Below are 41,327 nucleotides of genomic sequence, written 5' to 3'. Positions count from 1 at the left end.
CGCCATCGCCGCTGGTGCCGTCTGCGGATAAGCTGGAAAGGCGCGACAAGGCAGAACCCGATCATGACGCGCATATGAATGACGCGCAAATAAAGGCGGCCATTGACGCCGCGATTACCAAAAGGCTGGCCGATCTGGGGCTGGATGATGCCGATGCCCGTGCTGATCTGGCCGATCTGCGCGCTGGCCTTGCCAGTGTACGCAAAGTGCGCGTTGACCTGATCCAGAAATGTCTTGGCTGGTTTGTGCAGGCTGCCTTGATGCTGATGGGGCTGGGCCTGTTGGTGATCCTGTCGCATCAATAATAGGCCTGGCTCAAATAACAGGCTTGGCTCACCGCCACCCCATCTTGTCATCAAATATAATCAAAATCATTGCCATAATGTGAAAGGAAGATGATGTCGCTTATTGATATGATAAGCCGTTTATTCACGCCGCTTGCCAGTGTGATCGACGAGTTGCATACCTCGGATGAAGAACGCGATGCCGTGCGTATCGCGCTGGTCAATGCGCAGAATCAGGCTTTGGCGCTGACCCTCGATCTGGAACGTGAAAAGCTGGCGGCGCGCGCCAGCCTGATTGCCGCCGAAATTGGCGGGCAGTCATGGTTGCAACGTAACTGGCGCCCCATCACAATGCTGAGCTTTCTTATTCTGGTGATCCTTGATGCTTTTGGCTTGCTGGTGTTTCGCCTGTCGGATGAAGCGTGGTTGCTGTTACAAATCGGTCTTGGTGGTTATGTGGTCGGACGAAGCGCCGAAAAGATGCTACCGGCTATCAGGCCAGCCGTTTATAAGGAACATAGTGCGCGTGGTGTGCATGGTGTGCATCATGGCTAAATTAAAGTCTTTGCCAGCGATACGCCAAGCTGACCGCGATCTGGCCACCATGCTGGAACGCCATGAAGGGCGGCGCAGACATCCCTATCGCGACCAGGTGGGTAAGCTGACAATAGGGGTGGGGCGCAATCTGGATGATCGCGGTTTGAGCGCCGATGAAATCGACCTTCTTTTGGCGAATGATATCGCTATCGCCCGCGCTGGTTGCCGCGCCTTATTTCCCGCCTTTGATGGCTTTGACAGCAAGCGACAGGCAGGGCTGATATCGATGGCTTTCAATCTAGGGCAAACGCGGCTTGCCGGTTTTCGGCGTATGCGTGCCGCGATCAATGATGGCAACTGGATCGGTGCCAGCAATGAAGCGCTGGATAGCTATTGGGCATTGCAGGTCGGCCACCGCGCAGAGGAAATAGCGGCACTGTTGCGATCATCCAGCAAGCCCAGATGAAGCCATATTCATAATCATGACGTGGGTCTTAGGTGCGGCGGAAGGCGGCAAAGGCGGCGGCCTCGCGCAGCGCATGTGCCAGTTCGGCTTGTTCGGGCGTGTCAAAAATACTTAGGGCTACTTTGGCCTTATGCGCATATGATGTGGCTGTATCCAGTGATTCTTCAATCGCGTGATGATGCGCCAGAATGCCCTGTGCCTTGGCAAAATCATCGGCGGCAAAATTACCATCGCCCATTGTGCGATGCCAGAATCCACGTTCTTCGTCATTGGCTTTCTGATAGGCCAGAATAACTGGCAGGGTTATTTTCTGGTCAAGGAAATCATCACCAGCATTTTTGCCCATTTGCGCGCTATCGGCTGAATAATCCAGCGCATCATCCATGATCTGGAATGCCAGCCCAAGATTTAATCCATAATTGTGCATGGCCGTGGTGACATGTTCATCAGCGCCCGAAATTTTGGCTCCTGATGCGGCGGCGGCGGCAAACAGAATGGCGGTCTTGCCTTCGATAACGTCAAGATAATCTTCAAGTCTGGTATCTGGATTGCCAGCGATTGTCATTTGCTTGATTTCGGCTTCGGTAATCCGTGCCGAGGCAGATGACAAAGTGCCAAGCACATCAATATTGCCGCTTTCGACCATCAGTTCAAAAGCCCGCGCAAACAGAAAATCCCCTACCAGAACCGATGCGTCATTGCCCCATAGCGCATTCGCTGTGTCCTGGCCGCGGCGCATATTCGACTCATCAATCACATCATCATGCAATAAGGTCGCCGAATGAATGAATTCGACTGCGGTTGCCAGTTTGATCGCCGCAGCAGAACAGCTTGTTGCGTTGGGGCTGGCTATACGGGCACCTGCCAGTGTCATCAACGGGCGCATGCGCTTACCGCCTGATGCAATCAAATGTCCGGCCAGTTGCGGGATCAGCGGCACGTCGCTGGTCATGCGCGCCATAATCGTCTCATTGACCTGCGTCATGTCATCAGCAAGCAGATTGATCAAGGTTGTCAAGGATGGTGGCTGTTTCAGGGCATCATCGTCCAGCGTTGATGCGACCTGCGCCATACCCTCAGCTGTAATGGATTGTGCGACCATAATTTCTACCCGACATTAATCACTAACATATGTGCATGATGACATGTTTCGCTATGTTGTCTAGATATGCCTCTGCCATGGCAGGGACAAGTAAAATTTAAACTTAATTAACAAATTTAAGCAAAAGTAAGCAATGAACCCTGACATATCTATAGGCGCCGTGATCCCATTTCACGATTTGATCACTAACGGCTTGGATATGGCAGGATAATACGCGATATTGGGTTATGGTCACAATTATCCGCACAACAAATATGGTCAGACTGTCTTTTCTGCGCGCGTTACTCAATGACGCAGGAATTAAGAATGAGGTTTTTGATAGTCACATCTCGGCATTGGAAGGCGGCATTGGCGCTTTCCCCTGTCGTCTGGTTGTTGCTGATGCCTATAAATTGAGTGCCGAGCGCGTGCTTGATGATGCGGGAGAATTATATGATGACTGATCCCGATAGTGACGTGACACATGACCATCTGCTGAATAAAACGGTTGCAATAACCCAGCCAAAAAATGGTTATCGGGTTGGCACGGATGCCATTTTACTGGCCGCATCGGTGCCGCAACGAACCAAACGCATTCTTGATATGGGATGTGGTGTAGGCGGCGTCGCGCTGTGCATTGCCAAGCGACTGCCTGATGTCCATATCACGGCGGTCGAACTTGATCCGGATATGGTTGCGCTGGCTGAACGCAATATAGAGGATAACAATCTGGCTGGACAGATACGATTGTTGACTGGGGATATAACAGCACTATCGCCTGTGCTGGCGAACAGCTTTGACCATGTGGTCAGCAACCCGCCCTATCACGATACACGGGGAACACGCCCACAAAACCGGAGCCGCGCTCTGGCGCATATGGGCGAAGATACCAAACTTGCCGATTGGGTAAAGGCGGCGATCTGGGCGACAAAACCACGCGGCAGAATCAGCTTTATTTGCCGGGCAGACCGGGCGTCGGAACTCATCACGGCATTCGAGTCAAACGGCGCTGGCGAGACATTGTTATGCCCATTATGGCCTCGTCATGACACCCCTGCCAGCCGGGTCATTATTCAGGTGCGCAAAACCATAACTGGCCCTGGTGCCATTTTGCCTGGTCTGGTTCTGCATAATGATAGCGGGGGCTATACGCAAAGTGCCAGTCGCATCATGCAAGGTGGTGCATTGTATCTGACGCATCCGGCACGATCTTAACATGCGCCCTATCTGCACCCTGTCTGTTTTGATCCTGAATTAAAAAACCAATCTTTGCGCCAAAAATAAAAGCTATCAAAAATAATAGCATCCAAGCTAGATATGTTGCATTGTCTTAGTAGCTATCAAACAACCGAAGAGTCATAGGCATTATGGGCATATTTAACCGGATTTTCTTTTGGCGTAAAAAAAAGCCGGTTGTGCCGGTTGTTCGGCTTGGCGGCGTGATCGCCGCGTCGGGCAGTGGTATGCGGCGGGGGATTTCGCTGGAAACGGTCGAACCGCAATTGAAAAAAGCGTTTTCGATCCGCCATGCTAAGGCGGTGGCGCTGATCATTAATTCACCAGGCGGGTCGCCTGTGCAATCGTCGCTGATTGGGCGTCGTATCCGCGATCTGGCCAAACGGGCTGATGTGCCGGTTCTGGCTTTTTGTGAAGATGTTGCGGCCAGTGGTGGCTATTGGCTAGCTGCCAGTGCGGATGAAATTTATGCCGATCCGGCCTCGATCATTGGGTCGATTGGCGTTGTGTCTGCTGGCTTTGGTTTTGACAAAGCGATCAAGAAAATCGGTGTGGAACGGCGTGTTCATACAGCGGGTGAATCCAAAATGATCCTTGATCCGTTTCAACCTGAACAAAGCGAAGAAGTCGAACGGCTAAAGGCGCTTCAGGCTGAAATTCATTCCCAGTTTATTGCCCATATTGAAAACCGGCGTGGTGCCAAGTTGAAAGGCGATCGTGCCGAGCTGTTCAGCGGCGCGTTCTGGACTGGTGAAACCGCGGTCAAGCTGGGTCTGGTTGATGCGGTTGGTGAAATCCGACAGATAATCAATAGCCGGTTTGGTGATGATACCGAACTGATGATGATCGAACCAAAACGAAAATTGCTGCCTTTTGGGCTGACCAATCTGTCAGGACAGATGGCCAGTGGTATTGTTAATGAAGCATCCGATATTGCCATTGAGCGCGCCTATCTATCGCGCTTTGGTCTGTAATTGGGGCGTATTATGTCAAAATCTAACGTGGCGAAAGGCTGAATATGATGCTGTCTTTACCTAAGCTTATTGGCCTATGTCTTATTTTGTGGATTGTATGGCGGGTGTTTCGGGCGATTGATGCGCGTAAAGCCAATATTGCCTCTAAAAATGACCAGACGGACAATGGCAACCAGTCACAACAAAAGGCAAATCGGAACTCGATCGACCTTGAAGAATGCGCGATTTGCAAAGCCTGGGTGGCGCAGGAAAATTGTGGTCGTGATGATTGCCCCTATCAGAGTTAGCTATCGGTTGCATTTATCAGGTGTTTGCGGGTAGTTTGCGGGCAACCTTTCCGGCTCAAGACATCATAAACGGTCTTACATTATGACAAAGACGCATATTTCAGAATCAGGCACTGATTTTCAGTCAATTATTTTAAACTTGCAGCTTTACTGGGCCAAACAGGGCGCCGTTATTTTGCAACCTTATGATATGGAAGTTGGCGCAGGTACATTTCATCCAGCGACCACCTTGCGTGCTTTGGGGCCTGACAAGATCTGGCGCGCAGCCTATGTCCAGCCATCACGTCGGCCGACCGATGGACGCTATGGCGAAAACCCGAACCGGCTTCAGCATTACTATCAGTTTCAGGCGATTTTCAAACCTTCGCCAGTCGACTCACAGGCTTTGTATCTTGGGTCTTTACGTGCGATTGGGCTTGATCCTGATGCACATGATATCCGTTTTGTTGAGGATGATTGGGAATCGCCGACATTAGGCGCATGGGGACTTGGCTGGGAAGTATGGTGCGACGGTATGGAAGTGTCGCAATTCACCTATTTTCAGCAGGTTGGTGGTATCGAATGTAACCCGGTGCCGCTGGAATTGACCTATGGTCTTGAACGACTGGCAATGTTCATTCAGGGCGTTGATAATGTCTATGATCTTGATTGGGATGGTGTTGTAGCTGACGATGGTGGCAAATGCTATGGCGATATTTTTCATCGCGCCGAAGTTGAATTTTCCAGCTGGAATTTTGAATATGCTGAAACCGATATTTTATTTCAGCATTTCAAAGATGCCGAAGCCGCGTGTGGTGCCTTGCTTGACCGGGAGGCGCCACTGGCCTTGCCAGCCTACGATCAATGTATGAAAGCTAGCCATCTATTCAATCTGCTTGATGCGCGAGGCGTTATTTCGGTGACCGAGCGCGCATCCTATATCGGCCGCGTGCGCGCCCTTGCCAAAGGCTGTTGCGAAGCGTGGATCGGGCAAGTATCTGACAGCCAGAAGCAAGAGGCGTAAATGGCGGATCTTTTTATCGAACTTGTCAGTGAAGATATTCCGGCGCGCATGCAGGTCAAGGCATGTGCCGATCTGCAACGACTTGTTTATGCCGCGCTTGATGGCCTTGGCCTTGGTTATGCCAAAGTTGATGATACGGACGCCTGTCTGGTATCATCACGACATCTGGCACTTTATGTGGTGGGTGTCGATGACCAGCAAGCTGACCGCATCGTCGAAAAACGCGGCCCCCGGGTTGATGCGCCGGAACAGGCGATTAACGGGTTTTTGGCCTCGACTGGCATGACCCGCGACGAGCTGGTTGAAGAAGATACGCCTAAAGGCCGTTTCCTGTTTGCACGTTCGGAGTCGAAAGGCGCGCAGACCACTGATCTGCTTGCCCCTATGATTACCGACATTCTGAATAATTTTCCGTGGCCGAAAAGCCAGCGCTGGGGAACGTCACGGTTTCGCTGGGTGCGCCCGTTGCATCGAATCAATGTGTTGTTTGGCGGTAAGCTGCTTGACGGTGCCTTGGCGCTTGGCGGTGATGACGAAGCCCAAATCATCTTTGGCGATAAAAGCTGTGGTCATTTTTTTGAAAGCCCAGGCGATGTTGATCTTGATGGCTTGAAAGATGCGCAGGACTATATTGCTCGTCTGCAAAAGGCACATGTGCTGGTTGATCATAATCAACGTGCCAAGCATGTATCGGATCAGGCACATAAATTGGCTGCAGATATGGGTTGCAGGGTTAAAACCGGCGATGCGTTGGTAACCGAAACAGCCAATCTTGTCGAATGGCCACATTTGCTGGTGGGCAAGATTGAAGACCGGTTTATGCAATTACCCGCCGAAGTTCTGCAATCATCAATCCAGACGCACCAGAAATATATCACGCTGGAAGATATTGGCGATGGTTCGATGTCTCCTCATTTCATCATTGTTGCCAATCGTGCTGCCAATCACGTGCGAGATGATGTTATCAAGGCAGGAAATCAACGTGTGTTGCGCGCCCGTCTTGCCGATGCCGAATTTTTCTGGACGCAGGATAAAGCCAGAACATTACAAGATTATCTGCCGCAGCTTGCCGATATTACCTTTTATGCGGAGCTTGGTTCAGTTCATGATAAAGCGCGCCGTATAGAAAAACTGGCTGGTGATATTGCCTCTTTCATCGATGGTTGTGATCTGGCCAAGGCGCAACGTGCCGGATTGTTGGCAAAAGCTGATCTGGTCACGGGCATGGTTGGCGAATTTCCCGAATTACAGGGCGTAATGGGTGGCTATTATGCGATAGCCGCAGGCGAAGATAAGGATGTAGCGGCGGCAGTCGCGTCACATTATCGTCCGCAAGGCCCGCAGGATGCGGTGCCATCATTGCCCGAAGCCATGACGGTGTCGTTGGCTGACAAGATCGATACGCTGGTCGGTTTCTTTGGTGTTGGTGCTAAGCCTACCGGATCAAAAGATCCCTATGCCTTGCGCCGTGCCGCCCTTGGTGTGATTGCCATTATCCTCGAAAGTCAGACCCGGATCCCGCTTGGCAAGATTTTTGCCAAAGCAGCTTCATATCACGGCTTTGATAATGTCGATGACGCCTTGCTGCCATTTGTACGTGAGCGGTTGCGTGTCAGTCTGCTGGATCAGAATGTTGCGCATGATGTAGCGGCTTCGGTCTTGCAAACAGCAACGACTGATGATGTATTGCTATTGGCGGATACCGCTCGTGCTTTGGCCATTTTTCTGGCAACAGATGATGGCGTTGGCCTGTTGGCTGGATGGCGTCGTGCGGCAAGTATTCTGGCCGCAGAAGAAAGTAAAGAAGACAGGATCTTTGCCCCCACTATTGAGCCGAGTCTGTTTGTGCATGATGCCGAACGTGGATTGATGTCAGCCATTGATATTCTTGGGAGTCATGATGCGGTTGGGCAAACAGAAATTCCTGACAAAGCTCAGCTTCTGCACCAAATGCAGGCGCTTGGTAAGTTGCGGGCGCCTATTGACCATTTCTTTACCGAAGTTGTGGTAAATGATGACGATCCCGCAATTCGTGAAAACAGGTTGGGGATTCTGGCACTTATCAGGTCACATATGCAAAATATTGCCGATTTTTCAAAAATCGAAGGGTGATAGATGTAGTGATTGTAACGTCACATATGTATTTTGAGGGTTTTGAGGTTATTTATTGATGTCAGGTTTGCAACAGTTACGTGACATAATCTAATGGTTGAAAAGGGACTAAATCATGGCTCAGTGGGTATATAGCTTTGGTGCGAATGGTACGGATGGCGACAGTTCCATGCGTAATCTTTTGGGAGGCAAAGGATCAAACCTTGCCGAGATGAGTGGGATCGGCTTGCCAGTACCGCCGGGATTCACAATCACCACCGAGGTCTGTACCCATTTCTATGATAATGACCATACTTATCCGGAATCGTTGCAAAAAGATGTAACCGCGGCGATTGCGCTGGTTGAGTCCGAGACTGGCACAATATTCGCCGATCCGGACAACCCACTTTTGGTATCTGTTCGGTCTGGCGCGCGCGCCTCGATGCCGGGCATGATGGATACGGTGCTTAATCTGGGCCTGAATGATGATACCGCCGCGGGTCTTGCGGCGCGGGCTGACGATATCCGTTTTGCCTATGATAGTTATCGCCGCTTTATCCAGATGTATGCCGATGTGGTCATGGATGTTGACCATGGACTATTTGAAGATGCGCTGGAAGATATGAAGCGTGCCCGGGGTATTTTTGACGATACCAAGCTGACTGGGGCGGATCTGCAGGAATTGGTTGAGCTCTATAAAACTATTGTCGAGGAAGAAGCAGGAGCTGTATTTCCACAAGACCCTTGGGAACAACTATGGGGGGCTGTGGGTGCGGTTTTTACCAGCTGGATGAATACGCGTGCAAAAACCTATCGGCGGCTGAATAATATTCCAGCAGCCTGGGGCACGGCAGTTAATGTCCAGGCTATGGTGTTTGGCAATATGGGTGATGATTGTGCAACAGGCGTTGCCTTTACCCGCGATCCATCGACAGGTGAAAATAGTTTCTATGGCGAATTTTTGATTAATGCACAGGGCGAGGATGTTGTTGCGGGTATCCGTACCCCATTGCCACTGACCGCTGAAGCGCGGCGCAAAGGCGGTGGTGATGGCCTGTCGATGCAGGAAGCCATGCCTGAGGTGTTTAACCAGCTTGATGCTGTGCGTGCCCGGCTTGAGGCGCATTATTGCGATATGCAGGATCTGGAATTCACCGTTCAGCAAGGCCGCCTTTATATGTTGCAGACACGTAGCGGCAAACGTACTGCCGAGGCGGCGATCCGTATGGCTGTGGAAATGGCCGATGAAGGGCTGATTTCAAAAGATGAAGCGATTTGCCGTGTTGATCCATTGGCACTAGACCAGCTATTGCATCCCACGCTTGATCCTGATGCCCAGAAGACGTTGTTGACGCGTGGCTTGCCAGCATCACCAGGTGCGGCCTGTGGGCAGATTGTTCTGACCGCCGACAAAGCCGAGGAAATGGCATCACACGGCCATCAGGTTATTCTGGTTCGACTGGAAACCAGCCCTGAAGATATTCATGGGATGCATGCGGCGGCTGGTATTCTGACCGCACGTGGCGGGATGACAAGTCATGCGGCTGTTGTTGCCCGTGGCATGGGGCGCCCTTGCGTATCGGGCAGTGGCGATCTGAGCTTTGACGAGGTAAGTGGTAAAATTTTTATCCTTGGCACTGAATTGTCTGAAGGCGACATTCTGACCATCGATGGCAGTAACGGTAATGTCTATCTGGGCGAGGTGGCAACGATCCAGCCGCGTATGTCGGATGCGTTTGCTACGCTCATGTCATGGGCAGATCAGGCAAGACGTATGCGCGTGCGTACTAACGCCGAAACCCCGGCAGATGCGCGTGTTGCGGTTGATTTTGGTGCTGAAGGTATTGGCCTTTGCCGCACCGAACATATGTTTTTCGATAGTGACCGTATTATCGCCATGCGTGAAATGATTATGGCGGCAGATACTGTTGGCCGTGAAACAGCACTAGCCAAATTATTGCCCATGCAAAGACAGGATTTTGAGTCGCTATTCGAAATTATGGCAGGCTTGCCCGTGACAATACGGTTGCTTGATCCGCCTTTGCATGAATTCTTACCGCATTCTCAAGATGAACTGGCGGAAGTTGCCAAAGTGTCAGGCATTACATTGGAAACCGCGCGCCAACGTGCCATAAAGCTGGCCGAATCGAATCCGATGCTTGGCCATCGCGGATGTCGTCTGGCGGTGACCTATCCGGAAATCTGCCGGATGCAGGCGCGTGCTATTTTTGAAGCGGTTTGTGCTATAGCGAAAAAGCTGGGGACAGCTCCGATTCCCGAAATCATGGTGCCATTGGCGGCAACAGCGCGCGAGATTGCCCTATGCAAGGTGGAAATCATTGCCACAGCTGATGCGGTGATGGCCGAAACTGGTCAGAAGATAGACTATCTGATAGGGACGATGGTTGAATTGCCCAGAGCCGCGATATGTGCAGGTGAGCTTGCCGATGAGGCGGAATTCTTTTCCTTTGGCACGAATGATTTGACGCAAACAGCCCTTGGAATAAGCCGTGATGATGCGGGGGCATTCCTGCATCATTATGCCGATGCCGATATTTATCCGATTGATCCCTTCGTTTCGATTGATCGTGATGGTGTTGGGGCGTTGGTCAGACTTGGGGTTGAAAACGGCAAGGCCGCACGGCCTGATATCAAGCTAGGCATCTGTGGCGAACATGGCGGCGATCCAGATTCGATCAGTTTCTTTGAAGAGGTCGGGCTTGATTATGTGTCCTGTTCGCCGTTCCGTGTGCCAGCCGCCCGTTTAGCCGCCGCGCAGGCGCATATCAGACAGAAAGGCTAGTATTGGATAGAACAAAACATCTTGAATTTCATAAGTTAATTCCCTTATCGTATATGTAGGAATAATGGAGTCCAATATGGAAACGCAAATAAGTACCAAAACCAGACCACTTGATGCTGAGCAATTTAGCGTCGAGAGAGAATACGGTAATTTTATTGTAAACATTGCGTCCAGTGCGAATAGTCTAAAAATCAAAGAACGTAGTTTTTTTCAGTATTTTTTAGATAGCTATTCAGGGCCAGAAAATATTGATCTTTTCAAGCCAAAAACGGGCATTGAAGGCCGATTGCAGGATGCTGACAATATTAGAGTATATTTTAGAAAGGCGATTGGTCATCTTAACTTAAGGTAAAAGATGACAGAAAAACCAAAATCTAAGAGACACCCTAAACTTACTGATTCCAAGACAGTTGATGAAGAAAATATTGAAGTGCTTGAGTCAAATAGTATTTCAGAAGTAGTTGTTTCTAAAACCTTTCAAGGGCCATTGCCTCCTCCAGAAATGCTGGAACAGTATGAAAAAATACTCGCAGGATCGGCTGAAAGAGTTTTTGGTCTAGCCGAAAACACTCTAGCCATTGCTACCAAAGAGCAGACAATACGTGAGGCACATGGGAACAAATATTTACGTAACGATATGTGTCGTATTATTTGTTCAACGCTTGTATCGATATGTTTAGTAGCGGTTGGCGCATTATGTATAGTCACCGGGTATGAAATACCGGGCGTATTCATAGCTGTCTTCGGTTCTTTAGCAGGGCTTGTAAAGTTCTTTTTTGCTCAAAAAAATAGGGAACTTGCTAAGGATGAATTGGAATAGTGTGATTGCCCATTCATTTGGTTTGCTGGGAGATTGGTAGAAAAATTTCCAGATAAAAAGCCGGCAATCCATGAAGGATGCCGGCTTTTATTTTGGATTAAATCCGAATTATTTGGTGCCAAGACCTGCAAAGCGTTTGTTAAAGCGGGCAACCTGACCACCTGAATCAACAATCCGGTGCTGGCCAGTCCATGCTGGATGTGTCAACGGGTCAATATCAAGTTTGATAACGTCGCCTTCTTTGCCCATGGTCGAACGTGTCATGCGCTCGCTACCATCGGTCATCACAATTTTGATTTCATGGTAATCAGGATGAATATCTTTTTTCATTAGGCTCTCCTTAAAGCCTGACGCCGCCGCCTGGCTCTGGGTCTCGTCCGGCAAGCCGGATGTTATATCTATGTGCCGCATGACAAGTCCCAAGGCGTGTCTTTTGACACTGTGCGGGGCTGGTCTTTCAGCAGTGCGGGTGGTATATCGCCTATGGCGTTGCAAAGCAAGCCCTTAACGAACGTAACAGGTATTGTAATGACAAACCGTAATGCCGATGGCTCCTATGCCACTTCAAAGGCCGATAGTGCCCAGGCAATGATGACAAGCGGTGCGTTATTGCGGTTTTTCTGGCCGTATCTGGCTCCACACAAAAAGCGAATCATGCTGGCGTTATTATCGCTATTCATGGTGGCGGGGGCGTTGCTGTTCATGGGACGGGGTCTCGCCTATCTGGTTGATGAAGGCCTTGGCAAACAGGATCCAGCTTTGCTTGATCGTGCAGTTATGGCAACCAGCCTGATTGCGCTAGTGCTAGCCTTTGGCAGTTATTTGCGCACCACCATGGTTAATCAGATTGGTGAAATGGTGTTGGCTGATATTCGCCGCGCCGTGTTTGCGCATGTGACCCGATTATCGATTGGATGGTTTGAAACCGCACGCACAGGTGACGTTCTGGCACGGATAACCAGCGATACGGCAACCGTACAGATGGTCATGACATCAACGCTATCAATGGCTGCACGTAATGTGATTCTGCTATTTGGCGGATTGGTTATGGTGGTGCTTTCAAGCCCAAAAATGTCTTTAGTTGTGCTGGTCGTCGTGCCGCTTGTGGTGGTGCCCTTAATTTTACTGGGGCGGCGTTTGCGGGTGGCGTCGCGGCGTGCGCAGGATCGCCTTGGGGATGTTTCGGTCGAAGCCGAGGAGGTGGTTAGCGCCATCCGCACGGTTCAGGCATTTGGGCGTGAAAGCTTTGTACGGGCACATTTTGACAAGGCTGTTGATGACAGCCTGGATGCGGCTTTGTCGCGGGTGCGTTTGCGAGGTTTATTATCTGGCATTCTTATCTTTCTGGTGTTTAGTGGTATTTCTGCGATTCTGTGGATTGGCGGTCAGGATCTTCTTGCCGGACGCATAAGCGCTGGTGATTTGTCATCATTTATTTTCTATGCCTTTCTGGTTGCCAGCTCGACTGGCTTTTTGTCTGAACTGGCTGGCGATCTGCAACGTGCGGCTGGCGCGGCAGACCGGATTGCCCAGCTTTTGACAACGGATGCGATTGTGCCTGAATTGCCTAACCCACAAAAGCTGGATGCCTCACATCCGGTGGCCTGTCGTTTTGACAAGGTATCATTTTCCTATCCTGCCGTAGCTAACCGACCAGCGATTGATAATGTTAGTTTTCAGATAAATGCGGGTGAACGGGTTGCGTTGGTGGGGCCTAGCGGGGCTGGCAAATCAACCTTGTTTCATTTGTTGTTGCGTTTTTATGATCCGATAACCGGGGTGATTTCAATCGGTGATACCGATATTCGCGCGGTCAAGCTTGCTGATGTTCGCGCCCAGATTGGCCTGGTGCCACAGGATCCGGCATTGTTTTCTGCAACTATCCGGGAAAATCTGGCCTTTGGCCGACCTGATGCCGATATGGATGCGATAATCGAGGCGGCAAAAAAAGCGCAGGCGCATGATTTTATCATGGCCATTACGGATGGTTATGACGCAATGGTTGGCGAAAAGGGCGTGCGCCTATCTGGTGGCCAACGTCAGCGTGTGGCCATTGCGCGCGCTATATTGCGTAATCCCAGATTGTTACTGCTCGATGAGGCCACCAGCGCCCTTGACGCGCAATCTGAAGCCGCTGTGCAGGGGGCGCTAGAAAACCTAATGCATGAGCGCACCTCATTTGTGATCGCGCATCGTCTGGCTACGGTCGTAAGGGCTGATCGGATTCTGCTACTGGATCAGGGGCGAATCATTGCCGAAGGAACGCATGAAATGCTGATGGTTGAATCCAGCCTTTATCGCACCCTTGCAGATTTACAATTTTCAGTGCCACGGCGAGCCTGAAAAGCTAGTCATCAACAGATTTGAAATGGCCAATCAGGCCAGACTCCAGATCAAAATGACTTGCCGCAAAATGGCCAACTGAGTTGGTTGCACGCGGGCCGTCGATAGCCCCTTTAATCGCGGCGTTCCAGCTATGCGTATCCCCACCATCAATCTGGAACTGAATATTTGCATCTTTACTGCTAAACAAATTATCGCTGGCTGGCGGCAAGGCAAAATCAAGGGCGCCGTCAAAGCGGCTTCCGGTGTCATTGGTCAGGAATATCGATCGTAACGCGCCTTTTTGATCTGGAAAATCAAGCATCAGATTTCCTGTGCCATGCCATTTAACTGGTGCCGTATCGCCAGGGCAAAGACATGCCACTTTGACAGTGACTGGCAAACCAACAGCATGGTCGGGCATGATGTCGATGGATTGAACAGGATATATGTCTTTGAAAAACTCCAATACATATAGGTCTTCCTCAATCCAGGCGAAAAGATCGTTATCGTCGTCGCTAAAAGATGGCGTCAGAATGCCTTGTTGTTCAATCTCACCAAATTCGTAAAGCGCGCTCACCAACAATATATGCGCATCGGGGATAAGAGGCGGCGGCGCATGCTTTTCGGGCAAGGGCGCTGTTTCTTCGATTAGCTCGAGAGTAAAGCGCTGATAATCAAGATGTGGATGTTCGTCATCAAATCGTATATCTGGATATGGATGGGCACAGTGCATCAGCAACTCTGTTCGCAGGGTCATATTGTCGGTAGAACCATCGCACAGGACGGATGCCGCAGCCGCGGTAAATACAAAAGAGCCAGTCAGACATAAAATAATATAGCCTGAAAATAGCAGGATGGCGGTTGCCATCGATTGTGCCGCTTTTCGGGCCTTAACATAAAACAGATAAATTTCCGACCTTGGCTGTTCATATGGCCAATTCGTCATCATACCAAAGGTTAGTCTATTTAGGATATGATGGCAAATATGGGTATCTACTTGGCTGATACCCTTTGTGTTATTTTCAGCTCAATACGGCGGTTTTTCTGACGCGCATCTTCACTATTCTCATTGATCAGCGGTTGATGTTCGCCATAGCCCGTTGCGGCAAGGCGGTTTGGTGGTAAACCTTGTGATATCAGAAACCGCACCACAGATAAGGCACGCTCAGTTGAAAGGTCCCAGTTATCTGCATAGCGCCCAGCGCGAATCGGAATATCGTCCGTATGCCCGTCAACCTGTAAAACCCAGTTTATATCATCAGGTATTTCCCGCGCAATTTCAGCCAACGCTATAGCAAGTTTGGTCATTTGTTCACGGCCACTATCACCGATATCAGCCTGACCGGCGGCAAACAGAACCTCTGATTGAAATACAAATCGATCGCCGACAATCTGCACGTCATTCCGATCTTTGAGAATATCACGAAGCCGCCCAAAGAACTCGGACCGGAACCGCTGTAATTCCTGAACACGACTTGCCAAGGCATTATTAAGCGACTTGCCAAGATTGGCGATAGCAATTTTATCTTTGGTGGCCTGAGCTTCTTTTTCAGCTAGCAAATTTTGCAGACTTTCTAATTGTGCCTTCAGCGCGGCGAGCGCATTTGTCATTTGTGCAATTTCGGCGCGCGATGCGTTGGTTTCAGCCTTGAGATTGTCGATCGTTTGACTGTCTGCTTTCGCGCGGGCATCAGCGATCGCCAGCGTGCCTTCAAGAATATCCAGTTGCTTGTCACGTTCGGCCAGATTTTTCTGGGCATCATTCAAGGCTAATTCCGTATCGGACTGTAACAGCATCAGGCGGTCAATTTCAGCGTTCCGCGCATCAAGGTCGCTTGTGATAATAGTAAGCTGAGAGCTTATCTTATCATTTTCAGCATTGCTAAGCACAAGCTGATTATTGATCTGAGCAAGATTAGCGGCAAGGTCGGCACTGGCATTACGCTCAAGATTCAACAATTCGGTGAGGCTGGCTAGTTGCTGGCGCATTGCGGTCAATGTGTCATCCTGACCAGATACGCGATAGGCAAGATTAACCTGAATCAGAACGAACACCATCAGGACAAAAATAATGACCATTAAAAGCGTTGCTAGCGCATCCACAAAACCCGGCCAGGTGTAGTTTTCAGCGCGTCGTGAACCAGTTGTGCGAGATAACGCCATGAGTTACTTGGACCTCTGATCAGAGGATTTAGCCGACAGCATGGCCCCGATTGAGCTTGAGAGGCCGCGTAATTCTGATGCGACAACATCGGTTTGCCGATTTCGGTCATTCCGCAAATCTTCAGATAGTTGCGTAATATTGGTGTTTAACTGCACCAGATGGTCACGAAGGCGGCGATCGTCAGCCAGCATTTCAGCTAGGCTCGCCATATTTGTGTTTAGTCGTGATACCTGATCTAGCAGATGTTCGCGGTTATCTTCACCTTTGGCGATGGCTTGTGATAAGGACAAAAGCGCACGCGCGGCTTCTTCGCTCATGCCATGCGCCAGTGGGCCAAACGATTGGGGCTGACCATTTTGAGCTGGGCTATTGTCGTTAAAGCGGGCAAAGGCCGAAAGCCAGTCTTCCAACTCATTGAAAAAACGTCCCATGGCCTGACCAAGTTGCAGGTCGAGAAAGCCAAGAATAAGTGATCCTGCAAGACCGAAAAGCGATGACGAAAAGGCGGTGGCCATGCCTGATAATGGGGCATCAAGACCGGTACGAAGCTGGCCCATCATAGCGGTAAAATCGCTGTTATTGGCATCGATGGAATTGACCACGCCGCCAACGGCGCTAATTGTCTGTAGCAGGCCCCAGAAAGTGCCCAGCAGGCCTAGAAACACCAGCAAACCAATCATATAGCGGGAAATTTCCCGCCCTTCATCAAGGCGGGCGGCCACCCCATCAAGAACCGAGCGCATGGATAGGGCAGATAATTGTGTGTCCTGACGCGAGTCAGCAAGCATGGCATAAACAGTGGCCAGCAGAATAGGGCGTGCGCCAGGCGGGTCAAGTTTGCTTGTCTCTTGAACGGCGGTGATCCATTTGCGCTCGGGAACAAGCCGCAAATTCTGCCGGATGATATAGACTATGCCCAAAGCTAGGGCCAGCAAAATCATCCCATTCAAAGCTGCATTGCCAAGAAAGGCGACACTAAGCGGTTCATGCAATAGACCGGCAATTATACTAACCGCCACTAAAAACAAAAACATGCGAACAAGGTAACGTCGTGGGTCGGTGATCATTGTCCTATCTCCTCTGCCTAGTTGGGCGCCTTTTGGAAATGCCAGCACAACTATATACAAAAGAATGGCAGGAATATGGTGACAGGCCAACCCCTGCCGACAGCATTTGGCAGCTGCATGACATTAACAGTGACGATAAAGCGGCATAGTAGGTTTGATTAGGACGGCTAGCTACGCAGGGCTTTCAATAATTCGGCATGTAAAGTCGGGTTAGCGGTAACCACATCGCCCGTTTCAAGAGCCTTGTCACGAGATGCAAAGTCCGACACAAAGCCACCAGCCTCGCGGACAAGCAGAAAACCAGCGGCTAAGTCCCATATCTGCAGGCCATGTTCCCAGAAACCATCAAGCCGACCAGCAGCAACCCATGCCATATCAAGCGCCGCAGCGCCATAGCGGCGAATACCTGCACAACGTGGCATGACATTACTAAGTTCATGAATGAATTGCTTGTGATCATCTTCAGTGCCCCGACCAAGGAAGGGGATGCCCGTGCCAAATAACGACTCAGACATATGCCGCCGACCAGACACCCGAAGCCGTCGTTCGTTCAGATAAGCACCCTGTCCACGTTCGGCATAGAATAACTCATTACGGATAGGATCAAAAACGGACCCAGCTGTAATCACGCCCTTATCCATTACAGCAATCGAAATGGCAAACTGCGGAATGCCATGCAGAAAGTTAGTGGTGCCATCAAGCGGATCAACAATCCAGACAGGCGCGTCACTATCAGTCCCTACTGTTTCACCACTTTCTTCCATCAGAAATCCCCAGTCAGGCCGCGCCTTATGGAGTTCAGCCTTGATAACACGTTCGGCGTTGGTATCTGCACGCGAGACGAAATCGGCTGGCCCCTTGCGGCTTACCTGTAAATTTTCAGTTTCGCCAAAATCGCGTAACATACCCCGTGAAGCGGCGGTAGATGCTTTTTGCATCACATTTATTAGTGCGGAACGCGTTGCCATAAAAAGGTCCTGTAAGATAAATCGTCGGTGATAATCAGATTACACTCGTTCTAGCAGAAATGGATTTTTTCTCTATCTATTTGTTTATAGTGCCGGATGTTTATAGTGCCGAATGTTTATAGTCCCGTATCGAATATAGATTTTGCCCAGATAAGACCCCGAACAAACGCCCAGATAAACGCCTATATAAACCTCCAGATAAAAAAGAGTTAAATAATACTCTAATCTTTGGCGCGTTCGACATAGGTTGAGTCTTCTGGACGCACAACAATGCGGGTGCCTGTTTCAATATGTGGTGGCACCATGACGCGCACACCGTTTTCAAGCACGGCAGGCTTGTAAGATGACGAGGCTGTCTGGCCTTTGACGACAGCGTCAGCTTCAACCACTTCCATCGCAACCGTATCAGGCAGTGATACCGAAATCGGGTCGCCCTCATAGCTTTCCATAGTCACAGTCATGCCATCCTGCAAAAAGGCGGCGCGGTCACCAACCATGCTGTTAGCGATGCTGATCTGTTCGAAGCTGACCGAATGCATAAACACCAGATTATCGCCTTCATCATATAAAAAGGTACATTCGGCTTCGTCCAGAATGACCCGTTCAACTGTTTCAGAAGACCGGAAACGTTCGTTCAGCTTGGTGCCGTCGCGAATGTCACGAAGCTCTATCTGGGCAAAGGCACCCCCTTTACCAGGCTTCACATGCGCAACTTTAACGGCTGTCCATAACCGGCCATTATGCTCGATCACATTTCCGGGCTTAACGGCATTTCCATTCAATTTCATGTCAGTCTCCTAAAATCGTCTAAATATATGTTTCAATATCAAGATATAGTGTTGCCGATCAAAGCTGCATTATCCAACATGCGGCAAGAAAAGCCCCATTCATTATCATACCATGCCAGAACCCGCACTAATCTATTATTCAGAACGCTAGTCTGCTCAAGGTCGGCAATCGATGAATGCGGATTATGATTAAAATCGACTGACACAAGGGGACGTTCATTTATATCCAAGACGCCTTTCAATGAGACCTTGGCGGCGGTCGATAGTAGGTCGTTCACTTCGTCAGTGCTGGTGTCGCGTGCTGTCATAACAGTGAGGTCGATTACCGATACATTGGCGGTTGGCACCCGGATAGCAGACCCGTTCATCTTGCCTTTCAGTTCTGGCAGTACCTCGCCAACAGCTGAAGTGGCACCGGTTGATGTCGGTATCATCGATAACCCGGCAGCCCGCGCCCGGCGTAGGTCTGTATGGCTGGCATCCAATGTTGGTTGGTCGCCTGTATAGGCATGAATGGTGGTCATGTAACCGGCCTCTATGCCTAGCCCATCAGATAGAACTTTGGCAACAGGTGCCAGCCCGTTTGTTGTGCATGATGCGTTTGACAGAATAACCGAATCTGAACGCAATTGATGATGATTGACGCCATAAACAATGGTCTGGTCAGCTGTTCTGCATGGCGCAGATATCAAAACCTTTTTGGCGCCAGCTTCAATATGCGCGGCAGATTTATCACGATCATTGAACTTGCCCGAGCATTCAAGCACAACATCGATGTTAAGATCCTTATGCGGAATATCGGCTGGATTGCGATGGCGTGTCATATGGATCTTGCCGCGGCCAATATCCAGCCAGTCATCTCCATGCGTAACACTAGATTGTGCGCGGCCATGGACCGAGTCGAATTCATACAGATGCGCCGATGTTGCGACTGGCCCCGGGCTGTTGATCAGCACTACCTCTATATCTTCACGCGCACTTTCTTGCAAAGCGCGTAGAGTCATTCGCCCAATACGGCCGAAACCGCTGATTGCCAAACGTAATGTCAAAATCAAGCTCCTATCTAAGCATGAGAATTATTTTATTCCTGTTGAGGGATGTTTAGCCACGCAGAGTGATGTTTGGTTTATATCCGGAAGTTGGTTATTTGATCATAGCCTTTGCTTGTTCGATAATGGCTTCACTAGTGATTCCAAAATGACTGTATAAATCATTGATTGGGGCAGATGCGCCAAAGTTGTCCATACCGATAAAGCCATCATCTTCGGATAGAAGCCGGTCCCAGCTTTGCCGCATGCCAGCTTCGATAACGATACGGGGGCTGTTGCCAAGAACCGCTTTGCGATAATCAGCAGTCTGCATCCAGAAAAGCTCAAGGCAGGGAACAGATACAACAGCGGCGGCAATGCCTGCCGCGGCCAATTTGCTTTGCGCGTCAATCGCGATGCCAACCTCGGAACCCGAAGCCAGTAAAGTGACAGCGCGATCACCATCTGCTTCAACCGCCACATAGGCGCCCAAAGCGGTTTTATTTTCAGCCATATCGCCATGACGAAATTGTGCCATGCCCTGACGGCTGAGCGCCAGAATCGATGGTGCTGTTGTTGACGCAAGCGCGCATTGCCACGCTTCGGCAGTTTCGACAACGTCGCCAGGACGGAATACCAGAAGATTGGGGATCACGCGCAAGGCGGATAGATGCTCGACAGGTTGATGCGTAGGGCCATCCTCGCCAAGGCCGATAGAGTCATGTGTCATCACGTAAATGACGCGTTGCTTCATCAGGGCAGACAGGCGGATTGAGGGACGGCAATAATCAGTAAAGACCATAAAGGTGCCACCATAGGGAATGGTGCCGCCATGCAGCGCAATACCATTCATGGCGGCAGCCATACCATGTTCACGAACACCGTAATGGATATAGTTGCCAGCATAATTACCATTCCGACCTTGGTCAAAAATCTCATGCGCGGCGACCCGGGTATTGTTCGATCCGGTCAAATCTGCCGAACCACCAAACAATATTGGGCAGGCAGGCATGATAGCTTCGATCGCTTTTTGGCTGGCGACACGTGTTGCCAGCTTCTGTGGTTCAGCGGCATACGCGTTTTTCAATGTGATAACAGCATCATTTATGTCACTGCTGAAATCGCCTGCCATGGCGGCATCAAAAGCAGTGGCGGATGCAGAGGCCGCATGCCGGCTTTGCCAAGCTTCACGTTCAGCACTACCGCGACGGCCAGTATCTCGCCAGTCTGAAAGCACATCATCTGGCACAACAAATGGTTCATGCGCCCATCCAAGCGCGTCACGGGCACCAGCAATTTCATCACTGCCTAGTGGCGCGCCATGCACACCAGCTGTGCCTGCTTTTGTAGGGGCGCCATAGCCAATGGTTGTTTTACAGCGGATTATAGTCGGCTGGCTTGCATGCGCCTTGGCTGCCGACAGGGCTGACGAAACAGCCGCCATATCATGGCCATCAACGCTGAGCACCTGCCATCCATAGGCGTCAAAACGCTGGCTAATATCATCTGATACGGCCAGATCGGTGCTTCCATCAATCGAAATGCTGTTATCGTCAAACAGAACGATCAGCTTGCCAAGACCAAAATGTCCCGCGATAGAGGCGGCTTCATGGCTGATACCTTCCATAAGGCACCCATCACCAGCAATCACATAGGTATGGTGATCAACAAGTTCATCACCGTAACGCGCGGCCATATGGCGCTCGGCCATAGCCATGCCAACCGCATTGGCAATACCCTGACCCAGCGGGCCTGTAGTTGTTTCAATGCCGGTTGCATGTCCGAATTCAGGATGCCCTGCTGTGCGCGATCCCATTTGCCGGAAGTTACGCACTTCATCCATGGTCATATCTTCATAACCAGTTAGGTGAAGCAAGGCATAAATAAGCATCGATCCATGCCCAGCTGATAGCACAAACCGGTCACGATCCGGCCAATATGGGTCACTGGCATCAAATTTCAAATGTTCGTCAAACAGAACAGTCGCCGCATCGGCCATACCCATGGGCATGCCGGGATGTCCAGATTTTGCAGCTTCCACGGCATCCATCGACAACGCCCGAATAGCATTAGCCATGTTTTGTTTTGATGCTGCATTCGTCATGTTGAACCCCTAAGCTTATGTGCCGATGTGACCGAAGCACGTGCGGCAAACTGTTTGGCAAACTGTTTGTAACAAACTGTATCAGAATTATCCGGGCAATTTGCATTTCTATAACAGTTTCGTCAATGCGGCATTCAGTCTATTGAAGATTATCATCAATATTTTTTTTCATGGGATTAAATTATGATGCGAGTTCAATTTATTGACTTTTGTGATGGTAGGTTAAAATGGGGGTTTATTTCAATTGCATCTTAGTGCAAGCTTCATCTCATAACATATTATGAACAAGACAGAATATCATTTTTGGCTAATAAACTAACCAAATTAAGCTAAAGTTTGTTATTAAGCTAATAAGATGATTTTGTTTGGGATTTTGATCTAAATGACACGACTTGAAGACGCATTAACTCAATTCGAAAATGCTGTGGCTAATTTGGAATATTCGATAGAATCGGTTCAGGAATCGGCCGCGAATGCTAAAATGGCAAACTCGGATGCTGGCACTATGTCAGCGTCGTTTCAAAATGAGCTGAGCGCACTTGAAGAAAAACTCGATCAGGCAGTTGCCATTATCGCCAAAGTCGCCAACAGCGGGGCTCAACAAGATAAAGTGACCAAAGTTAAATGACCAGCTCTGTAGTAACGATCCGCCTGAATGGCAAACCTTATCAAATCGGGTGTGACGCAGGCGAAGAAGCACATGTAACCAAGCTAGGTGCCGAAGTTAATGCGGTCATGCAAACACTGGTCGATTCGGTCGGCCAGATTGGTGAAGCACGTTTGCTGGCAATGACAGCTTTGATAATTGCTGATCGGTCGTCGAACGGGTCGGCAGCTGGTTCATCACCCTCGGTTGATGCCGGACAAGATGTCGAAGCAACCGCAATTGTCTTGGAAAAAGCAGCGGCACGGCTAACAGAGCTTGCATCCAAGCTAACAACACCTTAAATCAACATTGTGCGGCGACTGTACTTTCGCGTTTGGTTTTTCAATCCCTGGGGCCATAAATTTCTCTCGGGAGCTGTCTCTGGCTGAGCCGTGGTTCAGTTATTCGCGGTGCCCACCTGTTAATCAGGTCACAGAGGATGTTTACACTGACGGTTAGCGTGGTCGCCGCCACCACTGTTATTGCAGGAAGTTGTGAAATGACGTCTCAAAATGAAACGGTCGATCCTGCCGACGAAAAGCAGGCGCTACGGCGCGCCGCAACAAAAACCCGCAAAATTCTTTTTGAACAGCAAATCCACGCAGCTATGGCGATCGCAGATCATGCCGATAGGCTGTTAGACCAATTTGGCCGTGGGATATATGCAGCCTATCTTCCTATTCGCAGTGAACTGTCACCTTTACCGCTGGTTGCACGTCTGGCTGATTCATCCGTGCAGACTGCTATGCCGATTACGCCTGCACCCGGTAATCCGCTTGATTTCAGATTATGGGCACCTGGCGACAAGCTGGATGATGGCCCTTATGATACGAAACAGCCTTCAGCCTCGGCTCCTGTTTGCGCCCCAGATGTGATTCTGGCACCAATGCTGGCCTTTGATAGTGCATGCTGGCGTCTTGGTTATGGTGGCGGGTTTTATGATCGGTCGATTGGTGGATTGCGTCAGACTGGTCATAAGGTGGTTACCATTGGCGTCGCCTTTTCTGGTCAACAAGTCGAACAGGTGCCGACTGGCCCTTTTGATATGGCGCTTGATGCCGTCTTGACCCCAGATGGGCTGATAATGCCAGCGTAAAGTTGTAGCTAATGCGTGATAGGAGTTTGCCCAAATGCGGGTTCTGTTTTTAGGTGATATTGTGGGGCGGTCGGCACGCCAAGCTGTGATTGAACAGATGGCGACATTACGTGAAAGTCTGGCGCTCGATTTCATCGTCGTTAATTGTGAGAATGCCGCTGGAGGCTTTGGCATTACGCCCGCAATCTGTGATTTACTGTTTGACGCTGGGGCTGATGTGCTGACAACAGGCAATCATGTATGGGATAAGCGCGAAATAATTGACTATATCGCCAATGAACCACGTTTGTTGCGTCCTATAAACATGGTCGAAGGTACACCTGGCGTTGGTGTGACGACCGTTACAAATGATGCTGGTGCCCGCTTGTGCGTGATCAATGTGATGACCAATTTATTTATGGCACCAAATGACCCTGCCTTTTTGGCGCTTGATGATAGTCTGGTGCGAAATAAATTAGGGCGTGATGCAGATTTTATCCTTGTTGATGCGCATGGTGAAGCGACATCCGAGAAGATGGCGCTTGGGCATCTTGCTGATGGCCGTGCCTCGATGCTGGTCGGAACGCATACACATATTCCAACAGCTGACCATCATATCCTGCCAGGTGGCACCGCCTATCAAACCGATGCGGGCATGTGCGGGGATTATGATAGCGTGATCGGTATGGAAAAGCAGGCCGCGACAGCCCGTTTCATAGGGCGAAGTAATCCGCGCCTTTCGGTGGCGCTTGGCACACCGACATTATGCGGGCTTGTGGTGGAAAGTGACGATAGCGGTCTAGCCATTTCGGTGGCGCCTTTACGAATTGGCGGTCATCTATCCCCTACCGCGGGCACTGATGTGATTGGGCGTATATAGTTTTGATCACTAGCGGCTAGCCGTTCTGCCTTGTGTCTGCTATATGATTATACACAATGTTAACCGCATATACAGAAGTTAGAAACCATGGCAGGCCACTCCAAATTCAAAAATATCCAGCACCGTAAGGGTGCACAGGACAAAAAACGTGCCAAGATTTTTGGTCGTCTTATCAAGGAACTGACAGTTGCAGCACGTAGCAGCACCGATCCTGACTCAAATCCAAGATTGCGCACGGCTTTGGCGGCGGCGCGTGCAGCGAATATGCCGAAGGATAATATTGAACGTGTGCTCAAGCGCGCTGAAGGCGGCGAGGGCGAGAACTATGATGAAATTCGCTATGAGGGTTATGGCCCCGGAGGCACGGCATTGATTGTCGATGCGATGACCGATAACCGTAATCGCACGGCGTCTGAGGTGCGTTCGGCTTTTACGAAATATGGTGGTTCGCTTGGTGAAACAGGTTCGGTTAGCTTTATGTTTGACCGGGTTGGCCAGATGATCTATCCGACTGACGTTGCCAGCGCAGATGATATGTTTGAGGCTGCGCTTGAGGCTGGAGCTGACAATGTTGAGTCGGATGCGTCAAGCCATGAAGTGACCTGTGCGCCCGAAGATTTCAATAATGTGCGCGAAGCTATGGAAAACGCCTTTGGTGCGCCCGAAGAATCTGGTCTGATCTGGAAACCGCAAAACACCATAGAAGTGAGCGAGGCGCATGCCATGACTTTGATCAAACTACTAGATATGCTTGATGATAATGATGACGTGCAGAACGTATCGTCCAATTTCGATATATCTGACGACATTTTGGCATCATTGACCTAAGGCTGGCGGTGATGCGCGTTCTTGGCATCGATCCTGGATTGCGCGCCACCGGATGGGGCGTCATTGATGTCACAGCTGGACGGCTGCTGCATGTCGCAAATGGTGTCATCAAACCTAACCATACAGAGCCTGACGCCAAGCGCCTTGGCCGGATTGCTGAGGATCTTTCGGCTATTATTGCGGCGCATCAACCAACCTATGCGGCGATTGAAGAAATCTTTGTGGCCAAGTCAGCAAAGTCCGCACTGAAGCTGGGCATGGCTCGCGGCGTGGGGATCATGATCTGTGGTCAGGCTGGGCTTGTGGTGCATGAGTTGGCAGCCCGCTTGGTGAAAAAATCAATCACCGGCACCGGCGCCGCCGATAAACGGCAAATACAGGATATGGTGTCACGCCTGCTGGGGGTGACGCCCGCCAATGCTGATGCGGCAGATGCGCTGGCAATTGCCATTGCCGCCAGCAATGGCGCTGGACAGATTGTTGCTGATGGTGCTGGCAAAGCGGCGTCTGTGCGTGTAGGTTCGACACGTAATGCAGAGGCCGATACCGGCCTGTCCCAGGCTATTGCGGCGGCGTTGGCGCGCGACGCACAGGATAATGAGGGTAATCCATGATTGCGCAGCTTCGCGGTATCTTATCTCATACAGCCGATACGCATGCCGTTATCGATGTTCAAGGCGTCGGATATCTTGTCCATATTTCGGGTCGAACCCAAGGTCAGCTTGCGGCGCAGGATGGGGCGGTTACCGTTCTGACCGAAATGATTGTTCGTGAGGACAGCATGACGCTCTATGGCTTTTATGATGCGTCCGAGCGTGACGCCTTTCGGTTATTGATAACGGTGCAAGGGGTTGGGGCGAAAGCTGCGATGGCGATCTTGTCGGTATTATCACCAGCCGATCTGAGTAGCGCCATCATGGCAGGTGACAAGGCCATGGTGGCACGCGCTGATGGTGTTGGCCCTAAAATTGCCCAGCGTGTTGTGAATGAGCTAGCTGAAAAAATTGGCCGCTTCCCGTCGCTTGGTGATGGCCTTACAATTAATACGTCCAGCGCTATGGGCGGCGAAGATTCGCCTGTTGCCAGTGCGATGGGTGACGCATTGTCGGCCCTGATAAATCTGGGATATGGACGATCTGAGGCACATGCGGCGTTGCTTCGGGTTCAGCAGGCCGGCGAAGCAGATGATCTGTCTGGATTAATCGCTGCTGCCTTACGCGAAATCGGGGGCTAGGAACGTTTGAATGAATGAAGATGAACGCCTTGTGAATCCCGATCATGTCGAGCGTGGCGATAATGCTTTGCGGCCAGCCTCGCTTGGCGAATTTATTGGTCAGGGTAACGGCCGGCAAAATTTGGAAACCTTTATTCATGCGGCGCGTGATCGTGGCGATGCGATGGACCACACGTTGCTGCATGGCCCGCCCGGACTTGGCAAGACAACGCTAGCCCAGATTGTATCGTCAGAACTTGGGGTTGGTTTTCGTGGCACGTCGGGACCAGTCATTGCGCGCGCTGGTGATCTGGCGGCCTTGCTGACCAATCTGCGTCCACGTGACGTTCTGTTTATTGATGAAATTCACCGACTTGCCCCTGTGGTTGAAGAGGTGCTGTATCCCGCAATGGAAGATTTTCAGCTTGATCTGATTATTGGTGAGGGGCCGTCGGCACGTTCGGTGCGGATTGATTTGCCGCCTTTTACCTTGGTTGGCGCGACAACGCGATCTGGTTTATTAACGACGCCATTACGTGACCGCTTTGGCATCCAGATGCGGATGCAGTTTTATACCCGCGATGAACTCGCGCTGATTTTACACCGGCAGGCTATAAAGCTAGGTCTTGATCTGGCGGCTGATGGTGCCAGCGAGATTGCAGGTCGGGCACGCGGAACCCCCCGTGTTGCGGGACGCCTATTGCGGCGGGTGCGTGATATTGCGGCGGTGGCTGGTCATGACAGGGTAACAGCCGAGATTGCCGATACGGCACTTCATCGCCTCGAAGTTGATGCGGCAGGTCTTGACGCAATGGATCGTCGTTACCTGTCATGTTTGGCTGAGTCCTATGCTGGTGGGCCTGTTGGGGTCGAAACATTAGCGGCGGTTCTGTCCGAACAGCGCGACGTGCTTGAAGAGGTGATCGAACCCTATCTGATGCAAACTGGCCTATTGATGCGGACGCCGCGCGGTCGATGCTTGTCGAGTGGTGGATGGACTTATTTGGGCATCACCCCGCCTGCGTCAGCAATGCAGCAGCTTGATTTGCTCCAGGCCGAAGACGAAAATATTGATGATCGTTAAATGATGAATGTGCCTGAGCAACAAAAACAGCATCTTGATGGCTGGCTTGATGGTGACACGCATGGTTACTGTCTGCGTGTTCAATATGAAGACACCGACGCAGGTGGTATTACCTATCATGCGCAATATCTGGCATTTGCTGAGCGCGCACGGTCAGCCTATCTACGTCTTCTGGGCGTCGATCAGTCCAGCTTAATGGCACAACAGGGTCAGGGATTTGTGGTTCGCCATATCGCGATCGACTATCTGCAAGCGGCACCATATGACAGCCTGCTTTGTGTTGAGACAAAGCTTATCAAAATGGGCGGTGCATCATTTAAATTGCAACAAATTATAAATAATAATGCCCATCGCCACATTGTTGCCCGACTTTTCGTGGACATAGTCTTTGTAACATTTGACGAAAACAGGAAAACAAAGCCTGAAAAGATTTCAAAGGCGATCAGAAACAAGCTGACTTTAACCAAAAAGGCACTGCGCTAAACCATGATGAGAGACTATGTGAGAGTTGGTGTTAGCTAGCCGACAAAATCAGAACCTAAACTATCGACTATCAATATCACTGTTAGGGTGAGAACAGGGGAAATTAATGAATTCAGCCGATTTAACCGTTACCAGTTCAGCGTCGGATCTTAGTACATGGGGCTTGTTCCTTGCTGCCGACCCATTGGTCAAATTTGTTATGCTTTTATTGGTGCTGGCCTCAATCTGGTGCTGGGCAATTATTGTTGAAAAGATTTCATCGGTGCGCCGTGAACGCCGCTTTGCCCAGCAATTTGAAGATGCATTCTGGGCAGGTGGGTCTCTCGATCAGTTGTACGATGATACTGGCCCTGATGCAGAAGGATCCATGTCCAAGGTTTTTGTTGCAGCTATGCGGGAATGGCGACGCGCATCGGCACGTGGCTTGGCAAGTAGCACCCGCTCCGATTTGCGGGCATCACTGGTCAGCCGGATCGAACGCTCGATGAATTTCACCATCACGCGTGAGATGGAACGGCTTGAACGTGGTATGAATTTTCTGGCTTCAATCGGCTCGGTGTCGCCTTTTGTTGGCTTGTTTGGAACAGTATGGGGAATTATGAGTTCTTTTCAGTCAATCGCCGAGTCCAAAAACACCTCGCTTGCCGTTGTTGCCCCCGGCATTGCCGAAGCTTTGTTCGCAACCGCGCTAGGTTTAGCTGCCGCGATACCAGCCGTTACAGCCTATAATAAATTTGCAGGTGATCTTGAGCGGCATAGCGCGCGTCTTGAAACCTTTGCACAGGAATTCAGCACTTTGCTTGGGCGTCAGCTTGACGAAGGAGATAACTAATGGGCGCAAGTGTAAAGCGATCTGGCAGAGGTGGGCGGCATCGCCCGATGGGTGAAATCAATGTCACACCCTTTGTTGACGTTATGCTGGTGCTGTTGATTGTTTTCATGGTGACAGCCCCTTTGCTGACGGTCGGTGTGGAAGTTGATTTGCCAAAAACACGGGCAGGCAGCATCAATGCCGATGCGGCGCCTCTGGTTGTGTCAATTAAGGCTGATGGCGAACTGTATCTGCAGGAAACAATGATCGAATCTGACAAATTGATTCCCCGTTTGAAAGCCATTTCCGAAGCCAATCCAGCGGTACGTATTTTTGTCCGTGGTGACACATCGGTGATGTATGGCGATGTGCTTGGGGTTATGGGTCGCATTCAATCAGCTGGTTTCGAGAAAGTAGCGCTGGTTGCGCAGCTGCCCGAACAGGAATAGATCAAAATTGGATCACTCTATATGACGTCTCGTCCGGTCATAATTTCACTAACTCTGCATATCGCAATAGCGGTATTGTTTGCGGTTGGCTTGCCTTCTATTAAGCGTAAGCTTCCCGAAGAACAGCCGATCATCGCGATGGAAATTGTGCAGACTGTGCCGATTTCAAATTTGACCGAAGGTGCACAGGAAAGCACGGCCAAAAAAGCACAGGAACCAGCCAAAAGTAAAAATACCCCGCCGCCACCGCCGCCAAAAGCCGCGCCTAAATCAAAGCCCGTGAAACCGGCTGCCAAGGTAAAACCAAAACCAGTGCCGACGCCAAAGGCACCAGACAAAACAGCTGAAATCATCCCCGATAAGGCAAAGCCAAAACCAAAGCGCACGGAAGCGGCCGCAGCGCCAACCAAACTGCCTAAAGCACCGCCACGTCGCGAAAACAAAATGGCTAAAGCCAGTAAGCAAGAGAAAAAAAAGGCGCAGGCGTTGACGGGTGTTATGCAAAATCTTGCCAAGGCAAAACAGGTCAATGAGGACGCCGAAAAGAAGCGCCGCGCCCAAGAGCGTAAAAAAGCGGCTGAAAAGGTTAACAAGACATTGACCGCGACAACAGGTAATGCGCTCAAAGCACCAAAGGCACCTGTGATTGCACCGATGGGCGCATCAGATTTTGACCGGCTACGGGCGCATTTGTCGAAATGCTGGGATCTGCCAGTAGGTAGCGCTGGTGCGGATACCCTTATTGTTGACATAATTGTAACGTCAGATAGAGACGGAACAGTGCTGAGCGCGGAGATTAAAAATAAAACACGATATAAAATTGATCGTGCTTTCAAAGCGGCTGCGGCAGAAGCGCAACGGGCGACTTTGGAATGTTCGCCATTGCCATTGCCGCCAGAAAAATATGATCAATGGAGATCATTTGTTTTTGCCTTTGACCCGCGTTCGCTTTCCAGATAATGGCTGGAAACAAGTTATATTCTAATGTTCTGATGGATGAAATTGGTGAATTTTAATGTTAGTAGACCGTGTTTTCGCTATATTAGCTAAAAGTTGAAGATAGTATTTTGATGAAATTAATGTGGATATTTGGATGTGGTGTAAATGAAACTTTCAATGCGTAATTTTCTGTTTCAGGTTCTAATGATTTTAACTGTCATGACCGCTGGGGTTGCTCACGCCCAATTACGCGTCGTCATTACCGAAGGTCAAGTTGCCCCAACACCTATCGCGATTGCTGATTTTACCGGTCCGGATGGCGAGGTTACTGAAATTGGCCGTCAGATGTCGGCGATTATTTCGAATGATCTTGAAAGTTCAGGTCTGTTTCAGCCCATTGACAGTGCTGCCTTTATCTCACCACCAAAAGCGCCATCTATTCGGCCTAATTTTTCTGACTGGGCACCTGTTGGGGCAAAGGGCTTGCTTGTGGGTTCGGCCTATACCGATGAAAACGGTATGCTTCAGGTCGAATTTGTTTTGTGGGATGTTGTAACGCAAAAGGATATTACCCAGGGAAGCGGAAATTCCGATCCAGCAGGTTTGCGGCAGTTGTCACATAAGATCGCAGATTATGTTTACGAAGAATTCACTGGTGATACTGGCTATTTTGACACCCAAATTGTTTATGTTGCCGAAAGCGGTTCCCAGACTCAGCGCGTCAAGCGCTTAGCAATCATGGATCAGGATGGTCACAATCATCGTTATCTGACCAATGGTCTGGATCTGGTGCTAACGCCGCGGTTTTCGCCAACCGCCAATGAAGTTGCCTATCTGAATTATTTTAATGATGAGCCGAATGTATATTTACTGGATGTATTTACCGCGCGCACTGAACGGCTTGGTTCATTTCCGGGGATGACATTTGCCCCGCGTTTTGGTCCCGATGGTGACAAGCTGATTATGAGCTTGGCCAAAGATGGCTTGACCGATATTTTTGTAATGGATATGCGCACGCAATCAATAACCCAGCTGACCAAATCGGCTTCAATCGATACGTCACCATCATATTCGCCTGATGGCAAACGGATTGTCTTTAATTCGGATCGTGGGGGAAGCCAACAGCTTTATGTCATGAATGCTGATGGTAGCAATGTAAAGCGTATTAGCTATGGTGATGGCCGTTATGCTACCCCCGTATGGTCGCCGCGTGGTGACATTGTTGCCTTTACCAAGATGACAGGTGGCACATTCTATATTGGTGTAATGAATATTGATGGAACAGGCGAGCGGCTTCTGGCACAGGGGTTTCTTGTAGAAGGTCCAACATGGGCGCCAAACGGCCGCGTTTTGATGTATTTCAAGCAACAGCCTTTCAAGGATGATGGTTCGGGTGGTCAAACAGCTTTATATAGGGTCGATATAACCGGCTTTAACGAACGCCGAATAATAACACCCTCAGACGCATCAGATCCAGCATGGTCACCGTTACTTCGTTAAATGGTGCGGTACTAAGATCAAGTCCTAAATGAAAGGGAATATTGCGAAAATAGCCATAAAAAGATCTACCTAGCTTAATATGTTTGTAAATTGGCGAAATTATGTTGCTTTTATAACAAAATTAATGTTTCTTAAATTCCCAATATTGTGTAATATCTGCCAACTAAATTTAAAGGTGTTCTATAGCAAAACATTAATTTGAATATTTTCTGTTAAATGTATTTTGATTGGTCAATGAAAACCCTAGTTATTATTTTTGGCTTGGTTTTTGTATTATAGATCACTTGGAAATAAAGTGTTTACGGAGTTGGCCACCAGCCTCCGATAACAAAAGGCCATTCGTAACGACGAACATTAAACTATGAACAACAAAACCGGGACATCGGTAAACAAATCGAGGGCATAAAAATGGTACAACGCCTGATAGCAATTTTTTCTGCAGCTTTTCTTCTTGCTGCTTGTGAAACGGCTTCAACAACTTCAAGTGATAGCGCTAGCGATAGTGCGTCATCATCTGCTTCAGGCGCTGCATCAGCGTCCGCTTCATCAACTGATGCTATCTCATCAAGCACTGATGATGCGATTACGCCTGCTGAGAAGCTGGCTAAAGTTGGCAACACAGTCTATTTTGACTTTGACAGTTCAGTGCTCAGTTATGATGCACAGGTAACGCTGTCGCGTCAGTCTGCATTCCTACAGCTTAACCCTGAAGCAGTGGTTGTGATCGAAGGCCATGCCGATGAGCGCGGCACACGCGAATATAACCTGGCACTTGGTGATCGTCGTGCCTCAGCAGCGCGCGATTTTCTTCTTGCCAAAGGTATCGATGCTGCACGTATTCGCACCGTATCCTACGGTAAAGAGCGCCCAGCAATGCTAGGCTCCAGCGAAGAATCTTGGGCTAAGAACCGTCGCGCTGCGACTGTGCTTAACTAAGCCGTAACCGTTTATGACTGAATTAAGAAAAGGGGCTCTATGGCCCCTTTTTTGTGCCTAATTTTTGCCTAAAAGTTTGGCTATTATAATGACTTGCTTTCATTAGAGGCTTCTATCATGTTCCTAAGTTCACATTCAATTCGCATTCTGAGCCTTTGGCTTCTGTTAGCGGGTATGTCAGTCGAAACATCTTTTGCGCAAAGTGCGGCTACTGGCACCAAGGCGTCCACTGGAAATAGTGATACGACAAGCGCGCTACTCACCCGACATCAGCAGCGCATGGATATTCTTGAAGCTGGCTTGAAGGAAATCCGTGGTGTGCTGGAAAGTGACCTGCGTGAAATCAGTATGAAGATCCAGCAACTTGATAGTAGTGCAGCGCAAGGTGACAGTGCTAAAAGTGCCGATATGCAGATGCTGAATGACAAGATGGAACGTTTGACTGACATGATCGCGATGACAAATCGCCGTATGGAACGCACGCTTGAAATAACGTCCGACACCGAATTTCGTCTTTTGCGTTTGGAAAAACGCATGCAAACCTTGCTGTCGCTGGGTAGTGATAGTCTGGCGAATGCCGTAATCGGTCAGGATACAAATCCGGCTAAGCCACGTGCTGATGTTTTGATGAATCGCAGTGAAGGATCGGATGGCACCACCTGGTCAGTTGACGAGAAGGCGCTAGCTGACAAAATGCAGGAAAATGCGAGCACCGATAACAATTCTGATGCCGCGACGGCTAGTGCGGTTGCCGGACTGACGACAGAGTCTGATCCGTCCGGTAATGCTGGCCAGAATGATGATATGGCAAATGAAAATGCACCTGATGTTGCTCGCGTGGGGCGTGATCCAGATATCACCGCGCAGGGTGATGATATGTTAGCAAAAGATAAGGCCGTGTCAGATACGACCTCAACACAAATCATCCGCGATGCAGAACAGCCAGAACAGGTTCGAGAAGAGGTTGCAGAAGAGGTTGTTGTGCCTACAAAGCCAATGGTCTTGCCTGACACAGATCCCGAAGAGCAATATCGGTTTGCCCTTGGTCGGGCTTTGCAGAATGATTTGGAAACAGCCGAAGCTGCCTTTGCTGAATTCAAACAGTCAAATAAAGGTCATGAGCGCGAGGCTGATGCCGTTTACTGGCTTGGTCGGGTTCAGTTCATGCGCAAAAAATATGAAAAGGCTGCGATGACCTTTTCCGAGTTCAATGGTGATTTTCCCGGTGATGCCCGCCTTGTTGATACAACGATGTGGATTGCTGAATCGGTTTCACATTTTGCCGAACCAGAACAAGCCTGCGCTATCTATGAATCTTTGCCGCAATTACTTGACGCACCACCTGAAGCGTTCCTAAAGCAATTAGCGACGCTTAGCGCTACGGCGAAGTGCGGTAGTTAGATGATACCATGCGCGGATCCACAGCTGACGTGCTGATGCGCCTTGATACAGAGTTTGCCGCCGCTATGTCGGCTTCGGGTTTAGACCAGCATATTTCTTTTGTTTCGGCTTTGTCCGGGGGGGCGGACAGTACCGCTTTATGCTTGTTAATGTCACGCTTTGCGGCGGTGTCAGGCAAAGCGCATTCTGCGATAATTGTCGATCATGGTATCCGCGAAAATGCTGGCACTGAAGCTGCGCGCGTTGCCGCACGGATGCGGAAATTTGGCATCAATGTAAAAGTCGAAAAGGTCAGCGAAAAGGCACCAGGAACGGGTATTCAGGCATGGGCACGCCGGCATCGCTTTGAGATTATGCTGGCACATGCCCGCCGCGATAAAGCGGCATTATTGGTTGGACATCATGCTGGTGATCAGGCCGAAACGATTGCCATGCGGTTGGGCAAAAGTTCTGGTCTGGCGGGGCTTGCCGGCATGAAACACGCAAGCTGGCGCGCTGGCGTGGCGATTGGGCGTCCAATGCTTGATTGGCCAGCTGAGCGTATGGTCGATATATGCCGGATTTTAGGGTGTGAATTTGAAGACGATCCTAGCAATTTAGATCGCCGTTATGAAAGAATCCGGTTACGTCAATTTTTGATGCAAGACAAAGCCTATAGTGCGCAACTATGCCGACTTGGTGATGCGGCACGGCAGATTCTGGCTTCGCTAGATCAGACATTGGCTGTCAGCCTTGCCCGCGATATAAGGCTTGATGCGGCTGGCTATGCGCGCTTGCCAGATTATCGAACTAATTCCAAGCATGATGCCGCTTCATATCTAGCTGATTTACCAGACATCGCCTGGCATCGCGCTATGGGGCGTTTACTGCATCAGGTTGGTGGCCAAACCTATGCTCCTGGCTATGAGGCGCTATCTGGGCTTCGTGCGCGCATGCAACGCGGATTAAGCAGTACTTTGTCAGCTTGTCTAGTTACACCTGTGGGCAATACAGATTATCTGGTTGTCAGAGAGTTGGGCAGGATTTTAAAGGAACAGCCTATAGAGGCGAATACAGATGTTATTTTTGCCGGTTGCTGGCATATTACAAGCAAGGTTTCGGGCAAGGTTTTAGCCTTTGGGCATACAAAATTGGCACAAACGCCATCCCGGTCAGCACTGCCACCAGAATGGGATGTGATCCCGCATATTATCCGCCAGTCGATTCCTGTCATTCAAAGTCTTGACGGGGCGCTCTTTTATCCCCAAATAATGGATAATACTAAAAAGCATAATGCACTAGATGCGCCTGCACATGCTAGGTTCTTGCCATTGGCACCAGGACAGGCACTGCAACCGATGTAAAATATGACGGTAGATAATGCCGTTAAAACAATGAAGGGTCTGTGAACCGTGAACAATATGGGACGTAATATTATTATCTGGCTCATTTTTGGAGCGGCCCTGTTTGGGCTTTTTAATCTGTTCCAACAGCCAACAACGACACCGCAGACCAATCAGGTTGCCTATTCTGATTTTATTGCTGAGGTCGAAGGCCAACAGATTGTCGAAGTCGTTATCGACGGCCGTAATCTGACAGGTAAAGCCAAATCAGGTCGGATCGTATCCAGCGTCATGCCTGAAGGAACTGATGTTGTTACTGTGCTTGACGCAAATGATGTGCGCATCATTGCCAGTCCCGAAGAAAGCAATATGCCGGGGCTGTTCTCGATTCTTCTGTCATGGTTCCCGATGCTATTATTCATCGGTGTTTGGATTTTCTTCATGCGACAGATGCAAGGTGGCTCGCGTGGTGCGATGGGTTTTGGTAAATCACGTGCAAAATTGCTTACCGAACATCAGGGTCGCATTACATTCGAAGATGTTGCTGGTATTGATGAAGCCAAGACCGAACTTGAAGAAGTTGTTGAGTTTCTAAAAGATCCCGGCAAATTTCAGCGACTTGGTGGAAAAATTCCAAAAGGTGTTTTGCTGGTGGGGCCTCCGGGAACTGGTAAAACTTTGCTTGCTAAAGCCATTGCTGGTGAGGCGAATGTTCCGTTCTTTACCATTTCAGGTTCAGATTTTGTCGAAATGTTTGTTGGTGTTGGTGCCAGCCGTGTCCGTGACATGTTCGAGCAAGGTAAAAAGAACGCGCCATGTATCATCTTCATCGATGAAATCGACGCCGTTGGCCGGCACCGTGGTGCTGGTCTTGGCGGGGGCAATGACGAACGCGAACAGACCTTGAACCAGATGCTTGTTGAGATGGATGGTTTTGAAGCGAATGAAGGGGTGATCCTGATCGCCGCGACGAACCGTCCGGATGTGCTTGATCCTGCTTTACTCCGCCCTGGGCGTTTTGACCGTCAGGTTGTGGTGCCAAACCCAGATGTAATGGGTCGTGAAAAAATTCTGAAAGTTCACATGCGTAAAACACCTCTAGCCGAAGGTGTAGAGCCACGTATTATCGCGCGCGGCACGCCGGGGTTTTCTGGTGCCGACCTTGCCAATTTGGTCAATGAAGCGGCATTGTTGGCTGCCCGCAAAGGCCGCCGCACCGTATCCATGAGCGAGTTTGAAGAAGCAAAAGACAAGGTCATGCTTGGATCTGAACGCCGTTCAATGGTGATGACGGATGAAGAAAAACGTCTGACAGCCTATCATGAAGCTGGTCACGCCGTTGTGGCGTTGCATTGTCCGGCATCCGATCCGATTCATAAAGCAACGATCATTCCACGTGGCCGTGCGCTTGGCATGGTAATGCGGCTACCCGAAGGTGATCGCATTTCGCTTGCTCGTGACAAAATCTATGCGGATCTGCGGGTGGCTTGTGGTGGCCGTATTGCTGAAGATATGATCTTTGGTGAGGATAAAATCACAACGGGTGCATCTTCTGATATCCGCATGGCGACCGATATGGCACGTCGTATGGTTACCGAATGGGGCATGTCCGACAAGCTAGGCTTTCTGGCCTATAGTGCCGATGAACAGGAAGTATTCCTTGGCCGGTCAGTCTCACAGCAAAAGAATATATCTGACGCTACAGCCTCAATAATCGATGCGGAAACCCGCCGGATTGTCGATGAGGCCTATAGTGCGGCTGCTAAAATTCTGAAAAAGCATAGTGTTGAACTTGAACGTCTTGCCCAAGGTCTGCTTGAATATGAAACGCTAGATGGCAATGACATCAGCATCATCGTTGAAGGTGGAACACTTGTACGTGAAGAGGCGGCTGACGAAGTGCCTGAAAGCCCACGGGCGAAAACAAGGTCTCGTACCGGCTTGCCTAAATCAGGTCGCCCAAAGAAACCAGGTAATGAACCGGTTTAGCCAGTGAGGTTAGCCAGTGTCTGATTACGCTCCCATAAGCTATAAGGCGGCACTTACACTGCCGCCTTTTGCATGTCCGACGTGGATACGACCACTTGTGCAAAATATCCCTCTTGATGGTTCATTAACGCTGGCTGGTGGTTGGCGGCAATTCAGCCATGTGGATGTTGTACAACGTGATGACGATAACAGCTATGCGGCGCGCCGGATGCATGTTGATGCGGTCATATCCGCAGCCGATGACCGAAATAAGGCGGTTGCGGCCATTGAGCATCTGACAATGCCGCGTGCTGGTTTTGCGGGTCTGGCGATGAACCAGCCGCACATTATGGGTATTTTGAATGTCACACCAGATAGCTTTTCTGATGGTGGTCAGCATAATGCCCCAGTCAAGGCGATTGCGGCAGGCGCTGCGATGCAGGCGGCAGGTGCCAGCATTATTGACATTGGTGGTGAATCAACACGGCCTGGGGCTGAGCCCATTACGCGCAATCAGGAATTAGCGCGTATTTTGCCGCCTATTACGGGTCTTGCCAAGGCAGGTGCGCTGGTGTCGGTAGATACACGACATGCCGATGTTATGACGCGGGCAACCACGGCAGGTGCTGGCATTATTAATGATGTTGGTGGGTTGCGTGCTGATGGTGCGCTGGGGGCAGCATCCGACAGTGGTGCGCCGGTGATTATCATGCATATGCAAGGCACGCCTGAATCAATGCAGAATAATCCGCATTATGGGTTTGCGCCGGTGGAAATTTATGAATTTCTTGAGGCTCGTATCAGCGCCGCTATCGATGCGGGTATCCCCCGTGATAAAATTGCTGTTGATCCGGGCTTTGGCTTTGGCAAGACCCTGACGCATAATATGGAATTGATGAACTGGTTTGGCATGCTTCATGGCCTTGGCGTACCGCTATTGCTGGGTGCAAGCCGTAAATCCACCATTGCCAAAATATCCCAAGATGAAGGGGCTGGCGACCGTCTTGCTGGCAGTATCACTTTGGCCTTGCAAGGCATCCATGAAGGGGCGCAGATGATCCGTGTACATGATGTGCCTGAAACCGCCCAGGCTATCGCCGTGCAGATGGCGTTATATGATGCCACGTAAACTGATGCCTGATTATTGCCTGATTTAGGTGAAAGATACTTGTGAAAGGACTTCGCGCTCCTCTATTCTATCTTGAACAGGCACCGCGCAGTAAAGGGACAATCATGGCAGGTTTATTTGGAACAGATGGTGTCCGTGCGCGAATCAACACAGGGCCAATGACCGCCGAAGCTATTGTTCGTCTGGCGCTGGCTGCAGGCAGCTGGTTTGTCGCCAATAATGCGGCTGGTAAAATAGGACGCAAAGCTGGACGTCCGTCAGTTGTGATTGGCAAGGATACACGCCTGTCTGGCTATATGCTGGAGTCAGCGCTGGTTGCCGGTTTCACCTCGATTGGCATGGATTGCCGGCTTCTGGGACCGGTGCCGACACCTGCAGTGGCCTATCTGACCAGCTCGCTTCGTGCCGAATTGGGGGTGATGATTTCGGCTAGTCATAACCCGCATTTTGATAATGGTATCAAATTATTTGGCCCTGATGGATATAAGCTGGACGACGCGATCGAAGCTGAAATTTCACAATTAGCGGCTGGATCGATTGCCTTGGCCGAACCTGAAAATCTTGGACGCGCTCGCCGGATGCTAGACTCGGTTGGGCGTTATGTCGAATTTGCCAAAGCCGCTTTTCCGCGTGACTTGCGGCTGGATGGTATGAAGATCGTGGTCGATTGCGCTAACGGGGCGGCCTATCGCACCGCGCCTGATACGCTGTTCGAGCTTGGTGTCGAGGTGATTCCACTGGCAGTAACGCCGAATGGCATGAATATCAATGATATGTGCGGGGCTGTATCACCGCAGATGATGGCGGCGGCTGTTGTTACGCATGGCGCTGATGCGGGCATTGCGCTTGATGGTGATGCTGACCGGTTGATCATGGCGGATGAAAAGGGGCATTTGCTTGATGGCGATCAACTGCTGGCGACATTGGCTTATGCGCTACAGCAATCGGGCAGCCTTACCGGCGGCGGTGTTGTGGGTACGGTTATGTCGAACCGCGGGCTAGAGCTCAAGCTGGCGGAATGGGGGCTTGATCTGCACCGTTCAAAGGTGGGTGATCGCTATATTCTCGAGACGATGCGTAAAACCGGCATTAATCTGGGCGGTGAACCATCAGGCCATATTCTGCTTAGCGATTATGCGACCTCGGGTGACGGTTTGCTTGCTGCCTTACAGATGCTGGCCTTGCTCAAGCGCAGTGATAAAAACGCCAGTGACTTATTCACCGCCTTTACCCCTAGCCCACAGAAACTGGAAAATATCCAAAATATTGATCGCGGGGTTCTAGCCGATGATCGCCTGCAAGCCGACATCAGCAAGATCGAAGCCAGCATGAAAGGTCAGGGGCGGGTTCTGGTACGCGCGTCAGGCACCGAAAATCTGATCCGGGTGATGGTCGAGGCAGATGAAATGTCGCTTCTTGACAATGTTATGCAGGAACTAATTTTGCGCATAAATTCTGCGGCGAAATAAACCACATAATTACAATACATTAGCAAAAGCAAAAATATTTCACTTATCGTTTTGGCGGTATGTTGACAAGCGGCAGGTGGTCTGTCATGTCTCTGGGCGGGTCGTCACCTCCCAACAGGTGGCCACATTTTGAACTGAGGATCACCATGTCTCCTTCCGCTAAACCGGCTTTGAAGCCGGCGTCTCCGCATTTTTCATGCGGTCCGACCAAGAAACGGCCTGGATGGTCCGCTTCTGATCTTGATATCTCGGTGCTAGGTCGTTCGCACCGTGCCAAACATCCCAAAGCCAAAATTCAATCCGTACTTACAAAGATGCGTAGCCTTCTGGGTCTGCCATCCGATTATCAAATCGCGATTGTGCCGGGTTCAAATACGGGCGCGGTTGAAATGGCGCTCTGGTCATTGCTGGGTGTCCGCGGCGTTGATGTGCTGGCGTGGGAGTCGTTTGGCAAGACATGGGTTGCTGATGTGCTGAACCAGCTCAAGATACAGGATGCCCGCGCCATCGAGTCTGATTATGGTCTCTTGCCTGATCTGGGCATGGTTAATTTTGATAATGATGTTGTCTTTACATGGAATGGCACCACGTCGGGGGTGCGGGTGCCGGATGCTGACTGGATTCCGGCGGATCGTGCTGGCTTGACGATTTGCGATGCCACTTCGGCCTGTTTTGCTATGGATCTGCCATGGGACAAGCTGGATGTCACCACATTCAGCTTTCAAAAGGTACTTGGCGGCGAGGGTGCGCATGGCGTCATAATCCTGTCGCCGCGGGCTGTTGAACGGCTGGAAAGCTATAGCCCGCCATGGCCGATGCCCAAATTATTCCGGATGACCAAAAAGGGCGTGTTTGATGCGGCGCTGTTTGACGGGGCAACGATCAACACCCCATCGATGCTGGTGATCGAAGATGCGCATGATGCATTGGTCTGGGCTGAGTCAATCGGTGGTCTTACCGCGTTGATTGCCCGTGTTGATGCCAATTTTGCGGTGATTAGTGACTGGATCAAAATCACCCCGAACTATGCGTTTCTGGCACAGGATCCAGCGACTATCTCGCCGACTTCGGTGACCTTATCGATCATTGATGACTGGTTTATGAATGCCGACGCCGCTGTGCAGAAAGCAATCACAAGCGACATTCAGACAGTGTTGGCCGATGAAGA

The 41,327-nt window shown here is 50.2% G+C and carries 41 protein-coding genes and 1 pseudogene; 33 read left to right on the top strand and 9 right to left on the bottom strand.

Translation table 11 applies throughout. The features are described from left to right. The 3 genes from ACTF7Q_RS02980 to ACTF7Q_RS02970 all read left to right on the top strand — a co-directional run. Positions 1–305 (top strand): DUF6127 family protein (locus tag ACTF7Q_RS02980; RefSeq protein ID WP_438996365.1); only part of this gene is annotated, 305 nt, incomplete at its 5' end. Between the two features lie 93 nt (positions 306–398). After that, a complete protein-coding gene (locus ACTF7Q_RS02975; RefSeq protein ID WP_438996367.1) occupies positions 399–839 on the top strand; it encodes a 3TM-type holin in 441 nt (146 codons plus the stop codon). Then, complete coding sequence (locus ACTF7Q_RS02970) at positions 832–1,287, top strand: glycoside hydrolase family protein (protein ID WP_438996364.1); 456 nt, start codon at positions 832–834, stop codon at positions 1,285–1,287. Before ACTF7Q_RS02975 ends, ACTF7Q_RS02970 begins: the two co-directional genes overlap by 8 nt. Before the next feature lie 28 nt (positions 1,288–1,315). Here ACTF7Q_RS02970 and ACTF7Q_RS02965 read toward each other — a convergent pair whose 3' ends face one another. Continuing rightward, complete coding sequence (locus tag ACTF7Q_RS02965) at positions 1,316–2,389, bottom strand: polyprenyl synthetase family protein (protein ID WP_438996363.1); 1,074 nt, start codon at positions 2,387–2,389, stop codon at positions 1,316–1,318. Between the two features lie 227 nt (positions 2,390–2,616). Here ACTF7Q_RS02965 and ACTF7Q_RS02960 point away from each other — a divergent pair, with 227 nt between their 5' ends. The 9 genes from ACTF7Q_RS02960 (at position 2,617) to ACTF7Q_RS02920 (ending at position 11,582) form a co-directional block, all read left to right on the top strand. After that, complete coding sequence (locus ACTF7Q_RS02960; protein WP_013047141.1) at positions 2,617–2,832, top strand: putative signal transducing protein; 216 nt, start codon at positions 2,617–2,619, stop codon at positions 2,830–2,832. After that, positions 2,822–3,583: a tRNA1(Val) (adenine(37)-N6)-methyltransferase gene (locus ACTF7Q_RS02955; protein WP_438996362.1), complete on the top strand. Its 762-nt coding sequence runs from the start codon at positions 2,822–2,824 to the stop codon at positions 3,581–3,583. Before ACTF7Q_RS02960 ends, ACTF7Q_RS02955 begins: the two co-directional genes overlap by 11 nt. Before the next feature lie 152 nt (positions 3,584–3,735). Beyond that, positions 3,736–4,578, top strand: coding sequence for a S49 family peptidase (locus tag ACTF7Q_RS02950; RefSeq protein ID WP_438996361.1), 843 nt, complete (start codon positions 3,736–3,738; stop codon positions 4,576–4,578). 47 nt (positions 4,579–4,625) lie between these two features. After that, the gene (locus ACTF7Q_RS02945) at positions 4,626–4,865 is read left to right on the top strand and encodes a hypothetical protein (RefSeq protein ID WP_438996360.1); all 240 of its coding nucleotides are present in this window, start codon (positions 4,626–4,628) and stop codon (positions 4,863–4,865) included. 82 nt (positions 4,866–4,947) lie between these two features. Next, positions 4,948–5,868 (top strand): glycine--tRNA ligase subunit alpha, encoded by a 921-nt coding sequence (locus ACTF7Q_RS02940; RefSeq protein WP_438996359.1) that lies wholly within the window; start codon positions 4,948–4,950, stop codon positions 5,866–5,868. Next, positions 5,869–7,980, top strand: a complete 2,112-nt coding sequence (glyS, locus tag ACTF7Q_RS02935) for a glycine--tRNA ligase subunit beta (protein WP_438996358.1) — start codon at positions 5,869–5,871, stop codon at positions 7,978–7,980. Positions 7,981–8,095: 115 nt separating this feature from the next. Continuing rightward, on the top strand, positions 8,096–10,762 hold the full coding sequence (ppdK, locus tag ACTF7Q_RS02930; protein WP_438996357.1) for a pyruvate, phosphate dikinase: 2,667 nt from the start codon (positions 8,096–8,098) through the stop codon (positions 10,760–10,762). A 76-nt stretch (positions 10,763–10,838) separates the two neighbouring features. After that, positions 10,839–11,114: a hypothetical protein gene (locus tag ACTF7Q_RS02925; RefSeq protein ID WP_438996356.1), complete on the top strand. Its 276-nt coding sequence runs from the start codon at positions 10,839–10,841 to the stop codon at positions 11,112–11,114. 3 nt (positions 11,115–11,117) lie between these two features. Beyond that, positions 11,118–11,582, top strand: a complete 465-nt coding sequence (locus ACTF7Q_RS02920) for a DUF2335 domain-containing protein (RefSeq protein ID WP_438996355.1) — start codon at positions 11,118–11,120, stop codon at positions 11,580–11,582. 108 nt (positions 11,583–11,690) lie between these two features. Here the strand turns inward: ACTF7Q_RS02920 and rpmE are convergent, their stop codons facing one another. Beyond that, positions 11,691–11,912 carry a 50S ribosomal protein L31 gene (gene rpmE, locus ACTF7Q_RS02915; RefSeq protein ID WP_438996354.1) on the bottom strand — a complete coding sequence of 74 codons (222 nt, stop codon included), beginning with the start codon at positions 11,910–11,912 and terminating at the stop codon, positions 11,691–11,693. Between the two features lie 198 nt (positions 11,913–12,110). Here rpmE and ACTF7Q_RS02910 point away from each other — a divergent pair, with 198 nt between their 5' ends. Next, complete coding sequence (locus tag ACTF7Q_RS02910; protein WP_438996353.1) at positions 12,111–13,925, top strand: ABC transporter transmembrane domain-containing protein; 1,815 nt, start codon at positions 12,111–12,113, stop codon at positions 13,923–13,925. A 4-nt stretch (positions 13,926–13,929) separates the two neighbouring features. Here the strand turns inward: ACTF7Q_RS02910 and ACTF7Q_RS02905 are convergent, their stop codons facing one another. From ACTF7Q_RS02905 to tkt, 7 genes are all read right to left on the bottom strand, one after another. Further along, complete coding sequence (locus ACTF7Q_RS02905) at positions 13,930–14,775, bottom strand: hypothetical protein (protein ID WP_438996352.1); 846 nt, start codon at positions 14,773–14,775, stop codon at positions 13,930–13,932. A 125-nt stretch (positions 14,776–14,900) separates the two neighbouring features. Beyond that, the gene (locus ACTF7Q_RS02900; RefSeq protein ID WP_438996351.1) at positions 14,901–16,070 is read right to left on the bottom strand and encodes a peptidoglycan -binding protein; all 1,170 of its coding nucleotides are present in this window, start codon (positions 16,068–16,070) and stop codon (positions 14,901–14,903) included. Positions 16,071–16,073: 3 nt separating this feature from the next. After that, complete coding sequence (locus ACTF7Q_RS02895) at positions 16,074–17,138, bottom strand: MotA/TolQ/ExbB proton channel family protein (RefSeq protein ID WP_438996350.1); 1,065 nt, start codon at positions 17,136–17,138, stop codon at positions 16,074–16,076. Between the two features lie 167 nt (positions 17,139–17,305). Further along, positions 17,306–18,106: an inositol monophosphatase family protein gene (locus ACTF7Q_RS02890; protein WP_438996349.1), complete on the bottom strand. Its 801-nt coding sequence runs from the start codon at positions 18,104–18,106 to the stop codon at positions 17,306–17,308. 221 nt (positions 18,107–18,327) lie between these two features. Continuing rightward, complete coding sequence (gene efp / locus ACTF7Q_RS02885; protein ID WP_438996348.1) at positions 18,328–18,894, bottom strand: elongation factor P; 567 nt, start codon at positions 18,892–18,894, stop codon at positions 18,328–18,330. A gap of 38 nt (positions 18,895–18,932) precedes the next feature. Continuing rightward, the gene (gene gap, locus ACTF7Q_RS02880) at positions 18,933–19,943 is read right to left on the bottom strand and encodes a type I glyceraldehyde-3-phosphate dehydrogenase (RefSeq protein WP_438996347.1); all 1,011 of its coding nucleotides are present in this window, start codon (positions 19,941–19,943) and stop codon (positions 18,933–18,935) included. A 94-nt stretch (positions 19,944–20,037) separates the two neighbouring features. Beyond that, on the bottom strand, positions 20,038–22,026 hold the full coding sequence (gene tkt / locus ACTF7Q_RS02875; RefSeq protein ID WP_438996346.1) for a transketolase: 1,989 nt from the start codon (positions 22,024–22,026) through the stop codon (positions 20,038–20,040). 382 nt (positions 22,027–22,408) lie between these two features. On the opposite strand from tkt, the gene ACTF7Q_RS02870 reads away from it, so the two are divergent. The 20 genes and pseudogenes from ACTF7Q_RS02870 to ACTF7Q_RS02775 form a co-directional block, all read left to right on the top strand. Then, a complete protein-coding gene (locus ACTF7Q_RS02870; RefSeq protein WP_438996345.1) occupies positions 22,409–22,654 on the top strand; it encodes a hypothetical protein in 246 nt (81 codons plus the stop codon). Continuing rightward, positions 22,651–22,974: a cell division protein ZapA gene (locus ACTF7Q_RS02865; RefSeq protein WP_438996344.1), complete on the top strand. Its 324-nt coding sequence runs from the start codon at positions 22,651–22,653 to the stop codon at positions 22,972–22,974. Before ACTF7Q_RS02870 ends, ACTF7Q_RS02865 begins: the two co-directional genes overlap by 4 nt. A 137-nt stretch (positions 22,975–23,111) precedes the next feature. Beyond that, positions 23,112–23,768: a 5-formyltetrahydrofolate cyclo-ligase gene (locus ACTF7Q_RS02860; RefSeq protein WP_438996343.1), complete on the top strand. Its 657-nt coding sequence runs from the start codon at positions 23,112–23,114 to the stop codon at positions 23,766–23,768. Between the two features lie 34 nt (positions 23,769–23,802). Next, entirely contained in the window at positions 23,803–24,627 is an 825-nt protein-coding gene (locus ACTF7Q_RS02855; protein ID WP_438996342.1) for a TIGR00282 family metallophosphoesterase, read from the top strand. 87 nt (positions 24,628–24,714) lie between these two features. Further along, on the top strand, positions 24,715–25,455 hold the full coding sequence (locus ACTF7Q_RS02850; RefSeq protein ID WP_438996341.1) for a YebC/PmpR family DNA-binding transcriptional regulator: 741 nt from the start codon (positions 24,715–24,717) through the stop codon (positions 25,453–25,455). Between the two features lie 11 nt (positions 25,456–25,466). Beyond that, positions 25,467–25,928: pseudogene (gene ruvC, locus ACTF7Q_RS02845) on the top strand (crossover junction endodeoxyribonuclease RuvC); the annotation flags it as partial. A 137-nt stretch (positions 25,929–26,065) separates the two neighbouring features. Beyond that, complete coding sequence (gene ruvA, locus ACTF7Q_RS02840; protein ID WP_438996340.1) at positions 26,066–26,689, top strand: Holliday junction branch migration protein RuvA; 624 nt, start codon at positions 26,066–26,068, stop codon at positions 26,687–26,689. A gap of 10 nt (positions 26,690–26,699) precedes the next feature. Further along, the gene (ruvB, locus tag ACTF7Q_RS02835) at positions 26,700–27,752 is read left to right on the top strand and encodes a Holliday junction branch migration DNA helicase RuvB (RefSeq protein ID WP_438996339.1); all 1,053 of its coding nucleotides are present in this window, start codon (positions 26,700–26,702) and stop codon (positions 27,750–27,752) included. After that, entirely contained in the window at positions 27,753–28,235 is a 483-nt protein-coding gene (locus tag ACTF7Q_RS02830; protein WP_438996338.1) for a YbgC/FadM family acyl-CoA thioesterase, read from the top strand. 106 nt (positions 28,236–28,341) lie between these two features. Further along, a complete protein-coding gene (gene tolQ / locus ACTF7Q_RS02825) occupies positions 28,342–29,067 on the top strand; it encodes a protein TolQ (protein WP_438996337.1) in 726 nt (241 codons plus the stop codon). Beyond that, positions 29,067–29,495 (top strand): protein TolR, encoded by a 429-nt coding sequence (gene tolR, locus ACTF7Q_RS02820; protein WP_438996336.1) that lies wholly within the window; start codon positions 29,067–29,069, stop codon positions 29,493–29,495. Before tolQ ends, tolR begins: the two co-directional genes overlap by 1 nt. Before the next feature lie 21 nt (positions 29,496–29,516). Then, positions 29,517–30,455, top strand: coding sequence for a hypothetical protein (locus ACTF7Q_RS02815; RefSeq protein WP_438996335.1), 939 nt, complete (start codon positions 29,517–29,519; stop codon positions 30,453–30,455). Positions 30,456–30,599: 144 nt separating this feature from the next. Then, on the top strand, positions 30,600–31,934 hold the full coding sequence (gene tolB / locus ACTF7Q_RS02810) for a Tol-Pal system beta propeller repeat protein TolB (RefSeq protein ID WP_438996334.1): 1,335 nt from the start codon (positions 30,600–30,602) through the stop codon (positions 31,932–31,934). Positions 31,935–32,342: 408 nt separating this feature from the next. After that, positions 32,343–32,870: a peptidoglycan-associated lipoprotein Pal gene (pal, locus tag ACTF7Q_RS02805; RefSeq protein WP_438996333.1), complete on the top strand. Its 528-nt coding sequence runs from the start codon at positions 32,343–32,345 to the stop codon at positions 32,868–32,870. A 117-nt stretch (positions 32,871–32,987) separates the two neighbouring features. Beyond that, positions 32,988–34,271: a hypothetical protein gene (locus ACTF7Q_RS02800; RefSeq protein ID WP_438996332.1), complete on the top strand. Its 1,284-nt coding sequence runs from the start codon at positions 32,988–32,990 to the stop codon at positions 34,269–34,271. 8 nt (positions 34,272–34,279) lie between these two features. Next, positions 34,280–35,614, top strand: a complete 1,335-nt coding sequence (gene tilS / locus ACTF7Q_RS02795; RefSeq protein ID WP_438996331.1) for a tRNA lysidine(34) synthetase TilS — start codon at positions 34,280–34,282, stop codon at positions 35,612–35,614. Between the two features lie 48 nt (positions 35,615–35,662). Then, entirely contained in the window at positions 35,663–37,582 is a 1,920-nt protein-coding gene (ftsH, locus tag ACTF7Q_RS02790; protein WP_438996330.1) for an ATP-dependent zinc metalloprotease FtsH, read from the top strand. Between the two features lie 16 nt (positions 37,583–37,598). Beyond that, complete coding sequence (gene folP / locus ACTF7Q_RS02785) at positions 37,599–38,690, top strand: dihydropteroate synthase (protein WP_438996329.1); 1,092 nt, start codon at positions 37,599–37,601, stop codon at positions 38,688–38,690. A 101-nt stretch (positions 38,691–38,791) separates the two neighbouring features. Beyond that, the gene (gene glmM / locus ACTF7Q_RS02780; protein WP_438996366.1) at positions 38,792–40,159 is read left to right on the top strand and encodes a phosphoglucosamine mutase; all 1,368 of its coding nucleotides are present in this window, start codon (positions 38,792–38,794) and stop codon (positions 40,157–40,159) included. A 146-nt stretch (positions 40,160–40,305) separates the two neighbouring features. Next, a partial coding sequence (locus ACTF7Q_RS02775) for a phosphoserine transaminase (RefSeq protein WP_438996328.1) occupies positions 40,306–41,327 on the top strand: 1,022 nt, incomplete at its 3' end.

Origin of the sequence: Puniceispirillum sp. (SeqCode), from assembly GCF_965657105.1 — a bacterium.
Taxonomy (GTDB): domain Bacteria; phylum Pseudomonadota; class Alphaproteobacteria; order Puniceispirillales; family Puniceispirillaceae; genus Puniceispirillum.
Note: the sequence above shows the minus strand (reverse complement) of the source record. Positions and strands in the feature narration are given on the sequence as shown.

Bases quoted from the DNA above. Each gene is read 5' to 3' on its own strand.
- ACTF7Q_RS02975 (WP_438996367.1), top strand. From the start codon at position 399: ATGTCGCTTATTGATATGATAAGCCGTTTATTCACGCCGCTTGCCAGT.
- ACTF7Q_RS02970 (WP_438996364.1), top strand. From the start codon at position 832: ATGGCTAAATTAAAGTCTTTGCCAGCGATACGCCAAGCTGACCGCGAT.
- ACTF7Q_RS02965 (WP_438996363.1), bottom strand. From the start codon at position 2,389: ATGGTCGCACAATCCATTACAGCTGAGGGTATGGCGCAGGTCGCATCA.
- ACTF7Q_RS02960 (WP_013047141.1), top strand. From the start codon at position 2,617: ATGGTCACAATTATCCGCACAACAAATATGGTCAGACTGTCTTTTCTG.
- ACTF7Q_RS02955 (WP_438996362.1), top strand. From the start codon at position 2,822: ATGATGACTGATCCCGATAGTGACGTGACACATGACCATCTGCTGAAT.
- ACTF7Q_RS02950 (WP_438996361.1), top strand. From the start codon at position 3,736: ATGGGCATATTTAACCGGATTTTCTTTTGGCGTAAAAAAAAGCCGGTT.
- ACTF7Q_RS02945 (WP_438996360.1), top strand. From the start codon at position 4,626: ATGCTGTCTTTACCTAAGCTTATTGGCCTATGTCTTATTTTGTGGATT.
- ACTF7Q_RS02940 (WP_438996359.1), top strand. From the start codon at position 4,948: ATGACAAAGACGCATATTTCAGAATCAGGCACTGATTTTCAGTCAATT.
- glyS (WP_438996358.1), top strand. From the start codon at position 5,869: ATGGCGGATCTTTTTATCGAACTTGTCAGTGAAGATATTCCGGCGCGC.
- ppdK (WP_438996357.1), top strand. From the start codon at position 8,096: ATGGCTCAGTGGGTATATAGCTTTGGTGCGAATGGTACGGATGGCGAC.
- ACTF7Q_RS02925 (WP_438996356.1), top strand. From the start codon at position 10,839: ATGGAAACGCAAATAAGTACCAAAACCAGACCACTTGATGCTGAGCAA.
- ACTF7Q_RS02920 (WP_438996355.1), top strand. From the start codon at position 11,118: ATGACAGAAAAACCAAAATCTAAGAGACACCCTAAACTTACTGATTCC.
- rpmE (WP_438996354.1), bottom strand. From the start codon at position 11,912: ATGAAAAAAGATATTCATCCTGATTACCATGAAATCAAAATTGTGATG.
- ACTF7Q_RS02910 (WP_438996353.1), top strand. From the start codon at position 12,111: ATGACAAACCGTAATGCCGATGGCTCCTATGCCACTTCAAAGGCCGAT.
- ACTF7Q_RS02905 (WP_438996352.1), bottom strand. From the start codon at position 14,775: ATGGCAACCGCCATCCTGCTATTTTCAGGCTATATTATTTTATGTCTG.
- ACTF7Q_RS02900 (WP_438996351.1), bottom strand. From the start codon at position 16,070: ATGGCGTTATCTCGCACAACTGGTTCACGACGCGCTGAAAACTACACC.
- ACTF7Q_RS02895 (WP_438996350.1), bottom strand. From the start codon at position 17,138: ATGATCACCGACCCACGACGTTACCTTGTTCGCATGTTTTTGTTTTTA.
- ACTF7Q_RS02890 (WP_438996349.1), bottom strand. From the start codon at position 18,106: ATGGCAACGCGTTCCGCACTAATAAATGTGATGCAAAAAGCATCTACC.
- efp (WP_438996348.1), bottom strand. From the start codon at position 18,894: ATGAAATTGAATGGAAATGCCGTTAAGCCCGGAAATGTGATCGAGCAT.
- tkt (WP_438996346.1), bottom strand. From the start codon at position 22,026: ATGACGAATGCAGCATCAAAACAAAACATGGCTAATGCTATTCGGGCG.
- ACTF7Q_RS02870 (WP_438996345.1), top strand. From the start codon at position 22,409: ATGACACGACTTGAAGACGCATTAACTCAATTCGAAAATGCTGTGGCT.
- ACTF7Q_RS02865 (WP_438996344.1), top strand. From the start codon at position 22,651: ATGACCAGCTCTGTAGTAACGATCCGCCTGAATGGCAAACCTTATCAA.
- ACTF7Q_RS02860 (WP_438996343.1), top strand. From the start codon at position 23,112: ATGTTTACACTGACGGTTAGCGTGGTCGCCGCCACCACTGTTATTGCA.
- ACTF7Q_RS02855 (WP_438996342.1), top strand. From the start codon at position 23,803: ATGCGGGTTCTGTTTTTAGGTGATATTGTGGGGCGGTCGGCACGCCAA.
- ACTF7Q_RS02850 (WP_438996341.1), top strand. From the start codon at position 24,715: ATGGCAGGCCACTCCAAATTCAAAAATATCCAGCACCGTAAGGGTGCA.
- ruvA (WP_438996340.1), top strand. From the start codon at position 26,066: ATGATTGCGCAGCTTCGCGGTATCTTATCTCATACAGCCGATACGCAT.
- ruvB (WP_438996339.1), top strand. From the start codon at position 26,700: ATGAATGAAGATGAACGCCTTGTGAATCCCGATCATGTCGAGCGTGGC.
- ACTF7Q_RS02830 (WP_438996338.1), top strand. From the start codon at position 27,753: ATGATGAATGTGCCTGAGCAACAAAAACAGCATCTTGATGGCTGGCTT.
- tolQ (WP_438996337.1), top strand. From the start codon at position 28,342: ATGAATTCAGCCGATTTAACCGTTACCAGTTCAGCGTCGGATCTTAGT.
- tolR (WP_438996336.1), top strand. From the start codon at position 29,067: ATGGGCGCAAGTGTAAAGCGATCTGGCAGAGGTGGGCGGCATCGCCCG.
- ACTF7Q_RS02815 (WP_438996335.1), top strand. From the start codon at position 29,517: ATGACGTCTCGTCCGGTCATAATTTCACTAACTCTGCATATCGCAATA.
- tolB (WP_438996334.1), top strand. From the start codon at position 30,600: ATGAAACTTTCAATGCGTAATTTTCTGTTTCAGGTTCTAATGATTTTA.
- pal (WP_438996333.1), top strand. From the start codon at position 32,343: ATGGTACAACGCCTGATAGCAATTTTTTCTGCAGCTTTTCTTCTTGCT.
- ACTF7Q_RS02800 (WP_438996332.1), top strand. From the start codon at position 32,988: ATGTTCCTAAGTTCACATTCAATTCGCATTCTGAGCCTTTGGCTTCTG.
- tilS (WP_438996331.1), top strand. From the start codon at position 34,280: ATGCGCGGATCCACAGCTGACGTGCTGATGCGCCTTGATACAGAGTTT.